Annotated in this window: 60 protein-coding genes (1 of these 60 only partly in view); 53 read left to right on the top strand and 7 right to left on the bottom strand. The window is 44.3% G+C overall.

What is annotated here, in order from left to right:
• Both BM213_RS01125 and BM213_RS01120 read left to right on the top strand, forming a co-directional pair.
• A protein-coding gene (locus BM213_RS01125; RefSeq protein ID WP_091700103.1) for an HD domain-containing protein crosses the window boundary here: on the top strand, nt 1–106 show its 3' portion. It extends 1,217 nt beyond the left edge of the window; the window shows 106 of its 1,323 coding nt (coding positions 1,218–1,323); the start codon falls outside the window, past its left edge; its stop codon occupies nt 104–106.
• A 12-nt stretch (nt 107–118) separates the two neighbouring features.
• Nucleotides 119–631 carry a YwgA family protein gene (locus tag BM213_RS01120; protein WP_091700102.1) on the top strand — a complete coding sequence of 171 codons (513 nt, stop codon included), beginning with the start codon at nt 119–121 and terminating at the stop codon, nt 629–631.
• 10 nt (nt 632–641) lie between these two features.
• On the opposite strand, the gene BM213_RS01115 is transcribed toward BM213_RS01120, so the two are convergent.
• Nucleotides 642–830, bottom strand: coding sequence for a 2-hydroxymuconate tautomerase (locus tag BM213_RS01115; protein ID WP_003397075.1), 189 nt, complete (start codon nt 828–830; stop codon nt 642–644).
• 133 nt (nt 831–963) lie between these two features.
• Between BM213_RS01115 and BM213_RS01110 the strand changes: the two genes are divergently transcribed.
• Both BM213_RS01110 and BM213_RS01105 read left to right on the top strand, forming a co-directional pair.
• Nucleotides 964–1,632 carry a site-2 protease family protein gene (locus tag BM213_RS01110; protein ID WP_091700101.1) on the top strand — a complete coding sequence of 223 codons (669 nt, stop codon included), beginning with the start codon at nt 964–966 and terminating at the stop codon, nt 1,630–1,632.
• A gap of 17 nt (nt 1,633–1,649) precedes the next feature.
• Entirely contained in the window at nt 1,650–2,156 is a 507-nt protein-coding gene (locus BM213_RS01105) for a YwhD family protein (protein WP_091700100.1), read from the top strand.
• A 138-nt stretch (nt 2,157–2,294) separates the two neighbouring features.
• Here BM213_RS01105 and BM213_RS01100 read toward each other — a convergent pair whose 3' ends face one another.
• On the bottom strand, nt 2,295–4,346 hold the full coding sequence (locus tag BM213_RS01100; RefSeq protein ID WP_091700099.1) for a transglycosylase domain-containing protein: 2,052 nt from the start codon (nt 4,344–4,346) through the stop codon (nt 2,295–2,297).
• Nucleotides 4,347–4,522: 176 nt separating this feature from the next.
• Here BM213_RS01100 and speE point away from each other — a divergent pair, with 176 nt between their 5' ends.
• From speE to argS, 5 genes are all read left to right on the top strand, one after another.
• Nucleotides 4,523–5,350, top strand: coding sequence for a polyamine aminopropyltransferase (gene speE / locus BM213_RS01095; protein ID WP_004893116.1), 828 nt, complete (start codon nt 4,523–4,525; stop codon nt 5,348–5,350).
• Between the two features lie 12 nt (nt 5,351–5,362).
• On the top strand, nt 5,363–6,235 hold the full coding sequence (gene speB, locus BM213_RS01090; RefSeq protein WP_091700098.1) for an agmatinase: 873 nt from the start codon (nt 5,363–5,365) through the stop codon (nt 6,233–6,235).
• Nucleotides 6,236–6,345: 110 nt separating this feature from the next.
• A complete protein-coding gene (locus BM213_RS01085) occupies nt 6,346–6,714 on the top strand; it encodes a cytochrome-c oxidase (protein WP_091700097.1) in 369 nt (122 codons plus the stop codon).
• 90 nt (nt 6,715–6,804) lie between these two features.
• Nucleotides 6,805–7,242, top strand: a complete 438-nt coding sequence (locus BM213_RS01080) for a YwiB family protein (RefSeq protein ID WP_091700096.1) — start codon at nt 6,805–6,807, stop codon at nt 7,240–7,242.
• Nucleotides 7,239–8,909: an arginine--tRNA ligase gene (gene argS, locus BM213_RS01075; protein WP_091700095.1), complete on the top strand. Its 1,671-nt coding sequence runs from the start codon at nt 7,239–7,241 to the stop codon at nt 8,907–8,909. Before BM213_RS01080 ends, argS begins: the two co-directional genes overlap by 4 nt.
• Before the next feature lie 32 nt (nt 8,910–8,941).
• Here the strand turns inward: argS and cls are convergent, their stop codons facing one another.
• On the bottom strand, nt 8,942–10,120 hold the full coding sequence (cls, locus tag BM213_RS01070) for a cardiolipin synthase (protein WP_167357353.1): 1,179 nt from the start codon (nt 10,118–10,120) through the stop codon (nt 8,942–8,944).
• Between the two features lie 87 nt (nt 10,121–10,207).
• Here cls and BM213_RS01065 point away from each other — a divergent pair, with 87 nt between their 5' ends.
• From BM213_RS01065 to BM213_RS01025, 9 genes are all read left to right on the top strand, one after another.
• Complete coding sequence (locus BM213_RS01065; RefSeq protein ID WP_091700093.1) at nt 10,208–12,346, top strand: (Fe-S)-binding protein; 2,139 nt, start codon at nt 10,208–10,210, stop codon at nt 12,344–12,346.
• 165 nt (nt 12,347–12,511) lie between these two features.
• Entirely contained in the window at nt 12,512–13,693 is a 1,182-nt protein-coding gene (locus BM213_RS01060) for an acetyl-CoA C-acetyltransferase (protein WP_091700092.1), read from the top strand.
• Nucleotides 13,694–13,707: 14 nt separating this feature from the next.
• Nucleotides 13,708–14,553, top strand: a complete 846-nt coding sequence (locus BM213_RS01055) for a 3-hydroxybutyryl-CoA dehydrogenase (protein ID WP_091700091.1) — start codon at nt 13,708–13,710, stop codon at nt 14,551–14,553.
• A 13-nt stretch (nt 14,554–14,566) separates the two neighbouring features.
• On the top strand, nt 14,567–15,718 hold the full coding sequence (locus tag BM213_RS01050) for an acyl-CoA dehydrogenase (RefSeq protein WP_091700090.1): 1,152 nt from the start codon (nt 14,567–14,569) through the stop codon (nt 15,716–15,718).
• Nucleotides 15,715–16,854 carry an acyl-CoA dehydrogenase gene (locus BM213_RS01045; protein WP_091700089.1) on the top strand — a complete coding sequence of 380 codons (1,140 nt, stop codon included), beginning with the start codon at nt 15,715–15,717 and terminating at the stop codon, nt 16,852–16,854. The genes BM213_RS01050 and BM213_RS01045 overlap by 4 nt, the downstream gene beginning before the upstream one ends.
• A gap of 11 nt (nt 16,855–16,865) precedes the next feature.
• On the top strand, nt 16,866–17,489 hold the full coding sequence (locus BM213_RS01040; protein ID WP_091700088.1) for a TetR/AcrR family transcriptional regulator: 624 nt from the start codon (nt 16,866–16,868) through the stop codon (nt 17,487–17,489).
• Nucleotides 17,490–17,509: 20 nt separating this feature from the next.
• Nucleotides 17,510–20,764 (top strand): fused isobutyryl-CoA mutase/GTPase IcmF, encoded by a 3,255-nt coding sequence (gene icmF, locus BM213_RS01035; protein WP_091700087.1) that lies wholly within the window; start codon nt 17,510–17,512, stop codon nt 20,762–20,764.
• 122 nt (nt 20,765–20,886) lie between these two features.
• A complete protein-coding gene (gene rpoE, locus BM213_RS01030; RefSeq protein ID WP_244149153.1) occupies nt 20,887–21,441 on the top strand; it encodes a DNA-directed RNA polymerase subunit delta in 555 nt (184 codons plus the stop codon).
• A 154-nt stretch (nt 21,442–21,595) separates the two neighbouring features.
• Nucleotides 21,596–23,191: a CTP synthase gene (locus tag BM213_RS01025; RefSeq protein ID WP_091700085.1), complete on the top strand. Its 1,596-nt coding sequence runs from the start codon at nt 21,596–21,598 to the stop codon at nt 23,189–23,191.
• Between the two features lie 27 nt (nt 23,192–23,218).
• Here BM213_RS01025 and BM213_RS01020 read toward each other — a convergent pair whose 3' ends face one another.
• Entirely contained in the window at nt 23,219–23,737 is a 519-nt protein-coding gene (locus BM213_RS01020) for a DUF2529 domain-containing protein (RefSeq protein ID WP_091700084.1), read from the bottom strand.
• 172 nt (nt 23,738–23,909) lie between these two features.
• Between BM213_RS01020 and BM213_RS01015 the strand changes: the two genes are divergently transcribed.
• The 11 genes from BM213_RS01015 to BM213_RS00965 all read left to right on the top strand — a co-directional run bounded on the left by BM213_RS01015 (nt 23,910) and on the right by BM213_RS00965 (nt 35,265).
• Nucleotides 23,910–24,269 carry a response regulator gene (locus BM213_RS01015; RefSeq protein WP_004893064.1) on the top strand — a complete coding sequence of 120 codons (360 nt, stop codon included), beginning with the start codon at nt 23,910–23,912 and terminating at the stop codon, nt 24,267–24,269.
• Nucleotides 24,270–24,472: 203 nt separating this feature from the next.
• Nucleotides 24,473–25,333 carry a class II fructose-bisphosphate aldolase gene (locus BM213_RS01010; protein ID WP_004893063.1) on the top strand — a complete coding sequence of 287 codons (861 nt, stop codon included), beginning with the start codon at nt 24,473–24,475 and terminating at the stop codon, nt 25,331–25,333.
• Between the two features lie 83 nt (nt 25,334–25,416).
• Nucleotides 25,417–26,064 (top strand): fructose-6-phosphate aldolase, encoded by a 648-nt coding sequence (fsa, locus tag BM213_RS01005; RefSeq protein WP_041639146.1) that lies wholly within the window; start codon nt 25,417–25,419, stop codon nt 26,062–26,064.
• Between the two features lie 54 nt (nt 26,065–26,118).
• Nucleotides 26,119–27,405, top strand: coding sequence for a UDP-N-acetylglucosamine 1-carboxyvinyltransferase (locus BM213_RS01000; RefSeq protein WP_091700083.1), 1,287 nt, complete (start codon nt 26,119–26,121; stop codon nt 27,403–27,405).
• 26 nt (nt 27,406–27,431) lie between these two features.
• The gene (gene glpX / locus BM213_RS00995; protein ID WP_003397041.1) at nt 27,432–28,394 is read left to right on the top strand and encodes a class II fructose-bisphosphatase; all 963 of its coding nucleotides are present in this window, start codon (nt 27,432–27,434) and stop codon (nt 28,392–28,394) included.
• A 164-nt stretch (nt 28,395–28,558) separates the two neighbouring features.
• Entirely contained in the window at nt 28,559–29,845 is a 1,287-nt protein-coding gene (gene rho / locus BM213_RS00990) for a transcription termination factor Rho (protein WP_091700082.1), read from the top strand.
• A 110-nt stretch (nt 29,846–29,955) separates the two neighbouring features.
• Complete coding sequence (gene rpmE / locus BM213_RS00985; protein WP_003397039.1) at nt 29,956–30,156, top strand: 50S ribosomal protein L31; 201 nt, start codon at nt 29,956–29,958, stop codon at nt 30,154–30,156.
• A gap of 84 nt (nt 30,157–30,240) precedes the next feature.
• Complete coding sequence (locus BM213_RS00980) at nt 30,241–30,861, top strand: thymidine kinase (protein ID WP_091700081.1); 621 nt, start codon at nt 30,241–30,243, stop codon at nt 30,859–30,861.
• Between the two features lie 152 nt (nt 30,862–31,013).
• Complete coding sequence (locus BM213_RS00975) at nt 31,014–32,162, top strand: iron-containing alcohol dehydrogenase (RefSeq protein WP_091700080.1); 1,149 nt, start codon at nt 31,014–31,016, stop codon at nt 32,160–32,162.
• A 5-nt stretch (nt 32,163–32,167) separates the two neighbouring features.
• A complete protein-coding gene (locus tag BM213_RS00970) occupies nt 32,168–33,820 on the top strand; it encodes a sensor histidine kinase (RefSeq protein WP_064214554.1) in 1,653 nt (550 codons plus the stop codon).
• On the top strand, nt 33,817–35,265 hold the full coding sequence (locus BM213_RS00965) for a sigma-54-dependent transcriptional regulator (RefSeq protein WP_091700079.1): 1,449 nt from the start codon (nt 33,817–33,819) through the stop codon (nt 35,263–35,265). Before BM213_RS00970 ends, BM213_RS00965 begins: the two co-directional genes overlap by 4 nt.
• A 62-nt stretch (nt 35,266–35,327) precedes the next feature.
• On the opposite strand, the gene BM213_RS00960 is transcribed toward BM213_RS00965, so the two are convergent.
• The 3 genes from BM213_RS00960 to adhP all read right to left on the bottom strand — a co-directional run bounded on the left by BM213_RS00960 (nt 35,328) and on the right by adhP (nt 38,305).
• Nucleotides 35,328–35,657 (bottom strand): DUF779 domain-containing protein, encoded by a 330-nt coding sequence (locus BM213_RS00960; RefSeq protein WP_004893053.1) that lies wholly within the window; start codon nt 35,655–35,657, stop codon nt 35,328–35,330.
• A 54-nt stretch (nt 35,658–35,711) separates the two neighbouring features.
• Nucleotides 35,712–37,232: an aldehyde dehydrogenase gene (adh, locus tag BM213_RS00955; protein ID WP_091700078.1), complete on the bottom strand. Its 1,521-nt coding sequence runs from the start codon at nt 37,230–37,232 to the stop codon at nt 35,712–35,714.
• A gap of 62 nt (nt 37,233–37,294) precedes the next feature.
• Nucleotides 37,295–38,305 (bottom strand): alcohol dehydrogenase AdhP, encoded by a 1,011-nt coding sequence (gene adhP, locus BM213_RS00950; RefSeq protein WP_088223570.1) that lies wholly within the window; start codon nt 38,303–38,305, stop codon nt 37,295–37,297.
• 247 nt (nt 38,306–38,552) lie between these two features.
• Between adhP and prfA the strand changes: the two genes are divergently transcribed.
• The 24 genes from prfA (at nt 38,553) to BM213_RS00830 (ending at nt 57,501) form a co-directional block, all read left to right on the top strand.
• Complete coding sequence (prfA, locus tag BM213_RS00945) at nt 38,553–39,629, top strand: peptide chain release factor 1 (protein ID WP_004893042.1); 1,077 nt, start codon at nt 38,553–38,555, stop codon at nt 39,627–39,629.
• Entirely contained in the window at nt 39,619–40,470 is an 852-nt protein-coding gene (prmC, locus tag BM213_RS00940; RefSeq protein WP_091700077.1) for a peptide chain release factor N(5)-glutamine methyltransferase, read from the top strand. The genes prfA and prmC overlap by 11 nt, the downstream gene beginning before the upstream one ends.
• Before the next feature lie 90 nt (nt 40,471–40,560).
• Nucleotides 40,561–41,193: a stage II sporulation protein R gene (spoIIR, locus tag BM213_RS00935; RefSeq protein WP_091700076.1), complete on the top strand. Its 633-nt coding sequence runs from the start codon at nt 40,561–40,563 to the stop codon at nt 41,191–41,193.
• 156 nt (nt 41,194–41,349) lie between these two features.
• Nucleotides 41,350–42,393 (top strand): L-threonylcarbamoyladenylate synthase, encoded by a 1,044-nt coding sequence (locus BM213_RS00930; RefSeq protein WP_091700075.1) that lies wholly within the window; start codon nt 41,350–41,352, stop codon nt 42,391–42,393.
• 62 nt (nt 42,394–42,455) lie between these two features.
• The gene (locus BM213_RS00925) at nt 42,456–43,001 is read left to right on the top strand and encodes a manganese efflux pump MntP (RefSeq protein ID WP_091700074.1); all 546 of its coding nucleotides are present in this window, start codon (nt 42,456–42,458) and stop codon (nt 42,999–43,001) included.
• 105 nt (nt 43,002–43,106) lie between these two features.
• Nucleotides 43,107–43,541, top strand: a complete 435-nt coding sequence (locus tag BM213_RS00920; RefSeq protein WP_091700073.1) for a low molecular weight protein arginine phosphatase — start codon at nt 43,107–43,109, stop codon at nt 43,539–43,541.
• 17 nt (nt 43,542–43,558) lie between these two features.
• Complete coding sequence (locus BM213_RS00915) at nt 43,559–44,848, top strand: methyl-accepting chemotaxis protein (RefSeq protein WP_425265902.1); 1,290 nt, start codon at nt 43,559–43,561, stop codon at nt 44,846–44,848.
• Nucleotides 44,849–44,935: 87 nt separating this feature from the next.
• Complete coding sequence (gene rpiB / locus BM213_RS00910) at nt 44,936–45,379, top strand: ribose 5-phosphate isomerase B (protein ID WP_091700071.1); 444 nt, start codon at nt 44,936–44,938, stop codon at nt 45,377–45,379.
• A gap of 22 nt (nt 45,380–45,401) precedes the next feature.
• On the top strand, nt 45,402–45,971 hold the full coding sequence (locus tag BM213_RS00905; RefSeq protein ID WP_370642790.1) for a TIGR01440 family protein: 570 nt from the start codon (nt 45,402–45,404) through the stop codon (nt 45,969–45,971).
• Nucleotides 45,972–46,043: 72 nt separating this feature from the next.
• Nucleotides 46,044–47,279, top strand: coding sequence for a serine hydroxymethyltransferase (gene glyA, locus BM213_RS00900; protein WP_091700070.1), 1,236 nt, complete (start codon nt 46,044–46,046; stop codon nt 47,277–47,279).
• A 102-nt stretch (nt 47,280–47,381) separates the two neighbouring features.
• Nucleotides 47,382–48,011: a uracil phosphoribosyltransferase gene (upp, locus tag BM213_RS00895; protein ID WP_003397013.1), complete on the top strand. Its 630-nt coding sequence runs from the start codon at nt 47,382–47,384 to the stop codon at nt 48,009–48,011.
• Nucleotides 48,012–48,021: 10 nt separating this feature from the next.
• Nucleotides 48,022–49,173 carry a non-hydrolyzing UDP-N-acetylglucosamine 2-epimerase gene (gene wecB / locus BM213_RS00890; RefSeq protein WP_091700069.1) on the top strand — a complete coding sequence of 384 codons (1,152 nt, stop codon included), beginning with the start codon at nt 48,022–48,024 and terminating at the stop codon, nt 49,171–49,173.
• Between the two features lie 151 nt (nt 49,174–49,324).
• Nucleotides 49,325–49,552: an AtpZ/AtpI family protein gene (locus BM213_RS00885; RefSeq protein WP_042535963.1), complete on the top strand. Its 228-nt coding sequence runs from the start codon at nt 49,325–49,327 to the stop codon at nt 49,550–49,552.
• Nucleotides 49,549–49,926, top strand: coding sequence for an ATP synthase subunit I (locus tag BM213_RS00880; protein WP_091700068.1), 378 nt, complete (start codon nt 49,549–49,551; stop codon nt 49,924–49,926). The genes BM213_RS00885 and BM213_RS00880 overlap by 4 nt, the downstream gene beginning before the upstream one ends.
• Nucleotides 49,927–49,932: 6 nt before the next feature.
• Nucleotides 49,933–50,643 carry a F0F1 ATP synthase subunit A gene (atpB, locus tag BM213_RS00875; RefSeq protein WP_091700067.1) on the top strand — a complete coding sequence of 237 codons (711 nt, stop codon included), beginning with the start codon at nt 49,933–49,935 and terminating at the stop codon, nt 50,641–50,643.
• Nucleotides 50,644–50,695: 52 nt separating this feature from the next.
• On the top strand, nt 50,696–50,908 hold the full coding sequence (atpE, locus tag BM213_RS00870; protein ID WP_021095059.1) for a F0F1 ATP synthase subunit C: 213 nt from the start codon (nt 50,696–50,698) through the stop codon (nt 50,906–50,908).
• A gap of 147 nt (nt 50,909–51,055) precedes the next feature.
• Nucleotides 51,056–51,565 carry a F0F1 ATP synthase subunit B gene (gene atpF / locus BM213_RS00865; RefSeq protein WP_021095060.1) on the top strand — a complete coding sequence of 170 codons (510 nt, stop codon included), beginning with the start codon at nt 51,056–51,058 and terminating at the stop codon, nt 51,563–51,565.
• Nucleotides 51,562–52,098, top strand: coding sequence for a F0F1 ATP synthase subunit delta (locus BM213_RS00860; RefSeq protein ID WP_021095061.1), 537 nt, complete (start codon nt 51,562–51,564; stop codon nt 52,096–52,098). The genes atpF and BM213_RS00860 overlap by 4 nt, the downstream gene beginning before the upstream one ends.
• A 24-nt stretch (nt 52,099–52,122) precedes the next feature.
• Complete coding sequence (atpA, locus tag BM213_RS00855; protein ID WP_009360961.1) at nt 52,123–53,637, top strand: F0F1 ATP synthase subunit alpha; 1,515 nt, start codon at nt 52,123–52,125, stop codon at nt 53,635–53,637.
• A gap of 77 nt (nt 53,638–53,714) precedes the next feature.
• The gene (locus tag BM213_RS00850) at nt 53,715–54,575 is read left to right on the top strand and encodes a F0F1 ATP synthase subunit gamma (protein WP_091700066.1); all 861 of its coding nucleotides are present in this window, start codon (nt 53,715–53,717) and stop codon (nt 54,573–54,575) included.
• 28 nt (nt 54,576–54,603) lie between these two features.
• The gene (gene atpD, locus BM213_RS00845) at nt 54,604–56,025 is read left to right on the top strand and encodes a F0F1 ATP synthase subunit beta (RefSeq protein WP_003396997.1); all 1,422 of its coding nucleotides are present in this window, start codon (nt 54,604–54,606) and stop codon (nt 56,023–56,025) included.
• Between the two features lie 23 nt (nt 56,026–56,048).
• The gene (locus BM213_RS00840; RefSeq protein ID WP_091700065.1) at nt 56,049–56,453 is read left to right on the top strand and encodes a F0F1 ATP synthase subunit epsilon; all 405 of its coding nucleotides are present in this window, start codon (nt 56,049–56,051) and stop codon (nt 56,451–56,453) included.
• Nucleotides 56,454–56,599: 146 nt separating this feature from the next.
• Complete coding sequence (locus BM213_RS00835; protein WP_091700064.1) at nt 56,600–56,998, top strand: NADH-quinone oxidoreductase subunit A; 399 nt, start codon at nt 56,600–56,602, stop codon at nt 56,996–56,998.
• A complete protein-coding gene (locus BM213_RS00830) occupies nt 56,989–57,501 on the top strand; it encodes a NuoB/complex I 20 kDa subunit family protein (RefSeq protein ID WP_003396994.1) in 513 nt (170 codons plus the stop codon). Before BM213_RS00835 ends, BM213_RS00830 begins: the two co-directional genes overlap by 10 nt.
• Nucleotides 57,502–57,671: the final 170 nt, after the last annotated feature.

Here is a 57,671-nt window from a genome sequence, read left to right as displayed (position 1 = left end):
GAAACGTCGCACAGACCATAAACTATATTTTCCACAAGATTTTCTCGATGACTTATCGACAAAAAGAAACATAAAGAAAAAAATTAAACAACTTTTATACGAATAGGAGATGGGGACGTTGCTTTTTGAGCATGCGAAAATGTTGAAGGTGCTAGCAGCAGTAGGGGAAATTGTCGGTCGAAAAAAGCTGCAAAAAATGATTTACATTGCGAAAAAGATGAAGTTTCCGTTTTATGAAAAGTTCGATTTCCATTTTTACGGTCCATATTCTGAAGAGTTAACATGGCGTATTGAAGAGCTATGTAACGTTGGCTTTTTACAAGAAATGAAAGAAAAAAAAGGCGGATATTATCAATATCGCTATACGTTGACGGAAGCAGGAGAGCAATTTTTAACGCACTACCAGTTGGACATGCCCGATTTAGACGTTTGTTTGCGCAGTTTAAATGAACAGAGTGCAAGGTTTTTAGAACTCGTTTCGACCATTTTATACTTTGAAGAGTTAAGTAAGGACGAAGTGAAGGAAAAAGTATTTACGTTAAAACGTAAAAAGCGGTATACGGAAGAAGAAATAGAGGAAGCGTACCGTTATATTGAGCAGTTGCGCGAACAAGCGTACATAAAAAGCTGACCCGTTATGGTCAGCTTTCGTCGCTTAATCGCTTTCCGCCGATGGCGTAATGATTTTTTGACATTTCTTCAATAAAAACGACAATTTTCTCTTTCGGTGCACCTGTCGTTTCTGCAACGGCTTCCGTTACTTTTTCAACGAGCGCTCGTTTTTGTTCTTCTGTACGTCCTTCAAGCATTTTTACTGTTACGTATGGCATGTACGACCGTCCCCTTTCTGCTTTGTTCGACAATCGTTATTATACCACTCAGCGACCGTTATCAGTAGTGTTTCGATATGTTTTTCGTGTATAATAATCAAAAAATGAAAAAAGTTTGAAAAGGAGAAGGATCGTGGACCAATTTTTAGCATATCCGCTTCGAGAAATACCGTATGTTGTTTTGGCGCTTGCGATTGCATTTTCAGTCCATGAATTTGCCCATGCCTACGTCGCGTATAAATTTGGTGACCCGACGGCAAAGGAGCAAGGGAGGCTGACGCTGTCGCCGCTCGCCCATTTAGACATTCTCGGAACGTTGCTTATTTTTATTGCCGGATTTGGTTGGGCGCGTCCGGTGCCGGTCAATCGTGGCTATTTCCGTCATCCACGTGTGGCGGGTATTCTCGTTTCTGTCGCTGGCCCGCTCAGCAATTTGTTGCTTGCGGCTATCGGTTTTGCTTTATGGTATGGAATGATTCGCATAGGCATATTTGATTTCATCCCGGTATGGTTTCGGGATGGATTGTATCAGTTTTTTGAAATTTATATCGGGCTTAATATTTTGCTGTTTGTGTTTAACTTGTTGCCGTTTCCTCCGCTCGACGGGTATCGCGTTGTTGAAGATTTAGCACCGATGCATGTGCGCGCAAAAATGACGCAATTCGAAAACTATGGGGTGCTCATTTTTTTAATTCTTATTTTCACGCCATTAGATCAATATACGATTCGACCGATTTTCCATGTAGCCATTCCAGCCGTTGCTCAATGGCTGCAAAGTATATTTTCAACGCTCATTTTGTAATGAAAGGATGAACGATCGTGGAAGAGAAAAAAAAGCCGATGTTTAATATTATAAAAAAAGAACCGAAAGTGCATGGAACATTCGGAGCGGGCGTACTGAGCTTAGCGAACGTTTCCCCTGTTTTAATCGATGTTGAGGCGGGCGAGGCATTTATTGATATGGGAGCGATGCATGCGCGCAGCATCGTGGAAAAAGGGATTAAATTTACGCCGAATCGTGAGGAAGTGCCAAATGGCAAGCCATATTGGCTCGTATGGGTGACGATTGATCATGCAGAAGAAGGGGCGTATTATGCTGGGGTGACAGCGTGTGAAATGACGGTTGATCGCGAGGCGCGCCGCGGGTATAAATCGCTTCCAGAGCATGTGAACCGAATGGATAAATCGTTAAAACGCCATATTATCGTCGACCATATGGACGATCGCTCAAAAGCTGTATTAGCTTCGTTTTTACAACAACATAATCGCGACATGTGGGATCGTTCGAGCGAGGAATTGAAACGACAGCTTCAAAATCATGGATAAAATGTGACGGTTTTGTGAACGAAAACTTGTCCATACTTGCTGTTGAGTGGGAAAAGGAGTAAACTAGAGGTACAGATGTAACACATGATAAAACTAGGACGCATAAACGCCCAAGCATACTCGCTTGGGCGTTTATGTTTAAAACCAGTCGAACAGTCGCTTAAACCATGAATCTTTTTCTTTTTTCTTTTTCTTCTTTTTCTTTTCTGCCGGATGGTCTTTGCAGTAGTCTGTCGGTTCTGTACCGACAACGTAATACGTCAATCTCGTTGTCGGACAAGCTGCAGTAGCGAGCTTACCGCTATGAGGATCGACGTACACCCCGATGACTCCTTCTGGCGGCTCGAATGTCGCAACTTTTCTTCCGCGCAAACTATCTTCCATAAAATTGACCCAAATATGTTTGGCGTATTGTTTTTCGTCTGTGCGATCAATCGTTTCGTCGCGATCATATCCTGTCCAAACTGCCGTAACGAGTTGAGGAGTATAGCCGATCATCCAACTATCTGTTTTCGTCGTCCCAGATTTTCCTGCATACGGACGGGTCATGCGCGAAATAATCGATTGTCCCGTCACAGACGCATAATCGTTAAGCGTTGGATCAAACATGCCTGTCATTAAATGTGTCGTGACGAAAGCGAGCGCTGGATCAAGTATTTGTTCATCATTCGTTCTTTGTTCGTACAATACTTTCCCCTCATAATTCGTCACTTTTGTAATGAACAGCGGCTCGACTTTTTTTCCACCGTTGGCGATTATGCTGTAGGCGCGCGCCATATCAATCACTTTCACGGGTGATGTCCCGAGGGCGAGCGATGGCACTTGCTTTACTTCGCTCGTGATGCCGAGTTGTTTCGCGATGGTGACGAGCTTTTCTTGTCCGAGCAGCAAATGCGTCTTTACAGCATATACGTTATCAGAAAGAGCAATAGCTTGTGCAAGCGTAATCGTATCATTTGCATAATAGTTGTTAAAGTTGCGCGGTGTGTACGTTGAACCGTCTTCAAGTGTAAACGTCGTTGGTTCGCTACGTAACAACGTTGATGGCGTAAACCCATGTTGTAGCGCGACATAATATAAAAACGGCTTGAATGTAGAGCCAGGTTGACGTTTTGCTTGTGTTGCCCGATTAAATGGACTTTTCTCATAGTCGCGTCCCCCGACAAGTGCTTTCACTTTTCCTGTTTTTGGCTCCATGGCGACGAGCGCCACTTGAATGTTTGATTGCGAATGAATCGTTTCTTTTATTTTTGCTTCTGCGATTGCTTGCATGTCGATATCGAGCGTTGTATACACACGCAATCCGCCCATTTCAATCGTTTCTTCATCGAATCCGAGCGTCGTTTTTAACATTTGTTTGACCGCATCTTGAAAATACGGGGCGATCGTTTTTGTTTTCATATGCTCGCCGTTTGAAAAATGAAGCGGTTCATTTGCTGCTTTTTCGGCTTCTTTCTCGGATAAAAATTTTGCCTCGACCATCGAATGTAAGACAATGCGTTGCCGTTTTTTTGCTCGTTCCATATCGACAAGCGGCGAATAGTAGCTCGGGCCTTTTGGAATGCCTGCGAGCATCGCTGCTTCCGCTACGGTTAAATCGCGGGCCGATTTTCCGAAATAAAAGTTGGCGGCTGCCTCAATGCCGTATACACCATGTCCGTAATAAATGGTGTTTAAATATCCTTCTAAAATGTCGTTTTTTTCGTAGTTTGCTTCCAGTTGAATCGTATATAGCGCTTCTTGTATTTTTCGCCACCACGTCTTTTCGTAGCTTAAAAATAAGTTGCGTGCATATTGTTGTGTAATGGTGCTTGCCCCTTGCACTTTCGCCATTGCTTTAATATCTGCGATGATTGCCCCAGCAATTCGTTTAACATCGAACCCGTAATGGTCGAAAAATTTTCGGTCCTCTACCGCAATCGTTGCATCAATCGCGTGTTGAGACATATCGGATAGTTTCACCCAATATCTTTTTCCACCGTAATGATTTTCACCAATTTTCGTGCCGTCTTCTGCATAAAAAATAGTCGATTGCGGAACGGCTAAAGGGGGAGGACCTTTCCATTTCGCAAATATAATAAGCCCGGCGATCGTGAGTGTGCATAACAAGCTAGCAACAAAAGCGAACAAAAGAAAGAGTCGCATATATTTAAACGTTCGTTTCCATCGTTCGATGGCAATCGTCTCCATAGCCATCACCTCATTTTTTACGTTTACAATTTAGTATAAAAACATTTTTATTTTTTTAAACGTTTTCTAGCAATTTTTACTTGAAATTTTGCTAGATTGCTCTATACTTTTTCATGTTTAGCATTTTATTTTTCGGGCATGATAAGCGGTGCATTATTGACGAAAGGGTGTTCAATATGGAACTTTGGTTTACTGAAAAACAGACGGACAACTTTGGGATTACAGCACGAATTAAACGCACTTTACATACAGAGCAAACAGAATTCCAAAAGCTCGATATGGTCGAAACAGAAGAATTCGGGAACATGCTTATTTTAGACGGAATGGTGATGACAACGCAAAAAGATGAGTTCGTCTATCATGAAATGGTGGCGCACGTTCCGTTATTTACGCATCCGAATCCAGAAAACGTTCTTGTTGTTGGTGGCGGAGACGGCGGTGTCATTCGCGAAGTATTAAAGCATCCGAGCGTGAAAAAAGCGACGCTTGTTGAAATTGACGGCAAAGTGATCGAGTATTCGAAAAAATATTTGCCAGAAATCGCCGGTCAATTGGACGACCCACGCGTTGAAGTGAAAGTAGATGACGGATTTATGCATATTGCGCAAAGTGAAAACAAATATGACGTCATTATGGTTGACTCGACAGAACCTGTTGGCCCAGCGGTGAATTTATTTACAAAAGGGTTTTATGCAGGCATTGCGAAAGCGTTAAAAGAAGACGGTATTTTTGTTGCGCAAACAGACAACCCTTGGTTTAAAGCAGATTTAATTCGCACCGTTCAACGTGATGTGCGCGAAATTTTTCCGATTACGCGTTTATATATCGCAAACATTCCGACGTACCCAAGCGGTATGTGGACGTTCACCCTCGGTTCGAAAAAGTATGATCCGCTTGAAGTAAGCGATGACCGTTTCCATGACATTGAAACGAAATATTACACAAAACAGCTTCATAAAGCGTGCTTCGTATTGCCGAAATTCGTTGAAGACTTAGTGAAGTAAGGGGGGAAGACGATGCGGTTTGATGAAGCTTATTCTGGCAACGTATTTATTAAAAGTCATCCGAACTTTGAAGAAAGCCAAGCAGTTATTTACGGGATGCCGATGGACTGGACAGTTAGCTACCGCCCAGGCTCTCGTTTCGGTCCAGCACGCATTCGCGAAGTGTCAATCGGGCTTGAGGAATATAGCCCATATTTAGATCGCGAGCTTGATGAAGTGAAATATTTTGATGCAGGGGATATTCCGTTGCCGTTTGGCAACGCGCAACGCAGTTTAGATATGATTGAACAGTTTGTTGATCGCGTGTTAGAAGCTGGGAAATTTCCGCTCGGTCTTGGCGGTGAGCATTTAGTATCTTGGCCGGTTATGAAAGCTGTATATAAAAAGTACCCAGACTTGGCGATCATTCATATGGATGCCCATACGGATTTACGCGAGCATTATGAAGGCGAACCGTTATCACATTCGACACCCATTCGTAAAATTGCTGAGCTCATTGGGCCGAAAAATGTATATTCTTTCGGTATTCGTTCTGGAATGAAAGAAGAATTTGAATGGGCGAAACAAAACGGCATGTACATTGCGAAATTCGATGTGCTTGAACCGTTAAAAGAGGTGCTCCCAACGCTTGCAGGCCGCCCGGTATATGTAACAATCGACATTGACGTATTAGATCCAGCGCATGCGCCAGGGACGGGCACAGTCGATGCGGGAGGTATTACATCGAAAGAGTTGTTAGCTGCCATTCACACAATCGCTCGTTCCGACGTTCGTGTTGTTGGGGCAGATTTAGTGGAAGTTGCGCCAGTATATGACCATTCTGAACAAACAGCCAACACGGCAAGCAAACTCGTGCGCGAAATACTTCTCGGTTGGGTGAAATAAATGAAAATCCCTGTCTATGAGACGGGGATTTTTTTTCATAAAAGTATTGCCAACGTCATACATTGAAAGTAACATTTACATAGTGCAAATATTTGAAAGGAGGTGAAAAAATGGGCATTCGGCTAATTAAAATTTCTGTTGTGTATTTCGCAATCGGCGTCTGTTTAGGGCTTTACATGTCTATGACGCACGCTTTTACATTTACACCTGTCCACGTTCATATTAATTTGCTCGGTTGGACAGCGTTAACGCTTGCTGGTATTTTATATCATTTATTCCCTCATATTGCGGAAACGAAAACAGCGAAAGCGCATTTTTGGCTTCATAATATTGGATTGCCGGCGATGATGATCGGTTTAGCGTTTGTCGTCTCGGGATATGAAGCATTCATTCCACTAACTGCGCTCGGTGGTACGCTCGTTACTATCGCGGTACTAACGTTTGCATGGAATATATTAAAAAACTTAAAGCAGGCATAACATGGTAGGCGGTCTCTAAAAAGGGGCCGCCTATTGCATGTATGCGTCTCTTTTTCTATACTTATCTACAGTCATAACAACAGCAAGGATGTGGGGAAGGTGAACGGAACGCCTATACAGCTCAAGCACGTAACAGAAATTCGGGACGGGGCACGAAAAGAAATTGTTGTCGTTGAGGCAAATGGTTTATACTACTTAAAAGGAGATGTGACGTATGTGACGTTTGAAGAGATGTACGAAGGGGAGACGATCAAAAACGTCGTGAAAATTATGGCCGATGAAGTGGTCGTCCTTCGCTCTGGAGCCATCTCGATGCGTCACACATTCCGCAAACAGTCGGAGACGATCGGGACGTACGAAAGTCCGATGGCACGCTGGGAAATGAAGACGAAGACGGAACAAGTATTGTATCAGTACAACGAGAAAGCGAAAAAAGGGAAGCTGTTTTTTTCTTACATACTTCACTTATCTGGTAAACATGTCGGCCGTCATGCTGTGACGATGTCGTTTAAGGAGGCAAAGAAATGAACATTGTTGAACAAATGAAACAAAAGTTAAAAGAAGAAATAAAAGAAGCGGTCATTCGCTCGGGGATCGCGACGGAAGAAGACGTGACGAACGTTATTTTAGAGACGCCGAAAGATAAAGCGCACGGCGACTATTCAACAAACGTTGCGATGCAATTGGCGCGCGTAGCGAAGAAAGCACCGCGCATGATTGCGGAAGACATTGTACGCCACTTTAACGGTGAAGCTGTGTTCGTGAAAAAAGTGGACATTGCTGGACCAGGGTTTATTAATTTTTACATGGACAATCGCTATTTAACAGAACTCGTTCCAACCATTTTACAAGCAGGGGACGCATACGGCGAAACAAACGTTGGCAACGGTCAAAAGGTGCAAGTTGAGTTCGTCTCCGCAAACCCGACAGGTAGTTTGCATTTAGGCCATGCTCGTGGAGCAGCGGTTGGTGATTCGTTATGCAACATTTTGAAAAAAGCAGGTTTTGACGTCACGCGAGAATATTACATTAACGATGCCGGCAACCAAATTGCTAACTTAGCCAAGTCGGTCGAAGCGCGCTATTTTCAAGCGCTTGGCATTGATAAAGATATGCCGGAAGACGGCTACTTCGGTGAAGATATTATTGAATTAGGGAAAAAGTTAGCGGAAGAGCATGGCGACAAATTTGTCGCGCTTGATGAACAAGAGCGACTTCAACAGTTCCGCGAGTACGGACTGGCGTTTGAAATGGACAAAATTAAAAAAGACTTAGCGGACTTCCGGGTCACATTTGACGTTTGGTATTCAGAAACGTCGCTTTACTATAACGGAAAAATTAATAAAGCGCTTGAAACGTTGCGCGAAAAAGGACATATTTACGAGCAAGATGGCGCGACGTGGTTCCGCTCTACGACATTTGGTGACGACAAAGACCGCGTGCTTATTAAACAAGATGGGACGTATACGTATTTATTACCAGACATCGCGTACCATCAAGATAAACTCGAGCGCGGATTTGAGAAAATCATTAACATTTGGGGAGCGGACCATCACGGTTACATTCCGCGCATGAAGGCAGCGATTGCTGCGCTCGGCTATGACCCAGACGTATTGGAAGTTGAAATTATCCAGCTCGTCAGCTTATATCAAAACGGCGAGAAAGTGCGCATGAGCAAGCGGACAGGAAAGGCGGTAACGTTGCGCGACTTAATGGAAGAAGTTGGGTTAGATGCGACGCGCTATTTCTTTGCGATGCGCTCATCGGATACGCATTTAGATTTTGATATGGATTTAGCGGTATCGCAATCAAACGAGAACCCTGTATATTATGCGCAATATGCTCATGCGCGCGTATGCAGCATGCTTCGCCAAGGAGAAGAGCAAGGGTTATCTTATGATGGGCAACTCTCTTTCACATACGAATTAGCGGAAAAAGAAATAGACTTATTGAAAAAACTCGGAGAGTTTCCGGCCGCGGTTGCGGAAGCAGCGGTGAAACGTTCGCCGCATCGCATGACGAACTACATTTTCGAGCTCGCTTCCGCGCTGCATAGCTTTTACAATGCGGAAAAAGTGCTTGATGCAACGAACGTGGAAAAAAGTCGTGCCCGCCTCGCGCTCATGAAAGCTGTGCAAATTACGTTAAAAAATGCGTTAGCGCTTGTCGGCGTACACGCACCAGAAAAAATGTAACGAAAAGCCCTTCTCCGCCTGGAGAGGGCTTTTTACAATAACGGGGCCGTCATTGTTGCGGCGATTTCTTTTAGGCGATAAAACCATGGTTGCTGCTGAAAATATTGTTCCGTTAGCAACGTTGATGTGCTAATGTCTCGTTCAATCGTTTGTTTCACATGTTGAATAAACGGTTTGTCATATATATAACAATTCATTTCATAGTTAATGAACAAACTGCGGCGATCGAAATTCGCTGTGCCGATATCGCAAATATCATCATCAATGACGATCACTTTGGCGTGGTAAAACCCGTTGTTAAACTGGTAAATATGAGCTCCGGCACGAAGAAGCTGACGAAAATAAGGGTATGCGGCTTCTTTGACGAGTGGATGATCAGCTTGTGTCGGTGCGACAATAGTCAGTTGGACGCCGCGCTTCATCGCTTCAAGGAGGGCGGTCATGATGTTTTTGCTCGGAATAAAGTACGGTGTGCCAATAATTATTTTTTGTTTCGCTTGTTTAATGAGTTGAATAAATTCTTCCTCTAAATATTTTCCATCTGTCGGAAGAAAGCGATGTTTCATCGCCCCTTTTTGAAGAGGTGGAAAATATCGCTCACTATTTCCAAACGATTGTCCAGTTGCTTTTTTCCAATCTTCTTGAAACTGTCGTTGCAAATCGTGAACCCCTTCCCCGACGATTTTCAAGTGATAGTCGCGCCAGTTGCCGAACTTCGGATCTTGACCGATATATTCTTTTCCGATATTAAATCCACCTAAATAGCCGATTTTCCCATCAATGACTGTTATTTTCCGATGGTTTCGTTCGTTTAACTTGTAGAAAAAAAACGGCAATGTTGGGCGGTTTGCAAAGGCAAATTGTCCGCTTTTTTGTCGGAGGGATGACGGTAGCCCGAAACTGCCAACCCAATCAACAAGTAGACGCACTTCTACTCCTTCATTTACTTTTTGCTCAAGTAGAGAAAAAAATCGTTGCCCGATTTCATCATTGCGTACGATGTAAAATAAAATGTGAATATGATGTTTCGCTCGTTCTAACTCGGCGAAATAGTCATCAAACAGCTCCTCTCCGGCTGTAAATAGCGTCAAGTTGCTTTCGCGCTCGACGCCGATTTTTTTTCGTACAGAAGCTTTTGACACTTTTTCGCCCCATTTATAATCAAGCAAAAGGAGAAACAATAAAATGAGGATAATGGCGAGCCAACGCATGCTTTCACTCCTTTCTTTCTTGTAGTCTTTCCAAAAAGAAAATAAAAAATGAGAAAAAATATTGACTGAACGCTCATTCATTATATAATGAAAGTAAGTTTGTTCAGAAAATTTATTTTATTTTTACAACAAAGGGGGAAGAGTATTGTGCTTTGGTTGAACTGGATCGCTTTTCTACTTGTGACAGCGTACGCCGTTCATTTGTTCGTTTATCTCATCAAAACGCGTATTGCGTATATTAAGCTAGGAAAAAAAGTTGAATTTGATGGAAAGGTAAAAGAACGACTACAAAACATATGGGTGAACGTTTTCGGACAGAAAAAGCTGTTAAAAGATAAAAAAAGCGGGATCATTCACGTCATGTTTTTTTACGGCTTTATTCTCGTTCAGTTTGGTGCCATTGACTTTATTATAAAAGGTCTTATACCGGGGGCGCACTTGCCGCTTGGGGCGCTTTATCCAGCGTTTACGTTTTTCCAAGAAATCGTCACATTGCTTATTTTAGTGGCAGTGTTATGGGCGTTTTATCGTCGCTACATTGAAAAGCTTGTCCGTTTAAAGCGCGATTTGAAAGCAGGGCTTGTGCTCATTTTTATCGGTGGACTTATGCTTTCGGTGTTGTTCGGTAACGGCATGAGCCGCATTTGGCATAACGAAGGGACGTCGTGGAGCGAGCCTGTCGCTTCGGCCATCGCCCTTGCATTTGGTTGGGTAGGGGAAACAGGTGCAGCGGTATTGTTTTTTGTCGCTTGGTGGGTGCACTTGCTTATTTTATTAACGTTTTTAGTGTACGTGCCACAATCGAAACATGCCCATTTAATCGCTGGGCCGATCAACGTCTTTTTCAGTCGATTAACGCGGCCAAAACTTGAAAAAATTAACTTTGAAGACGAAACACAAGAGTCGTTTGGCGTTGGTAAAATCGAAGACTTTAAGCAAACCCAACTGATCGATTTATATGCCTGTGTGGAATGCGGGCGCTGTACAAACATGTGCCCGGCAACAGGAACAGGAAAAATGTTATCGCCGATGGACCTCATTTTAAAATTGCGCGACCATTTAACAGAGAAAGGGGCAGCGATTACATCAAAAGCTCCTTGGGTACCAACGTTTGCGTTTGCTAATACGAAAGGGAACCAGCTCGCTTTCATGGCACAAGGAACGCAAGAACAAGCGGCAACGATCGAACTGCCAAACTTAATTGGCGATGTCATTACCGAGGAAGAAATTTGGGCATGTACGACGTGTCGCAACTGTGAAGATCAATGTCCGGTCATGAATGAACACGTCGATAAAATTATTGATTTGCGTCGCTATCTCGTACTGACAGAAGGAAAGTTAAATCCAGATGCGCAACGGGCGATGACGAATATTGAACGCCAAGGAAATCCGTGGGGACTAAACCGAAAAGAAAAAGAAAACTGGCGCGAATTGCGTGAAGATGTGCGCATTCCGACAGTAAAAGAAATGCAAAAAGCAGGGGAAGAATTCGAATATTTATTTTGGGTTGGTTCGATGGGATCGTTTGATAATCGAAGCCAAAAAATTGCGCTAGCTTTTGCGCGCTTACTAAACGAGGCAGGGGTGAAATTTGCGATTTTAGGCAACAAGGAGAAAAACTCTGGCGATACGCCACGCCGTTTAGGGAATGAATTTTTATTCCAAGAATTAGCGACAGCCAATATCGCCGAGTTTGAAAAAGCAGGTGTGAAAAAAATCGTGACGATTGACCCTCATGCGTATAACACATTTAAAAATGAATACCCAGATTTCGGATTTGAAGCGGAAGTATATCATCATACGGAGCTATTAGCGAAGCTCGTTGCCGAAGGTCGTCTCGTTCCGAAATATGAAGTAAACGAGGTCGTTACATTCCATGACTCGTGTTATTTAGGTAGATACAACGACGTATACGATGCGCCGCGTCAAATATTGAAAGCGATTCCGGGAGTAAAACTCGTCGAAATGGCACGTCATCGCGAGACCGGTATGTGTTGTGGTGCAGGCGGTGGACTAATGTGGATGGAAGAAACGACAGGCACGCGCATTAACGTGGCGCGGACAGAACAAGCGCTTGAGGTGAATCCGACAGTTATTAGCTCCGGCTGTCCGTACTGTTTAACGATGCTTTCGGATGGAACGAAAGCGAAAGAAGTCGAAGAAAAAGTAGGTACGTATGATGTAGCTGAACTGTTAGAAAAAGCTGTATTTGGTCCGGTTCATTAAAAATTCTAAAAAAAATAAATAGTTTTATTTTTAAGATATTTTAAGTATAATGAAGGCAATAGGAAGGTGTACGGTTGCGTGCGCCTTCTTTGCCCGTCCATAATTGAACGAGCGTTCGCTCAACATTTTTGAAAGGGCTTTCTTATTACGAAAAGGGGGAGAAACATGGGGAAAACGGTCATTGTTAGCGGGGTACGCACGCCATTCGGAAAGTTTGGTGGAAGTTTAAGCTCATTTAGCGCAGTACAGCTCGGTGGAAAGGCGATCAAGGAGGCGTTAGCGCGCGCAAACGTTCGTGCAGAAGATGTCGATGAAGTCATTTTCGGCACGGTATTGCAAGGTGGACAAGGGCAGCTCCCATCGCGACAAGCCGCAAGAGAGGCAGGCATTCCGTGGGAGACGAAAACGGAGACGATCAACAAAGTGTGCGCCTCAGGGATGCGTAGCGTCACGCTCGGCGATCAAATTATTCGCGCAGGTGATGCCGACGTGATCGTGGCTGGGGGAATGGAATCGATGAGCAATGCGCCGTATATGTTGCCGAAAGCGCGCTGGGGATTGCGCATGGGCGATTCGACGGTAAAAGATATGATGGTGTATGACGGATTGACATGCAGCTTTACAGGCGTGCATATGGGGATTTACGGAAGCGAAACAGCAAAAGAGTTAGGCATTACGCGCGAAGAGCAAGACCGCTGGGCGTATCGAAGCCATCAATTAGCGATTGCTGCAATGGAAGGCGGCAAACTGGCAGAAGAAATTGTTCCTATTACCGTTCCACAACGAAGAGGAGAACCGATCACGGTAGCGGTTGATGAATCGCCACGAAAAGATACATCGCTTGAAAAATTAGCGCAACTTGCACCAGTTTTTGATCCGACGGGAACGATTACCGCAGGCAATGCACCAGGGGTCAATGACGGGGCTGCCGCGCTCGTATTAATGAGCGAAGAACGGGCGCAAAAAGAAGGTCTTACTCCGCTTGCGACGATTGTTGCACATGCGGCGATTGCGATTGAAGCGAAAGATTTTCCGAAAACGCCCGGCATTGTCATCAATGAATTGTTACGTAAAACAGGAAAAACGGTACATGATATCGACTTATTTGAAATTAACGAAGCGTTTGCTTCCGTCGCTTTAGCGAGCATGAAAATTGCCGACTTGCCGGAAGAAAAAGTGAACGTCAATGGCGGCGCGATCGCGCTTGGGCACCCGATCGGAGCAAGTGGGGCGCGCATCATTATTACGCTTATTCACGAATTAAAACGTCGCGGAGGCGGCACTGGCATCGCAGCGATTTGCAGCGGTGGCGGTCAAGGTGATGCGATCATGATTGAAGTTCATTAACGGGGGATGGGACGATGAAAAAAGTAATGGTTGTTGGTGCTGGTCAAATGGGATCAGGCATTGCCCAAGTGTGCGCCACAGCAGGATATGACGTTATTTTAAACGATGTCAATGAAGAGCGCGTACAATGGGGGCTTAACAATATCGCAAAAAGTATAAACAAATTCGTCGAAAAAGGGGCGCTAAGCGAACAACAGCGCGATGAAGCGATGAGCCGCATTCGCACATCGACCGATTTGCGTGATGGAAGCGACGTCGATGTCGTCATCGAAGCAGTCGTTGAACATATGGATGTGAAAACAGCACTGTTTGCCCAGCTAGACGAAATCACACCTCCGCATGCCATTTTAGCAACAAATACGTCCTCACTACCAATTACAGAAATCGCTGCAGCTACGAAACGACCAGAAAAAGTGATTGGCATGCATTTTATGAACCCTGTACCGATTATGAAACTCGTCGAAATTATTCGCGGTCTCGCAACAGCTCATGAAGTGTATGAAGCGATTGAACAAATGACAAAAACGTTAGGAAAAGTGCCAGTTGAAGTAAACGACTTCCCAGGATTTGTTTCTAACCGCGTATTAATGCCGATGATTAACGAGGCCATTTATTGTTTATACGAAGGTGTCGCGACGAAAGAAGCGATTGACGAAGTGATGAAGCTTGGAATGAATCATCCGATGGGACCGCTCACTTTAGCGGACTTTATCGGCTTAGATACGTGCTTATACATTATGGAAGTACTTCATGATGGACTTGGTGATGACAAATACCGTCCGTGTCCGCTTTTACGTAAATATGTGAAAGCTGGTTGGCTGGGCAGAAAAACAGGGCGAGGATTTTACACGTACGAATAAAGGGGTTGACAGCATGAATGTACATTTTACAGAAGAACAACAAATGATGCGTCAAATGGTGCGCGAATTTGCGGCAAATGAAATTGCACCGTTCGTTGAGCGGATGGAGCGCGGCGAGTTTCCGCGCCCCATTCTCGAAAAAATGGCAGAGCTTGGTTTAATGGGCATTACTGTGCCTGAGCAATATGGCGGCGCAGGGATGGACTTCACGTCATACATTATTGCCATTCATGAAATTTCAAAAGTAAGCGCAACTGTCGGGGTCATTTTATCCGTTCATACATCCGTCGGCACAAACCCGATTTTATACTTCGGAACGGAAGAGCAGAAGCGAAAATATGTGCCAAAGCTCGCTCGGGGCGAATATTTAGGGGCGTTTTGTTTAACAGAGCCAGGATCAGGTTCCGATGCGGCAAGTTTAAAAACGACAGCTATTCGCGACGGTGACCATTACGTATTAAATGGCTCAAAAGTATTTATTACAAACGGAGGCGAAGCGGATACGTATATCGTATTTGCCCGCACAAATCTCGAAGAAAAAGGAAGTAAAGGGGTAAGCGCATTTATCGTTGAAAAGAATACCCCTGGCTTTGTGATCGGAAAAGACGAGAAAAAAATGGGGCTTCACGGGTCGCGCACCGTTCAATTATCGTTTGAAGATATGCGCGTGCCAGCAGAAAACTTGCTCGGGCAAGAAGGTGATGGCTTTAAAATTGCGATGGCTAATTTAGATAGCGGTCGCATCGGTATCGCAGCCCAATCGCTTGGTATTGCCGAAGCTGCGCTTGAACATGCGACGAACTACGCGAAAGAGCGCATCCAGTTTGGCAAGCCAATTGCAGAACAACAAGGTATTGCTTTTAAACTAGCAGATATGGCAACGAACGTCGAAGCTGCTAAATTGCTCGTTTACCGGGCAGCTTTTTTACGCGCAAACGGCATGCCGTGCGGAAAGGAAGCATCGATGGCGAAGCTGTTTGCATCAAAAACAGCGATGGAAAACGCGATTGAAGCGGTGCAAATTTTCGGAGGAAATGGCTATACAGAAGACTATCCGGTTGAGCGGTTATTCCGCGACGCGAAAGTATGTGAAATTTACGAAGGAACGAGCGAAATTCAACGGCTCGTCATTAGTAAACATGTGTTAAGGGGGATGGAGAAATGAATTTTCAGTTAAGTGAAGAGCATGAAATGATTCGAAAAATGGTGCGCGATTTTGCGAAAAATGAAGTCGCGCCGACAGCGGCCGAACGCGACGAAGAAGAGCGATTTGATCGCAGCATTTTTAATAAAATGGCGGAGCTCGGCTTAACAGGCATCCCGTGGCCAGAGGAATACGGCGGCATCGGAAGCGACTATTTAGCATACGTGATTGCTGTTGAGGAACTGTCAAAAGTGTGCGCATCAACAGGAGTAACGCTTTCTGCTCACATTTCGTTAGCGAGTTGGCCAATTTATAAATTTGGGACGGAGCAGCAAAAACAAACGTATTTACGGGCGTTAGCGACGGGAGAAAAGCTCGGAGCATACGGGTTGTCTGAACCGGGGGCTGGTTCTGACGTGTCATCGATGAAAACGCGTGCCGTGCGCGATGGCGACCATTACGTATTAAACGGTTCGAAAGTATGGATTACAAACGGTGGAGAAGCGGAAATTTATATCGTTTTTGCGGTGACAGATCCAGAGAAAAAACATCGCGGCATAAGCGCATTTATTGTTGAAAAAGGAACGCCTGGATTTTCGATCGGAAAAAAAGAGAAAAAGCTCGGCATTCGTTCATCACCAACGACGGAGCTCATTTTTGAAGACTGCCGCATTCCGAAAGAAAATTTGCTCGGTGAAGAAGGAGAAGGATTTAAAATCGCTATGATGACGCTTGATGGCGGTCGAAATGGTATCGCAGCGCAGGCGGTTGGCATCGCGCAAGGCGCGTTAGATGCAGCGGTCGAATACGCAAAAGGGCGCGTTCAATTCGGCAAGCCAATTGCAGAACAACAAGGCATTGCCTTTAAATTAGCGGATATGGCAACTGCCATTGAAGCGGCGCGCTTACTAACATATCAAGCAGCATGGCTTGAATCAAACGGCTTGCCGTACGGAAAAGAATCGGCAATGGCGAAATTGTTCGCGGGTGATACGGCGATGAAAGTTACGGTCGAAGCGGTACAAATTTTCGGCGGTTACGGTTATACGAAAGACTATCCAGTCGAACGGTTTATGCGCGATGCAAAAATTACGCAAATTTATGAAGGAACGCAAGAAATTCAACGTCTCGTCATTTCAAGAATGTTAACGAAATAAGGTGGGATGAGATGAAAAAGCGTGAGGTACCAGCGTCCGTTAAAGACGAGCGGCTTGTGAAAAAAAGGCGCAATCAAATGATAAAAGGGGCGATTTCGCTATTTAAGCAAAAGGGGTTTCATCAAACGACGACGCGCGAAATTGCCCGCGCTTCCGGCTTTAGCATCGGAACGTTATACGAATATATTCGCAAAAAAGAGGATGTCCTTTATTTAGTGTGCGATCGGATTTACGATGAAGTGCGCGATCGTATGGAGCAGGCAATCGATACGACAAAAGGGGATTTAGATAGTTTAAAGCTAGCGATTGGCTACTATTTTCGCGTTGTTGATGAGCTGCAAGATGAAGTGCTCGTTATGTATCAAGAAGCGAAAGCGCTCGGCAAAGAATCGCTTCCGTACGTGCTTAATAAAGAATTGCAAATGGTTGCGATGTTTGAACACATTTTGCGACGCTGTGTCGACAATGGGGTATTTTCATTGACAGAGCAGGAAATTCAATTATTTGCACATAACATTTTCGTTCTCGGTCAAATGTGGGGGTTCCGTCGTTGGGCATTAAAAAAAATGTATACGCTCGATGAATATATTGAATTGCAAACGAAGCTATTGCTTGACGGCATTATAAAGCGGTAGCGAAAGGGGATGGGAGAAAGATGGCGCACATATATCGTCCAAAACATCACGTTCGCTTCGTAACAGCATCTAGTTTGTTTGATGGGCACGATGCGGCAATTAACATTATGCGCCGCATTTTACAAGCGAGCGGAGCAGAGGTCATTCACCTCGGCCATAACCGCTCCGTCGAAGAAATTGTGAACGCTGCCATTCAAGAAGATGTACAAGGAATTGCAGTTTCTTCATATCAAGGCGGTCATATGGAGTTTTTTAAATATATGTACGACTTATTGCAACAGCGCGGCGCTTCACATATTCGCATTTACGGCGGTGGTGGTGGCGTTATTATTCCAAGGGAAATAAAAGAATTGCACGAATATGGGATCGCACGTATTTTCTCGCCAGAAGATGGTCGGCGTTACGGATTGCAAGGAATGATTAATATCATGATGGAGCAATGTGATTTTCCGACCGTAAGGGAAATTACTGATGAAGTCGAGCGACTAGCAAGCGGGGATGTTCAAGCGGTGGCGCGACTCATCACCGTGTGTGAAAATCGCGTAAACGATCATAGTGAAGCAGCCGCTACGACAGAAGCTGCTTTACAACGAGTGAAGGCGATGGCAAAACGCGTTCCGGTAGTCGGTATTACGGGAACGGGTGGTGCTGGGAAAAGCTCGCTTACTGATGAGCTTGTGCGTCGTTTTTTAAACGAAATTCCCGAGAAAAAAGTGGCGATTTTATCGGTTGACCCGACGAAGCAAAAAACGGGCGGTGCGTTGCTTGGCGACCGCATTCGTATGAATGCGATTTCTTCGCCGCGCGTATATATGCGCAGTTTAGCGACGCGCAGTTCCCGTTCGGAATTATCGCTCGCCATTCAAGATGCAATTGAAGTCGTCAAGGCAGCAGGCTTTGATTTAGTCATTGTCGAGACGAGCGGGATCGGGCAAGGTGATGCGGCGATTAAAGATATTTGCGACATTGCGATGTATGTTATGACGAGTGAATTTGGCGCACCATCGCAACTTGAAAAAATCGATATGATCGACTATGCCGATCTCATCGTCATTAATAAATTTGAGCGCAAAGGGTCAGAAGATGCAAAGCGTCAAGTGCAAAAGCAATATCAGCGCAGCCATCAATTGTTTGATCGCGATGTGAGCGACATGCCGGTGTTCGGTACGATCGCTAGCCAATTTAACGATCCAGGAACGAATACGTTGTTTGTCGCATTAATTGATTTAATTAACGAACGAATGGGCACGAATTGGACAACGACGTTACAAAAAGTCGATCATGTCGAAAAACAAAACGTCATTATCCCGAACGAGCGTCGCCATTATTTGCGTGAAATTGCCGATACGATTAGACAATATCATAAACGTGTCAATGAACAATGTGAGATTGCCCGCCGCATATTCCAGCTTGAAGGTGCCATCGAAGCGATGAACGAGCGCCATGATGAACAAGCGTTGTTAGCTTTACAAGAGGCGAAGCGGACATATGAGGAAAAGTTAACGCCGGAGTCAAGAAAGCTATTAGCATCATGGGAAGACGTGAAAAAGAAATATGCCGCAAAGGAGTTTGTGACGAAAGTGCGGGATAAAGAGATCGTCATCCCACTAACGACAAAAAGTTTAGCAGGGTTATATATTCCGAAAGTGGCGTTGCCGAAGTTTAAAGATTACGGAGAAATTTTACGATGGATTTATAAAGAAAACGTTCCGGGCGCGTTTCCGTTTACAGCAGGCGTATTTCCGTTTAAACGGCAAGGGGAAGATCCGAAGCGGCAATTTGCAGGGGAAGGGACGCCAGAGCGGACGAACCGACGTTTCCATTACTTATGTAAAGATGATCGTGCAAAACGGTTGAGCACAGCGTTTGATTCTGTAACGCTATATGGCGAGGATCCAAACGAACGCCCGGACATTTTTGGAAAAATTGGTGAGAGTGGTGTAAGCGTTTGTACGTTAGATGATATGAAAAAGCTATATAAAGGTTTTGATTTGTGCGATCCGCTCACGTCCGTATCGATGACGATTAACGGTCCGGCGCCGATCATTTTAGCGATGTTTATGAACACAGCGATCGATCAACAAGTCGAAAGGAAAGAAGCGGAGCTTGGGCGAAAGCTGACAAAAGAAGAATACGAGCAAGTGAAAGCATGGACGCTGCAAACGGTGCGCGGAACGGTGCAAGCCGATATTTTAAAAGAAGACCAAGGGCAAAATACGTGTATTTTCTCGACGGAATTCGCTTTGCGCATGATGGGGGACATTCAACAATATTTCATTGACAACCGCGCGCGCAACTACTATTCTGTTTCGATCTCAGGCTATCATATTGCCGAGGCGGGAGCGAACCCGATTACGCAATTGGCATTTACGCTCGCCAACGGCTTTACGTACGTGGAATACTATTTAAGCCGGGGGATGCATATTGATGATTTTGCACCAAACTTATCATTTTTCTTCAGCAACGGTCTCGATCCGGAATATACCGTAATCGGCCGGGTCGCACGGCGCATTTGGGCGGTTGCGATGCGCGAAAAATACGGAGCAAATGAACGGAGCCAAAAATTGAAATATCACGTACAAACGTCGGGTCGTTCACTACATGCCCAAGAAATCGACTTTAACGACATTCGCACGACGTTACAAGCGCTTATGGCGCTTCATGACAATTGCAACTCGCTTCATACGAACGCCTATGATGAAGCGATCACAACGCCGACTGAAGAGTCTGTTCGTCGCGCGATGGCCATTCAGCTCATTATTACAAAAGAGCACGGGTTGACGAAAAATGAAAACCCACTGCAAGGTTCATTCATTATTGAGGAGTTAACCGACTTAGTTGAGGAGGCGGTGCTAAAAGAGTTTGAACGCCTCGATGAGCGTGGCGGCGTGCTCGGAGCGATGGAGATGCAATATCAGCGCGGTAAAATCCAAGATGAATCGATGTATTATGAAATGAAAAAACATAGCGGAGAACTGCCGATCATCGGGGTAAACACATATTTAAACCCGAATGCTGCTGTCGAAGAAGAAATTGAAAGCCTACAGCTTGCACGCGCATCATACGAAGAAAAGCAATTACAACTTGAAAACTTACGCAAATTCCATGAAGAACATAAAGACGAAGTGGAAGCGGCGCTCGCTCGTTTAAAACATGTGGCAGTAAGCGGCGGAAACATTTTCGCTGAACTGATGGAGACGGTAAAAGTAGCAAGCTTAGGACAAATTACGAAGGCGTTGTACGAAGTCGGTGGACAATATCGCCGCAATATGTAATGTCGGGGAATGTCCCGACATTTTTTTTGGGAAACGCTCTAGCATAAAGTAAATGAATTTGTTTATAATGAATGGTATGGATTTTTGTTGTTTTCATACGTTTGAGAAAGGGAGTGCGGAAAGTGAGTTTGGAGCAATACTCTCAAGAACAATTGCGAGAGATGTCTTTCGTCGAACTTGCGTATTTGCTATTGTGTGAGAGAAAGCAGACGGTATCATTTCAAGAGATGGTCGAACAGCTCGTCGCGATAAAAGGGTTATCCGAAAGTGAAGTGCGCCCGCGCTTGGCGCAGTTTTATACAGATTTAAATGTTGATGGACGGTTTATTTGTATCGGAGAAACAGCTTGGGGCTTGCGCGCATGGTATCCATACGATCAAACAGAAGACGAAGCGGTACCTGTGGAACGCGTCAAGAAGAACAAGAAGAAAAAAGTGGCCGATGACTTTGATGACTTTGATGACATGGTCGATGAGGACGAATTAGTATATGACGATTTAGATGAGGAATTATTGGACGACGAAGAATTGTTAGACGACGATTTTGAATTAGATGAAGACGAAGAAGTGATTGACGACTTATTAGATGAAGAGCTAGATTTAGACGATGCTCCGATTGACGAAGAATTAGATGTTGTCGATGAAGAGCTTGAGTTAGAAGAAGATGAGGAATTATAACCTTGACTTTTTACATCGATATATGTAGAATTCTGTTTGGGCTCTTTTCATAGAGATACGTTCGCTCCCTTACATATTTGTAAGAGGAGCGTTTTTATTTTTCCCCGAATTCGCACACACTGTAACTATTCCAAATGAATCGAGGGGGAAGGTCATGACAAAATATATTTTTGTAACAGGTGGCGTTGTATCATCGCTTGGGAAAGGAATTACGGCTGCTTCACTTGGTCGCTTACTAAAAAATCGCGGCTTAAAAGTGACGATTCAAAAATTTGATCCGTACATTAACGTTGACCCAGGAACGATGAGTCCGTATCAACACGGAGAAGTATTCGTCACAGATGATGGCGCAGAAACAGACTTAGATTTAGGACATTACGAGCGCTTTATCGACATTAACTTGAACAAATACAGCAACGTAACGACGGGAAAAATTTACTCCATTGTATTGAAAAAAGAACGTCGCGGTGATTATTTAGGCGGTACGGTACAAGTCATTCCGCACATTACAAATGAAATTAAAGAGCGCGTCTTTCGCGCAGGTCGCGAAACGAATGCAGACGTCGTTATTACAGAAATCGGAGGAACAGTTGGTGACATTGAATCTCTTCCGTTTTTAGAAGCGATTCGTCAAATAAAAAGCGACGTTGGCCGCGAAAACGTGATGTACATTCATTGCACGCTTGTCCCATATATTAAGGCGGCAGGTGAGATGAAGACGAAACCGACGCAACATAGCGTCAAAGAATTGCGCAGCCTAGGCATTCAACCAAACGTCATCGTCGTGCGCACAGAAATGCCGATGTCCCAAGATATGAAAGATAAAATCGCCCTATTTTGCGACATCGATCCGAAAGCGGTCATTGAAGCGCGTGACGCTGACACGTTATACGCTGTCCCGCTTATGCTTCAAGAACAAAAGTTAGACCAAATCGTTTGCGAACATTTAAAACTAAACTGCAACGAAGCGGATATGACAGAATGGGTTGCGCTTGTTGAAAAAGTGCGCAACTTATCAAACAAAACAACGATTGCCCTTGTCGGAAAATACGTCGAGCTTCAAGATGCTTACATCTCTGTCGTGGAAGCGTTACGTCATGCGGGATATGCGTTTGATACGGATGTCGATATTCGTTGGATTAACTCCGAACATGTTGATCGGGACAACGTGGCGCAATTGCTGCAAGGAGTAAACGGTATTCTCGTTCCAGGTGGATTTGGCGATCGCGGCATCGAAGGAAAAATTGAAGCGATTCGCTACGCTCGCGAACAGCGCATTCCGTTCTTTGGCATTTGTTTAGGTATGCAGCTAGCATCCGTTGAGTTTGCCCGCCATGTCGTCGGTCTGAAAGGCGCTCACTCGGCAGAAATTGATCCGAATACGCCGCATCCGATTATCGATTTATTGCCGGAACAAAAAGACATTGAAGATTTAGGTGGAACGCTTCGCCTCGGCTTATATCCGTGCAAGCTTGTAGAAGGAACGAAAGCGTATGATGCGTATCAAGATGAAGTCATTTATGAGCGCCATCGTCATCGTTATGAATTTAATAACGAATATCGTACGATGATGGAAGAGAACGGCTTTATGTTTTCAGGTACAAGCCCAGATGGCCGTCTTGTAGAAATTATTGAGTTAAAAGATCATCCGTGGTTTGTTGCGGCGCAATTCCATCCGGAATTTACATCTCGCCCGACACGTCCACAACCTCTTTTCCGCGAATTTATTCGCGCATCGTTGCAAAAATAAAGGAGGATGTCCGATATGGGCATCCTCTTACTCGTATTCTGCGACAATTTCTTGCGTCATGAGCGCTAAACTATGATAAGCGAATAAAGCGGCAATCGCAGAAGGAAAGCCAACGCGTGTACCATCTTCTGTTGGAACGAGCGGCTGTTTTAAACATAAATCAATATGCACATCGACGTAATCAACAAGTGTTTGTGTCGTTTCTTCTATGATGGATGACATACCGATTGTCCATATGTTTTGTTCTTGAAGTTGTTTAGCGATGCGAATTGCTTCTTCATTTGTACAAAAGCATGAAACGATAAGCACGCGATCAGCGGTTGTTACTTCGTTTATATCTAGCCGTTTTACGTTTGGTAGCTTTTCAGCTCCATAAAGCGCCTCCGCAACAACTGCTTCCATTTCATCGATGCCGTAAATAAAAATCGTTCCGCTACTAATGATTGCCTGTGCAAGTAAGCGGGCAGCATCTTCAAACTGCTCTTCTTCTTGCGCGCTTATTCGTTGAAACACCCCAGCAAGCTGTGTCGATAATATTTTTAACATGGTGAATCCCCTTCCCATGCGACGTTGTCTATGGTGTTCATTATATTAAAAAATAAAAAAATGATCAAAATCCGAACATGAAGCAGGATAAATGGTAAAAAATTCGAAATAATGATACGATAATAAAGATAGGAGCTTTACATACGAAAATAGAGAAAATAGAGGTGTTGATATGGCGGGGAAGGTTTTAATTGTGGACGACCAATTTGGCATTCGTATTTTATTAAACGAAGTATTTCAAAAAGAAGGGTACGAAACGTATCAGGCAGCTAATGGTGTTCAGGCGCTTGATTTGTTTGCGAAACATTCCCCCGACTTAGTGTTGTTAGATATGAAAATCCCGGGCATGGATGGGGTTGAAATTTTAAAGAAGATGAAAGAGATGAATGAAAACGTCAAAGTCATCGTGATGACAGCCTACGGCGAACTAGATATGATTCATGAAACGAAAAAGCTCGGTGCGCTGACACATTTTGCGAAACCTTTTGACATAGATGATATGCGTGATGCAGTGAAAAAATATATTCGTTAACCATTGACAGCTTTTTGAACTTTTTTCACAAAGTTTCGTTCGTTTCGGTGAATAATGTTGATGTGTGGAAACAAAGTTTGTTATTCTTATAATGTACATACTATTCGAGGTCGTCTTGTATAAAATTGTCGTATTTTGGTCATTGTACATGTGAAAGGCGCTTTCGGATAGTGAACAATGGCTAATTTAAGGAGGATTTAACGATGCCTTTAGTTTCAATGACGGAAATGCTTAAACAAGCATTGGCAGGCAAGTATGCGGTCGGTCAATTCAACATTAACAACTTAGAATGGACACAAGCGATTTTAGCGGCAGCCGAGGAAGAGAAGTCTCCTGTCATTCTTGGTGTGTCTGAAGGAGCAGCTCGCTATATGGGCGGCTTTAAAACGGTTGTAAACATGGTCAAAGGATTAATGGAAGACATGAACATTACTGTTCCTGTTGCGATTCACCTTGACCACGGTTCTAGCTTTGAAAAATGTAAAGCAGCGATCGACGCTGGATTTACATCTGTTATGATCGACGCATCACATCATCCGTTTGAAGAAAACGTTGAAATTACATCAAAAGTGGTGGAGTACGCTCATGCGCGCGGCGTCTCTGTTGAAGCTGAGCTCGGAACAGTCGGCGGACAAGAAGATGACGTCGTTGCAGAAGGAATCATTTATGCAAATCCAGATGAGTGCGAGGAGCTTGTGAAGCGTACAGGCATCGACTGTCTAGCACCAGCGCTCGGTTCTGTACATGGTCCATATAAAGGAGAGCCAAAACTAGGATTTAAAGAGATGGAAGAAATTCGTGATCGTACAGGTGTACCGCTCGTATTACATGGTGGAACAGGTATCCCGACAGAACAAATTCAACGCGCTATTTCGCTCGGTACATCAAAAATTAACGTCAATACAGAAAACCAAATGGCGTTTACAAAAGTGGTGCGCGAAGTGTTAGCGAAAGACGAAAAAGTGTACGATCCGCGCAAAATTCTTGGCCCTGGCCGCGATGCGATTAAAGAAACAGTCATTGGCAAAATGCGCGAATTCGGTTCTTCCGGCAAAGCATTGTAATACAAGCCGCACCGTTTCAGCGTTTGCTGAAGCGGGCGGTTTTGTTTCATTCCATTTTGAAAGCGTTTAGGAGGTTGAAAATTGTGAAATTTTTTATTGATACAGCGAACATTGATGAAATTCGCCACGCCCATGAACTTGGCATTTTAGCGGGAGTAACGACCAATCCGAGCCTTGTTGCCAAAGAAAACGTATCGTTCCACGATCGTCTTCGTGAAATTACTTCTCTCGTTTCTGGCTCCGTTAGCGCTGAGGTGATTGCAACAGATGCAGAAGGAATGATTGCAGAAGGAGAAGAGTTAGCGAAAATCGCGCCAAACATTACAATTAAAGTGCCAATGACACCAGAGGGACTAAAAGCAGTAAAAGTGTTTAGTGAAAAAGGAATTAAAACGAACGTCACGCTCATCTTTAGTGCAAATCAAGCATTGTTAGCGGCGCGTGCTGGTGCAACGTACGTCTCTCCATTTTTAGGACGCCTCGATGATATCGGGCATAACGGCTTGGATTTAATTGAAACGATCGCGAACATTTTTGCGATTCACGACATCGACACAGAGATTATCGCTGCGTCCATTCGTCATCCACAACATGTGACCGAAGCGGCATTAAAAGGAGCGCACATCGCGACAGTTCCTTACAACGTGTTGATGCAACTGTTTAAGCATCCACTGACAGATCAAGGCATCGAAAAGTTTTTAGCAGACTGGAACAAAGCAAATCAAAAATAATAAAGCAGTTTTCCGTCGCATTTTATGACTTGCTTTGCGAGAAGGGAGACGTATATGGAAAAGTTAAAAATCGTTGGCGGTGACCTCCTTCAAGGTTCCGTGCGCATTAGCGGGGCGAAAAATAGCGCCGTCGCTCTCATTCCAGCCGCTATTTTAGCCAACTCACCTGTAGTCATTGAAGGATTGCCGAACATTTCAGACGTTCATGTGCTCGGACAATTAATCGAAGAAATTGGCGGTGCTTTTCATTTCGATGAAAACGAAGTCGTCATCGATCCGTCACATATCGTTTCTATGCCTTTGCCGAACGGAAAAGTAAAAAAATTACGTGCTTCCTATTACTTGATGGGTGCGATGCTTGGACGGTTTAAAAAAGCGGTCATCGGTCTTCCCGGTGGTTGCCATTTAGGGCCGCGTCCAATTGACCAACACATCAAGGGCTTTGAAGCGCTTGGGGCGAAAGTGACAAACGAACAAGGTGCCATTTATTTACGAGCGGAAGAGCTTCGCGGGGCGCGCATTTATTTGGACGTCGTTAGCGTTGGGGCGACAATTAACATTATGTTAGCTGCCGTCTTGGCGAAAGGGAGAACGATTATTGAAAATGCGGCAAAAGAGCCAGAAATTATTGACGTTGCGACACTATTGACAAACATGGGTGCGCGCATTAAAGGGGCAGGAACAGACGTCATTCGTATTGACGGCGTGGAACAGTTGCACGGTTGCCGCCATTCCATTATTCCGGATCGCATTGAAGCAGGAACGTATATGATTATCGGTGCGGCTATGGGGAAAGAAATGATTATTGACAACGTCATTCCGCAACATTTAGAGGCTGTCATTGCAAAAATGCGTGAAATGGGCGTTGTTGTCGAAACGAGCGATGACCAAATTTTTGTTGCGACGAAAGAACATCTTCGTGCTGTCGATATTAAAACGCTCGTTTACCCCGGTTTTCCGACCGATTTACAACAGCCATTCACTTCACTATTAACGAAAGCGTCTGGGACGAGCATTGTGACAGATACAATTTATAGCGCCCGATTTAAACATATCGATGAGTTGCGGCGCATGAATGCGAACGTAAAAGTCGAAGGGCGTTCAGCGATCATTACAGGTCCATCCCGACTGCAAGGAGCGAAAGTGCGTGCGACCGATTTGCGTGCAGGAGCTGCACTTGTGGTCGCGGGATTAATGGCCGAAGGGATTACAGAAATTACAGGGTTGGAGCATATTGATCGCGGCTATAGCAACTTAGTTGACAAACTGGCCAATCTTGGAGCGACGATTTGGCGCGAACAAATGACCGAGCAAGAAATCGAACAACTAAAGAACACATAATGCAACAAAGGGGAGAGGGAGAAACGATGGAAAGAAGTTTATCGATGGAGCTTGTCCGTGTAACAGAAGCCGCAGCACTAGCTGCAGCGCGCTGGATGGGGCGCGGCAAAAAAGATGAAGCGGATGAGGCGGCCACGTCTGCGATGCGTGATGTATTCGATACAGTCCCGATGAAAGGAACGGTTGTCATCGGCGAGGGGGAAATGGATGAAGCACCGATGTTATACATTGGGGAAAAGCTTGGCAACGGTTACGGTCCGCGCGTCGATGTCGCAGTCGACCCGCTTGAGGGAACAAACATTGTCGCCTCTGGTGGCTGGAATGCGTTAGCGGTCGTCGCTGTGGCGGATCATGGTAACTTGCTTCATGCGCCAGATATGTACATGGATAAAATTGCTGTTGGTCCGGAAGCGGTCGGCATGATTGACATTAATGCTCCCATTATCGATAATTTAAAAGCTGTCGCCAAAGCAAAAAATAAAGATGTGGAAGACGTTGTAGCGATCGTTTTGAACCGTCCGCGCCATGAGCGCATCATTGCCGAGTTGCGCGAAGCGGGGGCGCGCATTAAGCTTATTAATGACGGCGACGTTGCGGCGGCGATCAATACAGCGTTCGATCATACAGGGGTAGACATTTTGTTTGGTTCAGGCGGTGCACCAGAAGGGGTATTAGCCGCTGTTGCGCTCAAATGTCTCGGTGGAGAAATACAAGGAAAACTGTTGCCGCAAAACGATGCTGAAGTAGAACGATGCAAGAGCATGGGCTTAGATATAAACCGTGTGTTGCGCATGGAGGACCTTGTCAAAGGAGATGACGCTATTTTTGCCGCAACGGGCGTTACTGACGGGGAGTTGCTTCGCGGCGTTCAATTTAAAGGGGCGTACGGAGAGACGCATTCAATTGTCATGCGGGCGAAGTCAGGAACCGTTCGTTTCATTGAAGGACGCCATAGCTTGAAGAAAAAGCCGAACCTTGTTATGAAGTGATCGCGAGATGCGCGAACTTTTTGCGCTCTCGCTCTTTTTCTATTGATTGACAATATGAAAAAAGGGTAAAATAGTCGTGTTACGTCCCTTCTCATCGTCTTTTCATCTTCGTTGTTTCCATCCAAAGAGAAATTCAGCAAAATAAATAAAAGAGTGGTGTAAGTATGGAGCTAGGAGATTTAACGATTGCAACACTAGAAAATATGACAATTAAAGAGCTATATGAGTTAGCTCGCCAATACAAAATTTCATATTACAGCAAACTAACAAAAAAAGAATTAATTTTTGCGATTTTAAAAGCGCGCGCCGAGCAAGACGGCCTCTTTTTCATGGAAGGCGTGCTTGAAATTATTCAATCAGAAGGATTCGGCTTTTTGCGTCCGATTAACTATTCCCCGAGTTCGGAAGATATTTATATTTCCGCATCGCAAATTCGTCGTTTTGACTTGCGCAACGGTGATAAAGTTTCAGGAAAAGTGCGGCCGCCAAAAGAAAACGAACGATATTTCGGCTTATTGCACGTCGAGGCTGTAAACGGTGAAGACCCAGAAATCGCGAAAGAACGCGTCCATTTCCCAGCGCTCACACCGCTTTACCCAAGCCGTCAAATGAAGCTGGAAACGACGCCAGACAAGCTATCTACCCGCCTCATCGACTTGATTGCTCCGATCGGATTCGGTCAGCGCGGCTTAATTGTCGCACCGCCAAAAGCAGGAAAAACGATGTTGTTAAAAGAAATCGCCAACAGCATCACAACGAATCACCCTGATGTTGAACTGATTGTCTTGCTCATTGATGAACGCCCAGAGGAAGTGACGGACATTGAACGTTCCGTATCGGCTGATGTCGTGAGCTCAACGTTTGATGAAGTGCCAGAAAATCATATTAAAGTGGCGGAACTTGTGCTTGAACGTGCGATGCGTCTTGTTGAACATAAACGTGACGTTGTCATTTTAATGGACAGTATTACCCGTTTAGCGCGCGCATACAACTTAGTCATTCCTCCAAGCGGACGCACGCTTTCGGGAGGAATTGACCCGGCGGCATTCCACCGTCCGAAGCGGTTTTTCGGGGCGGCGCGCAACATTGAAGAAGGGGGCAGTTTAACGATTTTAGCTACCGCTCTTGTCGACACAGGTTCGCGCATGGATGACGTCATTTACGAGGAATTTAAAGGAACAGGAAACATGGAGCTTCATCTCGACCGATCACTAGCGGAAAAACGTATTTTCCCTGCCATCGACATTCGTCGTTCTGGCACGCGAAAAGAAGAGTTATTAATTCCGGAGGAACATTTAGAAAAATTGTGGGCGATTCGCAAGACGATGTCGGATACGCCAGACTTTATTGAGCGTTTTATTCACCGACTAAAGCAAACGAAAACGAATGAAGAGTTTTTTGCGATGTTAGATGAAGAGTGGAAAGCAAATGGAAATTTAAAACGGTTATAAATGGATAGTTGCAAAACATCGGGACGGTTGTTATAATTTTATCATGTGTGTTTTTCATTGCATATAAACTCTGTTTCGAAAAGATTCAGGGCGGAAGGAGATGAAATGAGATGAAAGCAGGAATCCATCCAAACTATAAAAAAGTGATGGTTAAATGTGCGTGTGGAAACGAGTTTGAGAGCGGTTCTGTTAAAGACGAAGTGCGCGTAGAAATTTGCTCAGCGTGCCATCCATTCTACACAGGACGTCAAAAATTCGCTTCTGCTGCAGGACGTGTTGATAAATTTAACAAAAAATACGGCCTTAAGTAATCCGTATGTCATGAAAACAGGCAAGCGAACATTTTTCACTTGCCTGTTTTTTTCGTGAAAGCTTGAAAGAAAGGGGACGCCCTCATGTATGTTATGAAGCAATCCGGCTGGCTCGAAGTCATTTGCGGCAGCATGTTTTCCGGAAAATCAGAGGAGCTTATTCGCCGCGTACGCCGCGCGCAGTTTGCGAAGCAAGAAGTGAAAGTGTTTAAGCCAGCGATTGATAATCGATATAGCGAAGAAGCAGTCGTTTCCCATAACGGAACGTCTGTTATTGCTATTCCGGTGTCATGTGCATTAGACATTCGCAAGCACATTACTGCGCATACGGACGTTGTGGCAATTGATGAAGTGCAATTTTTTGATGAACATGTCATTGACGTCGTGCAACAGCTTGCTGATGAAGGATATCGCGTCATTGTAGCTGGATTGGATCAAGACTTTCGCGGTGAGCCGTTCGGTCCCGTTCCAACGTTAATGTCCATCGCTGAATCGGTGACAAAGCTACAAGCTGTTTGTACTGTCTGCGGTTCCCCAGCATCGCGCACGCAGCGGCTCATTGACGGACGTCCTGCATCTTATTATGATCCTGTCATTTTAATCGGTGCGAGCGAATCGTACGAGCCACGTTGCCGCCATCATCATGAAGTGCCCGATCATCCGATAAAAACCCAACAATTCCAGATGAACAGCAAGATGAAATAATAGTTCATTGCATGGGAATATAGAAAGATATCCAATTACGACAAAAGGTGCTCTCGTAAAAAATGAGGGCACTTTTTAAAACGATACAATAGACAAAAAATTTAAAAAAGTTATACAATTAATTTAAATTTGTTGTTAAGGAGCGAATATGTATGAATATCCATAAATTCGTCATGCCTGAAGTTATTTTTGGTAACGCTTCCATTCAACAGGTAGGGGAAAGTTGTGTGCGACTTGGGGCAACGAATGTCTTTATCGTTAGTGACCCAGGAGTTATGGAGGCTGGTTGGCTAGATGTAGTTGTAAGAAGTTGTCGGCAAGCGGGGTTAAGCTATACAACATTTCACGACATAACCATTAATCCAAAAGATAAAGAGGTGGAGAAGGGGTGTCGTATATACCTCGAAAACGAATGTGATGCGGTTATCGGGGTTGGCGGTGGAAGTTCCATTGATGTAGCAAAAGCAATCGCCATTCTTGTTACTAACGGTGGGCGGATTCATGATTATGAAGGGGTTGACAAAATTCGTTATCCTCTTCCGCCGCAGGTAATGGTGCCTACAACAGCAGGATCAGGCTCTGAGGTTTCTCAATTTTCTGTAATTGTTGACACAGAGGCAGAGAAAAAGATGACGATCATTTCCCGTTCACTTATTCCTGATATTGCGATCATTGATCCTGAAACATTGTCGACTAAAAGTCCGCATTTAACTGCCTCAACAGGTCTAGATGTGTTAACCCATGGTATTGAAGCTTATGTTAGTCTGGCAGCAACACCTTTGACGGATGTACATGCTAAAAATGCTATTTCACTTGTTGCTGAATATTTGCGGCCTTCGGTAGCTTCAAAAATGAACATAGAGGCTAAAATAAACATGGCAATGGCATGCTTACAGGCTGGTCTAGCTTTTTCTAATGCAATTTTAGGAGCGGTTCATGCAATGTCGCACGCGGTAGGAGGAAAATATAATCTCCTTCACGGAGCAGTGAATTCGATTTTGTTACCACATGTGATGGAATACAACTTGTTAGCAAATCCAAAGAAATTTGCAGATATTGCTCTTTTTCTAGGTGTTGATATTCGGGGAATGTCGAATATGGAGGCTGGAAACAAAGCAATTGAGCACGTGAAACAGCTGACTATGGATATTGGTACGCCACAAAGGCTAGCGGATATAGGTGTTGAGAAAGATCAGTTAAAAAGGATGAGTGTTTCCGCTTTTCACGATACGTGCATGATTACAAATCCACGAGATGTAACTATAGAAGACATTGAGGAACTATTTAGAAAGGCATGGTAAAGGCGATGAGAGATAGGCAACAAATCATCAACTTATTAACAGGGGTACAATCTTCAAAGAAGAGCTACTATACCGAATTAAAAAAAATGGTAAATGAGTTAAAAAAGAAGAATATGCAGTTAGAAATCATCAATGATATTACAAAGAGCTTTAATATCGACATGTCGATCGATGATATGCTGAAAAATACGTTTGACAAACTAAAAGAGATTTTCCCTATAGGGCGAATTAGCTTGTTGCTATATGAACAAGAGCAACTTATATTAACGAACGTATATCCAGAACAAGATTTATATTTTCCAGTTGGATTTGTGGTGCCAAAAGAGCATTCTCTTTACTGGAAAGTAATGCAATCACTTGAGAAAATGTTCTATCAAGTACAAGAAGAGAAAGCATTTTTTGAAAATAAGATATACCAAGCACTAGGAATTCGTAGCATACTACTTATCCCGCTTATGAGAAAGGCGCAAGTTATTGGTTTGCTAAGTATTGGTAGTGAGGAGGTGATTATGTACGACGAATCTGATCTCTCTTTTTTTCAACAGTTTGGTGATCAATTGGCAGTCTGTATTGAAAATGTTCGCCTTTACAATGAAGTGCTGACAAGTAAAAAAGAATGGGAGGAAACGTTTCGGGCAGTCTCCGAAATGATATTCGTTGTTGATTTAGAAGGAAATATTTTGAAATATAATGATGCAGCTAAAGCTTTTTTTTCGATGAATCTATATAACATAAATATTTGTGAGTTACTATCGATAAATTTTAAGGAAAGTCCGATTGTTGAAACGATAGAAACCAAAAAACCTGTCCATCGTCAATTTTATATCCAGCAACGTGTTTGTGAGTTTCATTCTTATCCTGTATGGAACGAACAACAAAAAATGTATGCGATTATTATTTACATCAATGATATTACTGAAAAATTACAAATTGAAGCGCAACTTATTCAGTCTGGGAAACTTGCTGCTATTGGAGAGATGGCAGCTGGCATTGCACATGAACTAAACAATCCACTAACTGCAATTCTTGGTAATGCACAATTGTTGTTACGATCAATTAAGAAAGATGACCGTTCGTATAAATTATTGTATGATATCCATTTATGTGGGAAACGGTGCAAAAGCATTATTCAAAACTTATTGACGTTTTCCAGACAGGATGAATATGTATTTGAATTGTGTTCTATAAATGAAGCTGTTGAGCAAGTTTTAGGGTTAATTGGAGATCAAATTCAAAAACAGAATATTAGGATTCAAAAAAAACTAGATAGTTCGCTGGGTTTGATCGAAGCAAACATTCAGCAAATTGGACAAGTTATTTTAAACTTTTTAATCAATGCAAAAGATGCATTGGAAGAAGTGGAAAGTGATCGAAAGGTAATTGTGATTGAAACGAAACAATTTATCGAGAACGAGAAACAATGGGTCGTTCTATGTGTTAGGGACAATGGAAAAGGAATTGCAGAGCAACATTTACAAGAAATTTTTAATCCATTTTTTACAACTAAGAGACCGGGGAAGGGGACAGGTCTTGGTCTCTCGGTCAGCTTAGGTATTGCAGAAGCACACGGTGGGACCATTGAGGTAGTTAGTAAGCTAGGTAGAGGAAGTGAATTTTGCTTAAAGATTCCTTGCGCAGTGAAGGAGGAAAATGAATGAAAAGTATTTTAGTCATTGATGATGAGCGTGAGGTAGGTACATTTTTTAGTCATTTTTTGGAGGGAAAAGGCTATAGTGTAAAGATTGGATTTAGTGGAAAAGACTTTTCCGAACTTATTAGACAGCATCACTTTGATTTGGCATTAATTGATGTGAAGTTGCCGGATACAAATGGGCTAGATTTGTTAAAGCAACTGAAGGTTTCACTTCCTTTTTGCAAAGTTGTGGTGATGACGGGCTATAGTACTGTAAAAACAGCGGTGGAAGCAATCAAATACGGGGCAAGTGACTATGTGGAAAAACCATTTGACGATATTGATCAACTGGAACAACTAATTGATGGTTTGTTGTATAGCGGTGTTCCTTCGACACAAAATGATATGTATAAGTTAGCTGAAACGCTTGGGTTTATCGTTGGAACGAATAAAGAGATGAATGATTTATTAAGGTTTGCATATAAAATCGCAAAGAAAAATGTAAATGTACTTATCGAAGGAGAAACAGGTACAGGAAAAGAAGTTCTTGCTCATTTTATCCATAGTGCTAGTATGCGATATGATCATCCTTTTGTTGGGGTTAATTGTGGTGCGGTTTCAGAAACATTATTGGAAAGTGAACTGTTTGGCTACGAAAAGGGAGCATTTACGGGAGCAGTAAAAGAAAAAAAGGGAATTTTCGAAATTGCTAACCGTGGTACGTTGTTCTTAGATGAAATCGGTGAAGCTTCGCTTGCTACACAAGTAAAGTTGTTGAGGGTATTAGAGACGGGGGAATATATGCGAGTCGGTGGTGAAACAGTTCGGAAAACAAATGCACGTATTATTGCCGCAACTCATGTAAATCTTGCTAAGGCGGTGGAGGAAAGAAACTTTCGGGAAGATTTGCTCTATCGCCTTGATGTTGTGAAGTTGACTATCCCACCACTTCGTGAACGTCTGGAAGATTTGCCGCTTCTCGTTGAGTACTTTTTGAAAAAGTTAAATATTTCTATGACATTTTCTGAGGATAGTATTGCTTGTATGAGACAATATTATTGGCCCGGAAATGTAAGAGAGTTATTTAATGTCGTCAAACGAGCAGTAACATTAGCAGAAGGAGAAACAGCTGTTATTACTCCTTCATATTTACCTGAAAAATTAAAGGTTTCACTACCTTTGAAGCGAGCGGATGATGAGCAAGACAAGAAAAAGGAATTAGACTTCGAGGTATATTTGCAACAATGGGTAACCCACGTTTTGTCCATGTGGAGAAGCAATGAAAAAGTGGATCTTGAATATGTGCTTTCTTTAGTCAGGGAGATGGAGGTAGAGATGAGTCGTTCGTTTATTATGAAGACGCTAAAAGAAACTATTGGGAACAGAAAAGAAGCAGCGGAGCGCTTAAATATTACAGTCCGAAAGTTAAGGTACTTACTAAAAGAAAAGGGATCAGATTCAAAGTTGTAGATCACTTTTGATCTGATCCCCTCTGTACAATAAGCATAACAACGTCACAAAAGAGTGTGTTCCTAATTAAGTCTCCTCGACCTTGTTAAAAAACGTACTCCTTCGCGCCCTTCAAGTGAAAACATGCCACCGCGGCCAGGTACAACATCAATAATTAGTTGCGTATGTTTCCAATATTCGTATTGAGCAGCATGCATATAAAATGGGCATCCTCCGATTTCGCCAAGCAATACGTCTGAGTCCCCGATGATAAACTCCCCTTGTGGATAACACATCGGTGAGCTTCCATCACAACAACCACCAGATTGATGAAACATAAGCGGACCGTATGTTTCTTTTAATTTTTCGATAAGTTGTAGCGCAGCTTCGGTCGCTACTACTTTCGGTTGCATGCACAATCAGCTCCTTTCAAAAAAGGCAGCGCTTTTGAGACGCTGCCTGAACGATTAGAAAAATCCAAGTTTTTTCGGCGAATAGCTAACAAGTAAGTTTTTCGTTTGTTGATAATGTTCGAGCATCATTTTGTGCGTTTCACGACCGATTCCTGACATTTTATATCCACCAAACGCTGCATGAGCCGGATAAGTGTGATAACAATTCGTCCAAACGCGTCCAGCTTGAATGCCGCGACCAAATCGGTATGCGGTATTTATATCGCGCGTCCATATTCCGGCACCAAGTCCGTATAATGTATCATTGGCAATCGATAACGCTTCATCTTGATCCTTAAACGTTGTGACGGAAACAACGGGACCGAAAATTTCTTCTTGGAAAATACGCATCCGATTATGTCCCTTAAAGACGGTTGGCTTCATATAATAACCACCTTGTAAATCCCCTTCTAACATGTTGCGTTCGCCACCGATGAGAAGTTCAGCTCCTTCTTGTTTACCGATATCAATGTATGACAAAATTTTTTCTAGCTGTTCGGACGAGGCTTGAGCACCGATCATTGTGCTCGTATCGAGCGGGTTGCCTTGTTTAATTTGTTTGACTCGCTCTAATGCTCGTTCCATAAATACATCGTAAATGGATTCTTCGATTAATGCACGCGAAGGGCATGTACAAACTTCCCCTTGGTTTAGAGCGAACATTGTAAATCCTTCAAGCGCTTTATCAAAAAATTCGTCATCTTTCGCAGCGACATCGGCGAAGAAAATGTTTGGTGATTTTCCCCCAAGTTCAAGTGTGACCGGAATTAAGTTTTGAGATGCGTATTGCATAATGAGACGTCCCGTCGTCGTTTCGCCGGTAAAGGCAACTTTTGCGATACGTGGGTTAGAAGCGAGCGGTTTGCCAGCTTCAAGACCAAATCCATTGACGACATTCACAATGCCTTTTGGTAGTAAATCTTGAATGAGTTCGATCAGCACGAGAATCGATGTCGGTGTTTGTTCAGCTGGCTTTAGTACAACGCAGTTGCCAGCAGCTAAAGCAGGTGCGAGTTTCCAAGCCGCCATTAAAATTGGGAAATTCCATGGAATAATTTGTCCGACAACGCCGAGCGGCTCTTTAAAATGATAAGCGACGGTATCCGCGTCAATCTCTGCCAACGTGCCTTCCTCAGCGCGAATGCAGCCGGCAAAATAGCGGAAATGATCAATAGCTAGAGGAATGTCAGCCGCACGTGTTTCACGAATCGGCTTTCCATTTTCCCATGTTTCCGCCACGGCAAGCATGTCTAAGTTTTCTTCCATTCGGTCTGCGATTTTGTTGAGCAGACGCGCCCGTTCAGCAACAGATGTACGTCCCCATGCTTCTTTCGCTGCATGAGCTGCGTCGAGTGCTAATTCAATATCAGCAGCTTTTGAACGAGGGACCTCGCAATATACTTGTCCAGTAACAGGTGAAATGTTTTCAAAATATTCCCCATCTATTGGCGGGATCCATTCCCCACCGATGAAATTTTCATATCTCTTTTTGAATGTAATGAGTGAACCAGGTTGTCCCGGTTGGGCGTAAATCATGTAAATTCCTCCCCTTTTAAACTTTTAGATTGGGGGATGGTGTCCCCGTTCCCTTATGATTTTTACAAAGTTAAAACAACACGTCCGTTGATCTGTCCCTTCTCCATTCTCTCGAATACTTCATTGACCTTATCTAACGGAACCGCTTCCACGATTGGACGAACTTTCCCTCGAGCCGCAAAATCTAATGCTTCCTGCATGTCTTTTCTTGTTCCTACGATCGATCCTTTTACTGTAATACCATTTAAGACAGTATCAAAAATCGGTATTGGTAATTCATCGTTAGGTAAGCCCACAACAACAAGGCACCCCCCACGCTTAACAGACTGATAAGCTTGTTCAAAAGCTTTTTTTGTCACAGCAACACTAATAGCAGCCTGAACCCCGCCCACTTTTTCACGGATTGCCGTTACCGGATCCTCTTTTAGTCCGTTAACAGCAATATCTGCTCCTAATTTTGTTGCGAGTTCTATTTTTTCATCGCTAATGTCTACAGCAACAACATTGAACCCCATGGCTTTAGCATATTGTAAAGCGATATGGCCTAACCCACCAATCCCGTAAATGGCAACCCAGTCACCTGGTTTGGCATTCGATACTTTTAAAGCTTTATATGTGGTCACCCCAGCGCAAAGAATAGGTGCGACTTCTACCGGATCTAGATTTTCAGGTATTCTTGCTACATAGTTTGCTGGGGCCTTGCAATATTCCGCATATCCACCGTCTACTGAGTAGCCGCCATTTAATTGGTGTGGACAAAGTGTTTCTTGTCCACTTAGGCAATATTCACACTCCCCACACGCTGAATATAGCCATGGAACACCAACCCGATCACCAATTTTTATCGTTTTGACTCCCTCTCCTATTTCGACAACGACTCCAACTCCTTCATGACCGGGGATGAGAGGGAGTTTAGGTTTAATTGGCCAGTCCCCATGAGCCGCATGTAAATCGGTGTGGCATACTCCGCAAGCCTCGATTTTGACAAGTACCTCACCGTACCCTAACTTTGGTTTTTCTACCTCTTCGATGCTTAGCTTTTGTTTGAACCCGTGAACGACTGCAGCTTTCATTTCTCCAGCTCCCCTTTTAAAAAATTTTTCGTTCGCATATTATTCAAGCAAAAATCATGCCAACTTTAATTAACTATGAAAATAGGCATAAATTAATATATATTGCCGAATTTTTGTCCATTTTTCCCGAATAAACGATATTTCGTTCACAAAATTGTAACAATTTTAAATGGACTTTCTTATTTCATTAAAATGTAGTACAATTATAAATTAGACTGTGTATGGAACATGGATAGGGGTGAATATTGTGTTTGACCGTTTACAAGCGGTAGAAGCCCGTTATGAAAAATTAAATGAACTATTAATGGATCCAGATGTGTTAAATGATCCGAAAAAGTTGCGTGATTACTCAAAAGAGCAATCCGATTTAGCTGAGACTGTCCAAACGTATCGTGAATATAAAGCGGTGCGTGAGCAGCTTGCGGATGCGAAAGCGATGCTTGAAGAAAAGCTCGATCCAGATATGCGCGAAATGGTGAAAGAAGAAATTAGCGAACTAGAAGAGCGTGAAGAGCAGCTTGTTGAAAAGCTAAAAGTATTGTTGCTTCCGAAAGATCCGAACGATGATAAAAACGTTATTATGGAAATTCGCGGAGCGGCAGGTGGAGAGGAAGCAGCGCTTTTTGCAGGCGATTTATACCGCATGTACACGCGTTATGCCGAGTCGCAAGGATGGAAAACAGAAGTCATTGAAGCACATCCGACAGGACTTGGCGGCTATAAAGAAATCATTTTTATGATTCAAGGAAAAGGAGCGTATTCGAAGCTGAAGTTCGAAAACGGTGCCCATCGCGTCCAGCGCGTACCGGAGACGGAGTCAGGCGGACGTATCCATACGTCGACAGCGACGGTAGCGTGCTTGCCGGAGATGGAAGAAATCGAAATTGAAATTAACGAAAAAGACATTCGTGTCGATACGTTTGCTTCGAGTGGCCCGGGTGGACAGAGCGTCAACACGACGATGTCAGCGGTTCGTTTAACGCACATTCCAACAGGAATTGTCGTCTCGTGCCAAGACGAAAAGTCGCAAATTAAAAATAAAGAAAAAGCGATGAAAGTATTGCGTGCGCGCATTTACGATAAATACCAACAAGAAGCGCGTGCGGAGTATGATCAAACGCGCAAACAAGCCGTTGGAACAGGAGATCGCTCCGAGCGCATTCGCACATACAACTTCCCGCAAAACCGCGTGACCGATCATCGCATCGGCTTGACGATTCAAAAGCTTGATCAAGTGTTAGAAGGAAAGCTAGACGAAATTATTGATGCGCTCATTTTAGACGATCAATCGAAAAAATTGGAGCAAGCGAACAATGAGCAGTAAAATATATGAAGTCCTTCAATGGGCTTCTTCTTTTTTCCGAGAGCACGGCAAAGAAGAAACGGCTGCAGAATGGTTGTTGCGCCACCATTTGCACATGACGCGCGCGCAATTATTTGCTTCGTTGCGTGAGCCAATTGATGAAATGAGCAAGCAAACATTTATCGCCGATGTAAAAAAACATGCGCTTGAACATATACCGATTCAATATTTAATCGGGTATGAACAGTTTTACGGACGAACGTTTATTGTGAATGAACACGTACTCATTCCGCGTCCAGAAACGGAAGAGCTCGTCGCCCACGTACTTGCACGTACGACCGAGCAGCCCCTTCGCCTAGTTGACGTCGGAACAGGGAGCGGGGCGATTGCCATTACGTTGGCGTTAGAGCGGCCAACATGGCAAGTGTATGGCATTGATATTGCCGTCCGCTCGCTCGAAGTGGCTAAACAAAATGCCGAAAAGCTTGGCGCTCACGTGCATTGGCTCGAAGGGGACTTACTTAAGCCGATCATCGAAAAAGGGATAACGGTCGATATCGTCGTTTCCAATCCGCCATACATTCCATCGCACGAAATTTCGACGCTATCGCCCGTCGTACAAAAAGAACCGCTCCGTGCACTTGTCGGTGGCGAAGACGGCTTGTTGTTTTATCGTCGCTTGATGGAACAATTGCCACATGTAGTTACCTCGCAAGCACTTATTGCATTTGAAATCGGTCACGGTCAAGGTCGAGCTGTTCAAGCGATGTTGCAACATGCATTTCCTTCTGCGCGTGTGGATGTGATGTGTGATATAAACGGCAAGGAGCGCATCGTCATCGCTGATCTCGCTTCCGAGTAACATCGGAAGTTTTTTTATATTTTTTTATTTTCATAGTTTATAACGCTTCTCCCCTGGTTACAATGCATAACAAGAAAGGGGAGGTAAACGATGAACAAATACGTTATGATGGTATATATAACAATGGTGATGATTGGTGCGATTGTGACGATATATGGACAACAAACGGAAGGGCAAGGAGATGTTGTCATTCCAAATGAAGCGGTGCGGCTACGCATTTTAGCAAATAGCGATGCACCAGCTGATCAAGCGTTAAAACGTGCCGTTCGCGATGCGGTAAACGATCAAATTACAACATGGGTGAGCGATTTAACGTCATTTGAAGAGGCAAAACGAGTAATTGCCGAACATATACCGGAAATTGAACAAACCGTTGCGCGCATTGTTCGCGAAAAGAAGAGCGACCAATCGTATACAGTAACGTTCGGACGCGTGTCGTTTCCGACAAAAATATATGGATCGTACATGTATCCTGCCGGGGAGTATGATGCAGTATTAATTACACTCGGCAAGGGTGAAGGAGCGAATTGGTGGTGCGTTTTATTTCCGCCGCTCTGTTTTCTCGACTTTTCCACAGGTGAAGCGGTTCGTTCTGTGGAAAAACGAAATGAACAACAAGAAGAAGCTGTACAAACGGACGCAACTCCGCGCGTTGTTGACGATGAACAGGAAGTAGAAGTGAAATTTTTCGTTGCGGAAGTATGGAAAAAGCTGATGCAATAAATATATCCACAAACTTATCAACAAAAAGAAGAAACTTATTCACAATTTGTGGACAATTATTGTGTATGTTGTGACAATTTTTTATACTCAATTGAAGAAACGGTTGTCCAACAAGGATAAAAAACGAACAACTCGAATGTTTATGAGGTGAAAACGTTGAAGACACGCATATTTTTTGTGGATAAAAATGTGGATGATTTAAGCACTTATCCACAGATTATAGAAGCCGCTTCGTATGTGAAGCGAGATGAGCTTGTCGCTTTTCCGACAGAAACCGTATATGGTCTTGGAGCGAACGCCATGTCCACAGCAGCTGTGGAAAACATTTTTGTAGCGAAAGGGAGACCGAGCGATAATCCACTTATTGTCCACATTGCGACGAAGGAACAGCTGCACGATGTTGCTTGTGACATTCCGTCTGTCGCATATACGTTAATGGATCATTTTTGGCCGGGTCCGCTCACGCTCGTTTTGCCGAAAAAAGATGCTGTCTCTCCGCGCGTAACAGCAGGGTTAAATACGGTTGCGGTGCGCATGCCGAACCATCCGATCGCGCTTGCCCTTATCCAAGCGAGCGGTTTGCCTATTGCTGCACCGAGTGCGAATCGTTCAGGAAGGCCGAGTCCGACGACGGCGAAACATGTGCTTGATGATTTAGATGGACGGATTGCAGCTGTTGTCGATGGGGGAGCGACAGGTGTTGGAGTTGAGTCAACGGTTATAGACTGCACGTCAGCCATCCCGACCATTTTAAGGCCGGGCGGTGTGACAAAAGAAGAAATTGAACGGGTGATCGGAGCTGTGGATATCGACCGCGCACTTGTGGAAAAAGAGGCTGTGCCGAAATCTCCAGGGATGAAATATACACATTACGCCCCGAAAGCTCCACTCATTGTTGTGTACGGCTCACCGTCATTTTTACAACAAGTTGTGAATGAAAAACGAGCGAGTGGATTCACTGTAGGAGTGTTGACGACGGAAGAGCAGCGCGATACGTATGAAGCTGATGTCGTTATTGCGTGCGGACGACGGAGCGATTTACGAACGGTTGCAAAACAGCTTTATGACGCGTTACGAGCGTTTGATGAAACACATGTACATTTCATTTATAGCGAGGCGTTTCCGAACGAAGGCATCGGGGTCGCTATTATGAATCGATTGTTAAAGGCAGCTGGCTATCAACAAATGATGGAAAAATGATGTCTAAACTCCTTAGGGTGTGCATATGTTAACGTGAGGGCACGTCCTAAGGAGGCATTCGTATGGTTGGGGAAATGATCACATTAGCGATGATGGCATTTGCGTTGGGGATGGATGCATTTTCAGTCAGCCTCGGCATGGGATTGCTTCAGCTTCGTTTGAAGCAAATTGCCTATATTGGAGCAACGGTAGGCTTTTTTCATGTTGTCATGCCTTTAGCTGGGATGACGATCGGTCGGTTGTTATCTATTCAATTAGGGCATGCAGCGACATATATCGGAGGAGCATTGTTGTTTATTCTCGGTGTGCAAATGGTCATCGCTTCCTTCCATCATGAACAAGAACGTTGGCTGAGGCCTGTTGGCATCGGTTTGTTTTTATTTGCGTTTAGCGTTAGCCTTGACAGTTTTTCCGTCGGGTTGAGTTTAGGGATTTATGGGGTGGAAATGGTGCTCGCTGTGACCGCATTCGGCTTGACGAGCATGGTGTTAACGTGGATAGGGTTGCTTCTTGGGCGTCGCTTTCAACGTTGGCTAGGTACATATAGCGAGGCGTTAGGCGGAGCCATTTTGCTTTTGTTTGCTTGTAAACTATTATTTCCGTTATGAGCTGGGATTTTCCAGTTCTTTTTTCTTTCATTTAGTCTATATTTTGTCCTACTGCTTATTTTATAATAATAGTAAACATGAGGGAAATGATGAGAGGTGTACGTTGTGAGCCAAACGAACGTTTTATTTGTATGTACAGGAAATACATGCCGCAGTCCGATGGCAGAAGCGCTGCTTAAGCATAAGCAGCTACCGCATGTGCAAGTGAGGTCAGCGGGCGTTTTTGCGTTTGACGGAAGCGATGCGTCACAACATGCGAAAGCGGTGCTTGCTGAAAAGGGGATTCATATTCAGCATCAATCGTCGTTATTGACGAAAGAGCATGTTGACTGGGCGACGTACATATTAACGATGACCGAAAGTCATAAACAACATGTGCTGTCGCGCTTTCCAGAAGCAGCAGGAAAAACGTTTACGTTAAACGAATTTCTCGGTGACGCTAAAGATGTCATCGATCCATTCGGCGCTTCGATCGATGTGTACCGTCAAACGCGCGATGAGCTCGAGCAAGCGATTGAAAAGCTACATGAAAAGCTATAACGCAAGGGGGATGTATGATGGGGGGAAAATACACATTTAGCTTACAAAAAAAGTTAGCCATTTTCACAACTGTATTAGCGATCATTACGTACTCAACGAGCGCCTTTTACATTTATGTGCTCTATGACTACGTCAAACAATGGCTTCCGTTTGGGGAAAATACGTTTACCATTTTAACGCTATTGTTCGGTATTTTTTGGTCTGGTGTATTGGCATATTATGCGGCGCGGTTCATTACGAAACCGCTTTCTCAGCTTGAACAAGCGGCGTTAAAAGCAGCAGAAGGTGAAATTGGACAAGATGTACCTGTGCCAAAGTCGGATGATGAAATTCGTTCGCTTGCGCTTGCGTTTAACGACATGTTGCGCAGTTTACGCGACATGGTGCAAAACATTCAACAAAATTTTTCCCACACGAATGAAAAAGTTGTCGAGATGACAAACGTGTCTCGAGTGGCGGCGGAACAAGCGGAAAACATTGCGCGCACGATTGATGAAATTTCAAAAGGAGCGGATAATTCCGCGGTGGCGATGCAAACGACAGCGGAAGCAGTAGAAGATGTATTAGCGATCGCAGGAAACGTGCAACAAAAAGCGATGCAATCGGAAAAACTGTCGACCGAGATGGTTACAAAGCTTGAAGAAAGCCGTCGCGTCATCGGTTCGCTCATCGCTGGCATTCAACAATTAGCGAAAAACAACGAATCGTCGCTCGATGTTGTACGTCGTTTAGAAGATCATGCGAAAGAAGTCGGTCAAATCATTTCCCTCGTCGGAGATATTGCCGGACAAACAAATTTATTGGCGTTAAATGCTTCCATTGAAGCGGCGCGGGCAGGGGAGCACGGAAAAGGATTTGCGGTCGTTGCGGAAGAAGTAAGAAAGCTGGCAGATGAAAGCGCTAAAGCAGTACAAGGTATTTCTGAACTCGTTCAAAACATTCAACATGAAGTAGCAAACGTCGTTCAACAAATTACAGAGCAAGTGAAGAAAGCGAATGACGAAGCGAGAAAAGGAAACGAAACGAATGAAGCGATCTCCCATATGAGCGCATCCATTCATGAAGTCGCAAAAGCCGTAAAACAAATTGCCCAACTTGTAGATGAACAAACGAAATATATTCAACAAACATCTATTCAATCGCAAGAAGTGGCAGCGATCGCCGAACAAACATCGGCTGGTGCGGAAGAAGTGACGGCGGCTACGCAAGAACAAACGGTTGTCATTGAAAGCATGCGCGAGCTGGCGACGGAACTTGGAGAACAAGCAGAAAAATTAAAACAAACGATTGCTCGCTTCCGTTTATAAGTATAATAAATGGTGAAAAGACCGTCTCGAATCGTTAAAATGAAAAGAGACGGTTTTTTCTTTACACAAACAAGGAGGGGTTTAAACATGAAAGTAGCAATCGCATCAGACCATGGAGGCATTCGCATTCGCGAGGAAATTAAAAAACTAATGGATGAAATGGGCATCGAATATACAGACTTCGGTTGTGAATGTGAAACGTCTGTTGATTATCCAGATTATGCGTTGCCAGTAGCAGAGAAAGTGGCGAATGGCGAATTTGACCGCGGCATATTAATTTGCGGAACAGGTATTGGCATGAGCATTGCGGCAAACAAAGTGAAAGGTATCCGTTGCGCGCTCGTTCACGATGTATTTAGCGCAAAGGCAACGCGCGAACATAACGACAGCAATATATTAGCGATGGGCGAACGCGTCATCGGACCGGGATTGGCGCGCGAAATTGCCAAAGTATGGCTGACAACCCCATTTGAAGGAGGTCGTCACGAAAAACGCATTCAAAAAATTTCCGCTTATGAAAACGAGCAATAAAGGTGGGAGTATCGTGACGGACATGGAACAATGGCGTAGTCAATGGCAAAAGGCGCTTGCTGAGTTTCGTGCGCAAGTGCCGCTAACGAATCATGACGTTGTCGTCATTGGTTGCAGCACAAGTGAAGTCATTGGAGAAAAAATCGGAACAGCGGGAACGATGGATGTGGCGGCGATGTTGTTTCAAGAACTGAAACAATGGCGCGATGAAACAGGAGTGCAGCTTGCGTTTCAATGTTGTGAACATTTAAACCGGGCATTAGTAGTGGAACGACAAACCGCTGTGACAAAGCAGCTGGAAATTGTGAGCGTCATTCCTGTTCGCAACGCGGGTGGCGCAATGGCGGCATACGCATATACGCAACTTCATGATCCTGTTGTCGTTGAACATATTCGAGCAGATGCTGGCATTGATATCGGTGCTACATTAATTGGTATGCATTTAAAACATGTGGCGGTTCCTGTCCGCACATCGATTAAGCAAATCGGACATGCGATCGTTACATTTGCGAAAACGAGACCGAAGCTCATCGGAGGCGAACGCGCCGTCTATTCAGAAGAAAAGGCGAACAAATCATGTTCGATCGGTTAAATTTGTTCACTTTTTCATTTGAAAATGTGTTAAGATAAAAAAGAATATTCACACTTTAGGGGAGGATTGTCAATGAGTCGCTTGTCACAGCAAGATCCGCAAGTATTTCAAGCTATTCAAGATGAGTTAAAACGACAACAAACGAAAATTGAATTGATTGCATCGGAAAACTTCGTTAGTGAAGCGGTGATGGAAGCGCAAGGATCAGTATTAACGAACAAGTATGCTGAAGGATATCCAGGCCGTCGCTATTACGGCGGTTGTGAACATGTTGACGTCGTAGAAGAGCTTGCGCGCGAACGTGCAAAACAATTGTTCGGAGCGGAGCATGCAAATGTTCAGCCGCATTCAGGGGCACAGGCGAACATGGCTGTCTATTTTACAGTTTTACAACACGGGGATACAGTGCTTGGCATGAATTTGTCGCACGGAGGGCATTTAACGCACGGAAGCTCGGTGAACTTTAGCGGTATACAGTACAATTTCGTTGAATATGGCGTCGATCCAGAAACGCATCGCATTAACTATGATGACGTTCGCGAAAAAGCATTAAAACATAAACCGAAATTGATCGTTGCTGGGGCAAGCGCATATCCTCGCACGATTGACTTTGCGAAGTTTCGTGAAATTGCGGATGAAGTGGGCGCATATCTCATGGTTGACATGGCGCATATCGCGGGGCTTGTGGCGGCAGGTTTGCACCCGAACCCTGTTCCTTACGCCCATTTTGTGACGACAACGACGCATAAAACGTTACGCGGTCCGCGCGGAGGAATGATTTTGTGCCAAGAGCAGTTTGCGAAACAAATTGATAAAGCGATTTTCCCAGGCATTCAAGGGGGTCCGCTTATGCACGTCATCGCCGCGAAAGCAGTCGCGCTCGGCGAGGCGTTACAAGATGACTTTAAAACATATGCCCAAAATATCGTGAACAATGCTAACCGTCTAGCCGAAGCTTTAACGGCTGAAGGGTTTACGCTCGTCTCTGGCGGCACAGACAATCATTTGTTGTTAATCGACTTACGTTCCATCGGTTTAACAGGAAAAGTCGCTGAAAAAGTTCTCGATGATATTGGCATTACGGTCAATAAAAACACGATTCCGTACGATCCAGAAAGCCCGTTTGTTACTAGCGGCATTCGCATCGGTACAGCAGCGGTGACAAGCCGCGGATTTGGGCTTGAGGAAATGGATGAAATTGCGCGCATCATCTCGCTTGCGCTCAAACATAAAGACGATGAGCAAAAATTAGAAGAGGCGCGCCAACGTGTTGCCGCATTAACTGAAAAATTTCCACTGTACGTATAAGGTGTCCATCGGGGCACCTTTTTCTTTAAATCGTAAGTTGAATCCTCGTTTGTTTTTATGTAAAATTTACAAGAATGCATATGAAAAAAAGGGGCGACTGACATGAGTAAAGTGTACGTATTTGATCATCCGTTAATTCAACATAAGCTTACATACATTCGCGACAAACATACAGGAACGAAAGAGTTCCGAGAGCTTGTCGAAGAAGTGGCGACGCTTATGGCGTTTGAAATTACACGCGATTTGCCGCTTCAAGAAGTTGAAATTGAGACGCCTGTCAGCAAAGCGAGAGCGAAAGTGATCGCAGGGAAAAAATTAGGTATCATCCCGATTTTACGTGCAGGAATCGGAATGGTAGACGGCATTTTAAAGCTCATTCCAGCTGCTAAAGTAGGTCATATCGGATTGTATCGCGACCCAGAGACGTTAAAGCCGGTTGAATATTACGTGAAGCTTCCGACAGACGTCGAAGAGCGCGACTTTATTGTTGTCGACCCGATGCTTGCGACAGGCGGATCGGCTGTCGAAGCAATCCATGCGCTAAAAAAGCGCGGTGCAAAAAACATTAAGTTTATGTGCTTAATTGCTGCACCAGAAGGGGTAGAAGCGGTGCAACAAGCGCATCCAGACGTCGACATTTACATCGCCGCATTAGACGAAAAACTAAATGATCATGGCTACATTGTCCCAGGTCTTGGCGATGCTGGAGACCGTCTGTTTGGGACGAAGTAAGGTGAGCATAATGGGAAAACGAAAAGTAATGACGATTTTTGGGACGAGACCGGAAGCCATCAAAATGGCTCCGCTCGTTTTGCAATTGCAACAATACGAGGACATTGAGTCGATCGTTACCGTCACAGCGCAACATCGTCAAATGCTTGATCAAGTGCTTGATATTTTTGGCATTCAGCCGCATTACGATTTAAACATTATGAAAGAGCGTCAAACGCTTGTCGATATTACGACAAGAGCGCTTGCTGGTTTAGACGACGTCATGAAAAAAGTAAAGCCCGACATCGTGCTCGTCCACGGCGACACGACAACGACATTTGTCGCTAGCCTTGCGGCGTTTTACAACCAAATTGCTGTTGGGCACGTGGAAGCGGGGTTAAGAACGTGGAATAAATACTCGCCGTTTCCAGAAGAAATGAATCGCCAATTAACGGGGGTATTAGCTGATTTGCATTTTGCTCCGACAGCGAAAGCGGCGGAAAATTTACGAGCGGAAAACAAGCGGGACGACGCCATTTTTATTACCGGCAACACCGCGATTGACGCGTTAAAAACGACGGTGCGCGACACGTATACCCACCCGATTTTAGAAAAGGTAGCGGGAAGCCGTATGATTTTACTGACGGCGCATCGCCGCGAAAACCTCGGTGAACCGATGTGTAATATGTTCCGGGCGATTAAACGGCTCGTAGACGATTACCGCGACGTTCAAGTTGTTTATCCCGTTCATTTAAATCCGGTCGTTCGCGAATTGGCGAATGATATATTAGGAGACGATGAACGCATTCATTTAATCGAGCCGTTAGATGTCGTAGATTTCCATAACTTCGCAGCCCGTGCATATATGATTTTAACCGATTCAGGCGGCGTTCAAGAAGAAGCACCTTCTCTCGGTGTTCCTGTCCTCGTGTTGCGCGATACGACAGAGCGTCCGGAAGGGATCGAGGCGGGAACGCTAAAATTAGCTGGAACGGACGAACAAACGATTTACAAGTTAGCTAGCGAGCTACTGACGGACGAAAAAGCATATGACCAAATGGCGAAAGCGTCAAATCCGTACGGTGACGGATGGGCATCAAAGCGGATTGTCGAAGCGATTCGTTATTATTTCGGGCAAAGCGATGTTTTGCCGACGCCATTTCAACACGAAAAAGGGATGTGATGACGCATCCCTTTTTTCTACCAAAAATTTTCCCTACTTTTGTGACCGAACGCATTGACATCGAGTTTTCGCTATTGTATGCTTACAAGGGGATAAGGATAACCTTTTTTAAAATACAGTAAATTCTGAAAATGAAAAGTGAGGCTTTCGTATGCGGCAACGTGAGCGCCATCCGTTTCGGGCAATCGGCTTGATGACGGGGATATCTTCCCAGCTTGTCGGGTCCGTCTTAGTTGGGATTTTTGGAGGACGTTTTGTTGACGAACACTTTGGTACCGAACCGCTCTTTTTAATTGTCGGCTTGTTGCTCGGCTTAGCGGCTGGTGTTTACGCAATGATTCGCCTCATTCGCTCATTTTTTTCAGGAGAGGAAAAATGAACGAACTGCAGCAGCATTGGCGACGTCACAAATCATACATACTATATTTGTTGGCACTTTATGTATTAGGATGGGGTTTTTCGTCATACGAAAAAATATTTTTAAGTTTAATTATAGGAACGATTGTCGGCTTATTTAATACGTGGACGCTCATTAGAAGGGTTGAGCGACTAGGACGAGCTGTTATTCTAGGGAGACGAGTAGTTTCACTTGGCATGCTCTCACGTATGGCGGCCGCTACATTGGGTGCCATTTTTGCGTTGCGTTATCCAGAACACTTGTCGATCGTTTGGATAGTGGTAGGATTAATGACATCTTATGTTGTCATTATGATAGATTTCTTTTTCCAAAAAAACAAAGAGGAAGAGAGGTGAGTAAAGGTGCATCATGAAGCTCCTCTGTATGAATTGTTTGGATTAACCTTTAATTTGTCAAACGTAATGATGATTACGGTCACATCCGTCATTGTGTTTGTCATCGCTTTATTGGCAACGCGCAACTTGTCGATGAAACCAACTGGCATGCAAAATTTTCTTGAGTGGGTTATGGATTTTGTTAAAGGAATTATTAAAAGTAACATGGATTGGCAAACAGGCGGGAGATTCCAAGTTTTAGGTGTTACACTGATTATGTATATTTTTGTAGCCAATATGCTTGGTCTACCTTTTGCGGTCGTCATTAACGACGAACTATGGTGGAAGTCCCCGACCGCTGATCCTGTGATCACACTTACACTAGCTACAATGGTAGTTGGATTGTCTCACTATTACGGCATTAAAATGAAAGGGTTAAAAGGATATGCCGAAGGTTTTGTCAGCCCGATGCCGTTTTTGTTCCCGTTGAAGATTATTGAGGAGTTTGCGAATACCCTGACGCTCGGTCTCCGTTTATACGGAAACATTTTCGCGGGTGAAATTTTGTTAGGATTGTTGGCTGGTAGTCTAGCGACTGGATTTGCTGGCACGGTTGTAGCGATCATTCCTACAATTGTATGGCAAGCGTTTAGTATTTTCGTTGGTGCGATTCAAGCATTTATTTTTACTATGTTAACAATGGTTTATATGTCTCACAAAGTGAGTCATGACCATTAGAATATATTAACAACTTTGTTCTCAAAAAACAGCATTTAAGGAGGAGTTAAATATGGGAGCTTTAGCAGCTGCAATTGCAATCGGTTTAGCAGCACTTGGTGCAGGATTTGGTAACGGTATGATTGTCAGTCGTACAGTAGAGGGAATTGCTCGTCAACCTGAGGCTCGTGGAGCACTTCAAACGACGATGTTCATCGGGGTAGCACTAGTCGAAGCGATTCCGATTATCGCGGTTGTCGTAGCGTTCATGGTTATGGGTATGTAATTGTCAAAGTGAACTTATACGAAACGGTTCAATAATGGCGAAGTCCGTCTCATACGAGAACCTTCGCCATTCCTTTATGTTCGTACGCACACGCTCCGAGCGATATTCGGGCGATTTTTGAAGGGAGTGAAACGCGCGGTGGTAAACATGTTTGTGTTAGGCGCTGGTGGACAAGGGTTCAACGGCGGTGATATCGCATTCCAATTACTCATGTTCCTCTTGCTCATGTTCTTGCTTCGCAAATATGCATTCGGGCCTTTAATGGGCGTCATGAAACAACGTGAAGAGCATATTGCAAACGAAATCGAGCAAGCAGAAAAACATCATCAAGAAGCGAAAAAGCTTGCAGAAGAGCAACGTGAATTAATGAAAAAATCGCGCCAAGAAGCGCAAGCGCTTATCGAAGAAGCACGCAAGCTTGGTGAAGAGCAAAAAGAGCAAATCATTCAAGCGGCGCGCGCCGAAGCGGAGCGCTTAAAAGAAGTCGCGAAACAAGAAATCGCGCAAGAGAAAGAACAAGCGATGGCAGCGTTACGCCAACAAGTTGCTTCCTTATCCGTACTTATTGCATCGAAAGTAATTGAAAAAGAATTGAGCGAACAAGATCAAGCAAAGCTGATTAGCGAATATATTCAAGAGGTAGGAGAACGCCGATGAACAAACAGGTCGTAGCGAAACGATATGCGTCGGCACTTTTTGAAATTGCGAAAGAACAACAGCTTCTTGATCAGCTCGAACAGGAACTTCGCGTCGTTAAACAAGTATTTGCACAAAATGAAGCGCTTCTTTCTGTATTGAACCATCCGAAAGTTGCGCTAGCGAAAAAGAAAGCGCTCATCCAAGAAGCGTTTGCAAGCGTTTCAAATGTACTGCAACATACGTTTATGTTGCTTTTAGATCGTCATCGCATCGACATTGTAGAAGACTTAGTAGATGCTTTCATTACGCTAGCGAATGAGGCGCGCGGTGTAGCTGAAGCGATCGTTTATTCGGCTCGTCCATTAACGGAAGACGAAACGAAGGCGCTTGCAGAAGTATTTGCGAAAAAAGTCGGCGTCGACACGCTTCGCATCACAAACATCATCGATAAAGATGTGATCGGTGGGGTAAAAGTGCGCATCGGCAACCGCATTTTCGACGGAAGCGTCAGCGGAAAATTAGCAAGATTACAGCGACAGTTAACTCGCTAACATTTATAGATAGGGGTGAAATGCATGAGCATCAAAGCGGAAGAAATTAGCGCGCTGATAAAAAAGCAAATCGAAAACTATCAGTCTGAAATCGAAGTGAGCGATGTCGGTACAGTCATTCAAGTCGGTGACGGAATCGCTCGTGCTCATGGCCTCGACAACGTCATGTCAGGAGAGCTTGTTGAGTTTGCCAACGGCGTCATGGGACTGGCGCTAAACTTAGAGGAAAACAACGTCGGTATCGTTATTTTAGGACCGTACACAGGCATTAAAGAAGGCGACGAAGTACGTCGTACAGGTCGTATTATGGAAGTGCCAGTTGGAGAGGCGTTAATCGGTCGCGTCGTAAATCCATTAGGACAACCAGTAGACGGATTAGGTCCAATTGAAACGACTGAAACACGTCCGATTGAAAGCCCAGCACCTGGCGTTATGGATCGTAAATCCGTTCATGAGCCATTACAAACGGGAATTAAGGCGATTGACGCGCTTGTGCCAATCGGTCGCGGCCAACGCGAGTTAATTATCGGAGACCGTCAAACAGGAAAAACGTCCGTTGCAGTAGATACAATCATTAACCAAAAAGGAAAAAACATGATTTGTATTTACGTTGCCATTGGGCAAAAAGAATCAACGGTTCGTAACGTCGTTGAAACGTTGCGCAAATACGGTGCATTAGATTACACAATCGTCGTGACGGCTTCTGCATCACAGCCAGCTCCACTTTTATTCTTAGCGCCATATGCGGGCGTAACGATGGGCGAATACTTCATGTACAAAGGACAACACGTGCTTGTTGTATATGATGACTTATCGAAACAAGCGGCAGCTTACCGTGAGCTTTCGTTATTATTACGCCGTCCGCCAGGTCGTGAAGCGTATCCGGGTGACGTATTCTACTTGCATTCTCGCTTGCTTGAGCGCGCAGCGAAATTAAGCGATGCAAAAGGTGCAGGCTCATTAACAGCGTTACCTTTCGTTGAAACACAAGCGGGCGACATTTCAGCATACATTCCAACAAACGTCATTTCCATTACAGACGGACAAATTTTCTTGCAGTCTGATTTGTTCTTCTCTGGTGTGCGTCCAGCGATTAACGCCGGTCTTTCCGTATCGCGCGTCGGTGGGGCAGCACAAATTAAAGCGATGAAAAAAGTATCAGGTACGTTGCGTCTTGACTTAGCGGCATATCGTGAGCTAGAGGCGTTCGCGCAGTTCGGTTCCGACCTTGATAAAGCGACACAAGCAAAACTTGCTCGCGGTGCGCGCACAGTTGAAGTGTTAAAACAAGGTTTACATGAGCCGCTGCCAGTTGAAAAACAAGTAGCGATCATTTATGCATTAACGCGCGGTTTCTTAGACGATATTCCAGTCGAAGATATTCGCCGCTTTGAAAAAGAGTTCCATGCATGGTTAGATAAGGACGAGAACGGTCAAAAGCTAATGGAGCATATTCGCACAACAGGCGATCTTCCAAACGAAGAAGACTTCAATAAAGCAATTGAAGCGTTCAAAAAGACGTTTGTTGTATCCGAGTAACAAAAGTAAAGTGGAGAGCGGAACAGCATGGCTGTTCCGTCCCTTTCAACAATTGAGCGAAAAAGGTGGTGAAACCTTTGGGAGCATCGTTACGCGATATTAAAGCGCGCATTAATACGACAAAAAAGACGAGCCAAATTACGAAAGCGATGGAAATGGTCTCGGCCTCAAAATTAAACCGTGCTGAACATAATGCGAGATCGTTCACGCCGTACATGGAAAAAATTGAAGAAGTCGTCGCGAGCGTTGCACTTGGCAGCAATGACGCTTCTCATCCGATGCTTGTGAAGCGCCCAGTCAAAAAGACGGGATATTTAGTCATTACGTCTGACCGCGGTTTAGCAGGTGCTTACAACAGCAACGTGCTCCGTACGGTATACCAAACGATTCAAGAGCGTCACCGTTCAACAGAGGAATATGCGATCATCGCAATCGGCCGCGTCGGTTTAAATTTCTTTAAACGACGCAACATCCCGGTAGCTTTACATATTACCGGTTTGCCAGATCAACCGGCGTTTGCGGATATTAAAGAAATTGCGAACAAAACTGTCAATATGTTTGCGGATGGCACGTTTGATGAACTGTATATGTTTTACAACCATTTCGTGAGCCCTATTCAACAAGATGTAACGGAGAAAAAGCTATTGCCGTTAACGGACTTAGCATCCGATAAAAAGTTGACAGCTTACGAATTCGAGCCGTCGCAAGAAGAAATTTTAGAAGTGTTGTTGCCGCAATACGCTGAAAGTTTAATTTACGGTGCTTTGCTAGATGCAAAAGCGAGCGAGCATGCTGCGCGGATGACAGCGATGAAAAACGCAACAGACAATGCAAAAGAATTGATTCGGACGCTTACACTTTCTTACAACCGTGCCCGTCAAGCAGCGATTACGCAAGAAATTACAGAGATTGTGGCCGGAGCGAACGCATTGCAATAAGGTTGATTAGCAGTTAGGAGGGAAAACGATGGCAAAAGGACGCGTTATTCAAGTTATGGGTCCTGTTGTAGACGTCAAGTTCGAAGACGGACACTTACCTGCGATTTACAACGCCCTAAAAATTAAACATAAAGCGCGTAACGAAAAAGAAGTCGATATCGACTTAACGTTAGAAGTAGCCCTTCACCTTGGGGACGATACAGTACGCACAATTGCGATGTCAACGACAGACGGATTAGTGCGTGGCATGGAAGTCATTGATACAGGAGCACCAATTTCTGTTCCTGTTGGTGAAGTGACGCTCGGACGCGTATTTAACGTACTAGGGGAGCCGATTGACTTAGGGGAAGACATCCCGGCAGACGCTCGCCGCGATTCAATTCACCGTCCGGCACCAAAATTCGAACAGCTTTCAACACAAGTTGAAATTCTTGAAACAGGAATTAAAGTCGTTGACTTGCTTGCACCTTATATTAAAGGTGGAAAAATCGGTTTGTTCGGTGGTGCAGGGGTAGGGAAAACGGTTTTAATTCAAGAGTTAATTAACAACATCGCGCAAGAGCACGGTGGTATTTCCGTATTCGCGGGCGTTGGTGAGCGCACGCGCGAAGGAAACGACTTGTACCATGAAATGAAAGACTCTGGCGTTATTAACAAAACAGCGATGGTATTCGGTCAAATGAACGAGCCGCCTGGAGCACGTATGCGCGTCGCATTAACAGGATTGACGATGGCGGAATATTTCCGTGATGAGCAAGGACAAGACGTATTGTTCTTCATCGATAACATTTTCCGCTTCACGCAAGCAGGTTCAGAAGTTTCCGCCCTATTAGGACGCATGCCTTCAGCGGTAGGTTACCAACCAACGCTTGCGACAGAAATGGGTCAATTACAAGAACGTATTACATCAACAGCAGTCGGTTCGGTTACATCGATCCAAGCGATTTACGTACCAGCGGACGACTACACAGACCCAGCGCCAGCGACAACGTTCGCACACTTAGATGCAACGACAAACTTAGAGCGTAAACTATCAGAGATGGGTATTTACCCAGCGGTAGACCCACTCGCATCGACATCTCGTGCGCTTTCGCCTGAAATCGTCGGTGAAGAGCACTATCAAGTTGCGCGCAAAGTACAACAAACGTTACAGCGCTACAAAGAATTGCAAGACATTATCGCGATTCTCGGTATGGATGAGCTTTCAGAAGAAGATAAACTTGTCGTTCATCGCGCTCGTCGCATTCAGTTCTTCTTATCACAAAACTTCCACGTCGCTGAACAGTTTACAGGACAACCAGGTTCATACGTTCCTGTAAAAGAGACAGTTCGTGGCTTTAAAGAAATTTTGGAAGGAAAATATGACCATCTTCCAGAAGATGCGTTCCGCTTAGTCGGCCGTATTGAAGAAGTAATTGAAAAAGCGAGAAAAATGGGCGTAGAAGTTTAATAAGGGACCGAGGAGGATTTTCCATGAAGACGATTAAAGTCAGTGTCGTAACTCCGGACGGCCCAGTATATGAAGCGGATGTGGAAATGGTGAGCGCTAAAGCGCAAAGCGGCGAACTCGGCGTGTTGCCAGGGCACATTCCGATGGTCGCACCGCTAGAGATTGGCGCGGTTCGTTTGAAAAAAGGAAACGCGACAGAGTTTGTCGCGGTGAGCGGCGGCTTTTTAGAAGTTCGCCCTGATCGTGTCACGATTTTGGCGCAAGCAGCGGAACGAGCAGAAGATATTGATGTGGCGCGTGCAAAAGCGGCGAAAGAGCGGGCTGAACGCCGTCTGCAAGCGAAACAAGAAGATATTGATCATAAGCGGGCTGAGCTAGCTTTACGTCGCGCGCTCAACCGTTTAAATGTCGCAAATCGCAACTTTTAACCCTAAGAGCATCGTCTCTTAGGGTTTTTTGTTATTAGAAAGAGGGGGGTGTTTTCTTGTTTTTGGAACAAGTTTTATCGACACATATGTGAAGAAGTGATATAATGTTATCGGTTACAGTCGTAATAGTATGACGTTTTCGAAAAATGTGTATAAAGTCACAAAGGGGTGGGCCATCGTTGAACGTGTATGTAAACAGTTATGTAGTCGTCTTTGTGTTCCTTTGTTTAGGTATTTTGCTTCCGATCGTTGCGCTCACAGCAGGACGTCTTCTTCGTCCACATGCGCCGAATGCAGCGAAGCAAACAACGTACGAGAGCGGATTGGATCCATTCCACGATTCGCGCGTGCAATTTAACGTGAGATATTACATCTTTGCGTTGCTGTTCGTCATTTTTGATGTAGAAACTGTATTTTTATATCCGTGGGCGGTGGCATTTGAAAAGCTCGGTGCATTTGCCATCATCGAAATGCTCATTTTCGTCGTCATGTTGTTGATTGGACTTGTGTATGCTTGGAAGAAGAAGGTGTTAAAATGGATGTAAAATTGTTAAACGTATCAGATCAGGAAATGGAAGAAATGCGCCGTAACGTCTTTTTAACGACATTAGAACAGCTAAAAGCGTGGGCGCGCAGCAACTCGCTATGGCCGCTTACGTTCGGACTTGCCTGTTGCGCCATTGAAATGATGGGAGTCGGCTCTTCCCATTACGACTTAGATCGTTTCGGCTCTTTCTTCCGCACGTCGCCGCGTCAATCAGATGTCATGATCGTTTCAGGTACAGTCACGAAAAAAATGGCGCCAATTGTTCGCCGCTTGTACGATCAAATGCCTGAACCGAAATGGGTCATTGCGATGGGCTCTTGTGCGACAGCAGGCGGGCCATATGTGAAATCGTATTGCGTTGTGAAAGGTGTCGATCAAATTGTACCGGTTGATGTATATATTCCGGGCTGTCCGCCAAACCCAGCTGCCCTTATTTATGGCATTAATAAGTTAAAAGAGAAGATTCGCTATGAAGCAAAAACAGGAAAGAGGGTGCTGTAAATGAGCGATGAAAAAGATTTACAGCAACTAAAAAGAGAAGCGGCCGAACGGGCGAAACAATTAGCAAAAGAGCGTCTTGCTGCCAAACAAGCAGCTGAACAAGCGAAACAAACTGAGCCGACGCTCGAACAGGAAGATGATGTTGCGCTTGCGAAGAAAAAAGCGGCAGC

It is taken from the genome of Anoxybacillus pushchinoensis (assembly GCF_900111795.1).
GTDB lineage: Bacteria > Bacillota > Bacilli > Bacillales > Anoxybacillaceae > Anoxybacillus > Anoxybacillus pushchinoensis.
The sequence above is the reverse complement of the archived record's forward strand: the minus strand, read 5'-3'. Positions and strand labels throughout refer to the sequence as shown.

Bases quoted from the DNA above. Each gene is read 5' to 3' on its own strand.
- BM213_RS00965 (WP_091700079.1), top strand. From the start codon at position 33,817: ATGAAAAGTATTTTAGTCATTGATGATGAGCGTGAGGTAGGTACATTT.
- glyA (WP_091700070.1), top strand. From the start codon at position 46,044: ATGAGTCGCTTGTCACAGCAAGATCCGCAAGTATTTCAAGCTATTCAA.
- BM213_RS01000 (WP_091700083.1), top strand. From the start codon at position 26,119: ATGGAAAAGTTAAAAATCGTTGGCGGTGACCTCCTTCAAGGTTCCGTG.
- BM213_RS01040 (WP_091700088.1), top strand. From the start codon at position 16,866: ATGAAAAAGCGTGAGGTACCAGCGTCCGTTAAAGACGAGCGGCTTGTG.
- BM213_RS00860 (WP_021095061.1), top strand. From the start codon at position 51,562: ATGAACAAACAGGTCGTAGCGAAACGATATGCGTCGGCACTTTTTGAA.
- BM213_RS00975 (WP_091700080.1), top strand. From the start codon at position 31,014: ATGAATATCCATAAATTCGTCATGCCTGAAGTTATTTTTGGTAACGCT.
- wecB (WP_091700069.1), top strand. From the start codon at position 48,022: ATGGGAAAACGAAAAGTAATGACGATTTTTGGGACGAGACCGGAAGCC.
- BM213_RS01060 (WP_091700092.1), top strand. From the start codon at position 12,512: ATGGGGAAAACGGTCATTGTTAGCGGGGTACGCACGCCATTCGGAAAG.
- BM213_RS01100 (WP_091700099.1), bottom strand. From the start codon at position 4,346: ATGGAGACGATTGCCATCGAACGATGGAAACGAACGTTTAAATATATG.
- atpD (WP_003396997.1), top strand. From the start codon at position 54,604: ATGGCAAAAGGACGCGTTATTCAAGTTATGGGTCCTGTTGTAGACGTC.
- upp (WP_003397013.1), top strand. From the start codon at position 47,382: ATGAGTAAAGTGTACGTATTTGATCATCCGTTAATTCAACATAAGCTT.
- adhP (WP_088223570.1), bottom strand. From the start codon at position 38,305: ATGAAAGCTGCAGTCGTTCACGGGTTCAAACAAAAGCTAAGCATCGAA.
- speB (WP_091700098.1), top strand. From the start codon at position 5,363: ATGCGGTTTGATGAAGCTTATTCTGGCAACGTATTTATTAAAAGTCAT.
- rho (WP_091700082.1), top strand. From the start codon at position 28,559: ATGGAGCTAGGAGATTTAACGATTGCAACACTAGAAAATATGACAATT.
- prmC (WP_091700077.1), top strand. From the start codon at position 39,619: ATGAGCAGTAAAATATATGAAGTCCTTCAATGGGCTTCTTCTTTTTTC.
- speE (WP_004893116.1), top strand. From the start codon at position 4,523: ATGGAACTTTGGTTTACTGAAAAACAGACGGACAACTTTGGGATTACA.
- BM213_RS00880 (WP_091700068.1), top strand. From the start codon at position 49,549: ATGAACGAACTGCAGCAGCATTGGCGACGTCACAAATCATACATACTA.
- BM213_RS00840 (WP_091700065.1), top strand. From the start codon at position 56,049: ATGAAGACGATTAAAGTCAGTGTCGTAACTCCGGACGGCCCAGTATAT.
- BM213_RS01025 (WP_091700085.1), top strand. From the start codon at position 21,596: ATGACAAAATATATTTTTGTAACAGGTGGCGTTGTATCATCGCTTGGG.
- BM213_RS00905 (WP_370642790.1), top strand. From the start codon at position 45,402: ATGGAACAATGGCGTAGTCAATGGCAAAAGGCGCTTGCTGAGTTTCGT.
- atpE (WP_021095059.1), top strand. From the start codon at position 50,696: ATGGGAGCTTTAGCAGCTGCAATTGCAATCGGTTTAGCAGCACTTGGT.
- BM213_RS01050 (WP_091700090.1), top strand. From the start codon at position 14,567: ATGAATGTACATTTTACAGAAGAACAACAAATGATGCGTCAAATGGTG.
- BM213_RS00830 (WP_003396994.1), top strand. From the start codon at position 56,989: ATGGATGTAAAATTGTTAAACGTATCAGATCAGGAAATGGAAGAAATG.
- argS (WP_091700095.1), top strand. From the start codon at position 7,239: ATGAACATTGTTGAACAAATGAAACAAAAGTTAAAAGAAGAAATAAAA.
- BM213_RS01020 (WP_091700084.1), bottom strand. From the start codon at position 23,737: ATGTTAAAAATATTATCGACACAGCTTGCTGGGGTGTTTCAACGAATA.
- BM213_RS01045 (WP_091700089.1), top strand. From the start codon at position 15,715: ATGAATTTTCAGTTAAGTGAAGAGCATGAAATGATTCGAAAAATGGTG.
- BM213_RS01065 (WP_091700093.1), top strand. From the start codon at position 10,208: ATGAAAGTAAGTTTGTTCAGAAAATTTATTTTATTTTTACAACAAAGG.
- atpF (WP_021095060.1), top strand. From the start codon at position 51,056: ATGTTTGTGTTAGGCGCTGGTGGACAAGGGTTCAACGGCGGTGATATC.
- rpmE (WP_003397039.1), top strand. From the start codon at position 29,956: ATGAAAGCAGGAATCCATCCAAACTATAAAAAAGTGATGGTTAAATGT.
- BM213_RS01015 (WP_004893064.1), top strand. From the start codon at position 23,910: ATGGCGGGGAAGGTTTTAATTGTGGACGACCAATTTGGCATTCGTATT.
- BM213_RS00970 (WP_064214554.1), top strand. From the start codon at position 32,168: ATGAGAGATAGGCAACAAATCATCAACTTATTAACAGGGGTACAATCT.
- BM213_RS00980 (WP_091700081.1), top strand. From the start codon at position 30,241: ATGTATGTTATGAAGCAATCCGGCTGGCTCGAAGTCATTTGCGGCAGC.
- rpiB (WP_091700071.1), top strand. From the start codon at position 44,936: ATGAAAGTAGCAATCGCATCAGACCATGGAGGCATTCGCATTCGCGAG.
- BM213_RS00885 (WP_042535963.1), top strand. From the start codon at position 49,325: ATGCGGCAACGTGAGCGCCATCCGTTTCGGGCAATCGGCTTGATGACG.
- BM213_RS00835 (WP_091700064.1), top strand. From the start codon at position 56,600: ATGTGTATAAAGTCACAAAGGGGTGGGCCATCGTTGAACGTGTATGTA.
- BM213_RS00915 (WP_425265902.1), top strand. From the start codon at position 43,559: ATGGGGGGAAAATACACATTTAGCTTACAAAAAAAGTTAGCCATTTTC.
- BM213_RS01055 (WP_091700091.1), top strand. From the start codon at position 13,708: ATGAAAAAAGTAATGGTTGTTGGTGCTGGTCAAATGGGATCAGGCATT.
- BM213_RS01010 (WP_004893063.1), top strand. From the start codon at position 24,473: ATGCCTTTAGTTTCAATGACGGAAATGCTTAAACAAGCATTGGCAGGC.
- spoIIR (WP_091700076.1), top strand. From the start codon at position 40,561: ATGAACAAATACGTTATGATGGTATATATAACAATGGTGATGATTGGT.
- BM213_RS01085 (WP_091700097.1), top strand. From the start codon at position 6,346: ATGGGCATTCGGCTAATTAAAATTTCTGTTGTGTATTTCGCAATCGGC.
- BM213_RS01115 (WP_003397075.1), bottom strand. From the start codon at position 830: ATGCCATACGTAACAGTAAAAATGCTTGAAGGACGTACAGAAGAACAA.
- cls (WP_167357353.1), bottom strand. From the start codon at position 10,120: ATGCGTTGGCTCGCCATTATCCTCATTTTATTGTTTCTCCTTTTGCTT.
- BM213_RS00960 (WP_004893053.1), bottom strand. From the start codon at position 35,657: ATGCAACCGAAAGTAGTAGCGACCGAAGCTGCGCTACAACTTATCGAA.
- atpA (WP_009360961.1), top strand. From the start codon at position 52,123: ATGAGCATCAAAGCGGAAGAAATTAGCGCGCTGATAAAAAAGCAAATC.
- glpX (WP_003397041.1), top strand. From the start codon at position 27,432: ATGGAAAGAAGTTTATCGATGGAGCTTGTCCGTGTAACAGAAGCCGCA.
- icmF (WP_091700087.1), top strand. From the start codon at position 17,510: ATGGCGCACATATATCGTCCAAAACATCACGTTCGCTTCGTAACAGCA.
- adh (WP_091700078.1), bottom strand. From the start codon at position 37,232: ATGATTTACGCCCAACCGGGACAACCTGGTTCACTCATTACATTCAAA.
- BM213_RS00925 (WP_091700074.1), top strand. From the start codon at position 42,456: ATGGTTGGGGAAATGATCACATTAGCGATGATGGCATTTGCGTTGGGG.